The organism is Leptolyngbya sp. FACHB-36 (assembly GCF_014695955.1).
Classification (GTDB): Bacteria; Cyanobacteriota; Cyanobacteriia; order Leptolyngbyales; family Leptolyngbyaceae; genus FACHB-36.
In genome coordinates this window covers 1-56082 of the sequence record NZ_JACJPG010000189.1, presented here as the reverse complement: position 1 = coordinate 56082, position 56082 = coordinate 1, and the positions used below count along the sequence as shown (strand labels likewise).

Annotated in this window: 62 protein-coding genes and 1 tRNA gene (1 of these 63 only partly in view); 15 read left to right on the top strand and 48 right to left on the bottom strand. The window is 52.9% G+C overall.

The features are described 5' to 3' along the window. The 3 genes from H6F43_RS03910 to H6F43_RS03900 form a co-directional block, all read right to left on the bottom strand. Positions 1-97, bottom strand: the beginning of a protein-coding gene (locus tag H6F43_RS03910; protein WP_190340856.1) for a hypothetical protein. It extends 674 nt beyond the left edge of the window; only the first 97 of its 771 coding nucleotides appear in the window; the start codon lies at positions 95-97; its stop codon lies off the left edge, out of view. Between the two features lie 3 nt (positions 98-100). Then, positions 101-1354, bottom strand: a complete 1254-nt coding sequence (locus H6F43_RS03905; RefSeq protein ID WP_190340854.1) for a hypothetical protein — start codon at positions 1352-1354, stop codon at positions 101-103. 157 nt (positions 1355-1511) lie between these two features. Then, entirely contained in the window at positions 1512-1754 is a 243-nt protein-coding gene (locus H6F43_RS03900) for a hypothetical protein (protein WP_190340852.1), read from the bottom strand. Positions 1755-1913: 159 nt separating this feature from the next. Here H6F43_RS03900 and H6F43_RS03895 point away from each other — a divergent pair, with 159 nt between their 5' ends. The 3 genes from H6F43_RS03895 (at position 1914) to H6F43_RS03885 (ending at position 4404) form a co-directional block, all read left to right on the top strand. Next, positions 1914-2864 (top strand): DUF4365 domain-containing protein, encoded by a 951-nt coding sequence (locus tag H6F43_RS03895; protein ID WP_190340850.1) that lies wholly within the window; start codon positions 1914-1916, stop codon positions 2862-2864. Between the two features lie 235 nt (positions 2865-3099). After that, positions 3100-3603: a GNAT family N-acetyltransferase gene (locus H6F43_RS03890; RefSeq protein ID WP_190340848.1), complete on the top strand. Its 504-nt coding sequence runs from the start codon at positions 3100-3102 to the stop codon at positions 3601-3603. Between the two features lie 348 nt (positions 3604-3951). After that, positions 3952-4404, top strand: a complete 453-nt coding sequence (locus H6F43_RS03885; RefSeq protein WP_190340847.1) for a GNAT family N-acetyltransferase — start codon at positions 3952-3954, stop codon at positions 4402-4404. A 94-nt stretch (positions 4405-4498) separates the two neighbouring features. Here H6F43_RS03885 and H6F43_RS03880 read toward each other — a convergent pair whose 3' ends face one another. Next, a complete protein-coding gene (locus H6F43_RS03880) occupies positions 4499-4687 on the bottom strand; it encodes a hypothetical protein (protein ID WP_190340845.1) in 189 nt (62 codons plus the stop codon). Between H6F43_RS03880 and H6F43_RS03875 the strand changes: the two genes are divergently transcribed. Next, positions 4668-5381 carry a hypothetical protein gene (locus H6F43_RS03875; RefSeq protein WP_206754536.1) on the top strand — a complete coding sequence of 238 codons (714 nt, stop codon included), beginning with the start codon at positions 4668-4670 and terminating at the stop codon, positions 5379-5381. The genes H6F43_RS03880 and H6F43_RS03875 overlap by 20 nt on opposite strands. A 282-nt stretch (positions 5382-5663) precedes the next feature. Here the strand turns inward: H6F43_RS03875 and H6F43_RS03870 are convergent, their stop codons facing one another. The 4 genes from H6F43_RS03870 to H6F43_RS03855 all read right to left on the bottom strand — a co-directional run bounded on the left by H6F43_RS03870 (position 5664) and on the right by H6F43_RS03855 (position 10937). Beyond that, positions 5664-8927 (bottom strand): ELWxxDGT repeat protein, encoded by a 3264-nt coding sequence (locus tag H6F43_RS03870; RefSeq protein WP_190340841.1) that lies wholly within the window; start codon positions 8925-8927, stop codon positions 5664-5666. Positions 8928-9360: 433 nt separating this feature from the next. Then, positions 9361-10314, bottom strand: a complete 954-nt coding sequence (locus tag H6F43_RS03865; RefSeq protein ID WP_190340839.1) for a hypothetical protein — start codon at positions 10312-10314, stop codon at positions 9361-9363. Beyond that, on the bottom strand, positions 10304-10546 hold the full coding sequence (locus H6F43_RS03860) for a hypothetical protein (RefSeq protein ID WP_190340837.1): 243 nt from the start codon (positions 10544-10546) through the stop codon (positions 10304-10306). Before H6F43_RS03860 ends, H6F43_RS03865 begins: the two co-directional genes overlap by 11 nt. A gap of 94 nt (positions 10547-10640) precedes the next feature. Then, on the bottom strand, positions 10641-10937 hold the full coding sequence (locus H6F43_RS03855) for a transposase family protein (protein WP_190340835.1): 297 nt from the start codon (positions 10935-10937) through the stop codon (positions 10641-10643). A 206-nt stretch (positions 10938-11143) separates the two neighbouring features. On the opposite strand from H6F43_RS03855, the gene H6F43_RS03850 reads away from it, so the two are divergent. Beyond that, positions 11144-11665 (top strand): hypothetical protein, encoded by a 522-nt coding sequence (locus tag H6F43_RS03850; protein WP_190340833.1) that lies wholly within the window; start codon positions 11144-11146, stop codon positions 11663-11665. Between the two features lie 96 nt (positions 11666-11761). Here the strand turns inward: H6F43_RS03850 and H6F43_RS03845 are convergent, their stop codons facing one another. From H6F43_RS03845 to H6F43_RS03780, 14 genes are all read right to left on the bottom strand, one after another. Further along, entirely contained in the window at positions 11762-13069 is a 1308-nt protein-coding gene (locus tag H6F43_RS03845; RefSeq protein ID WP_190340831.1) for a M12 family metallo-peptidase, read from the bottom strand. Between the two features lie 416 nt (positions 13070-13485). Beyond that, positions 13486-13890 (bottom strand): hypothetical protein, encoded by a 405-nt coding sequence (locus H6F43_RS03840; protein WP_190340829.1) that lies wholly within the window; start codon positions 13888-13890, stop codon positions 13486-13488. Then, a complete protein-coding gene (locus H6F43_RS03835) occupies positions 13865-20356 on the bottom strand; it encodes an SNF2-related protein (protein WP_190340827.1) in 6492 nt (2163 codons plus the stop codon). Before H6F43_RS03835 ends, H6F43_RS03840 begins: the two co-directional genes overlap by 26 nt. An 83-nt stretch (positions 20357-20439) precedes the next feature. After that, the gene (locus H6F43_RS03830; protein ID WP_190340825.1) at positions 20440-20802 is read right to left on the bottom strand and encodes a hypothetical protein; all 363 of its coding nucleotides are present in this window, start codon (positions 20800-20802) and stop codon (positions 20440-20442) included. A gap of 55 nt (positions 20803-20857) precedes the next feature. Continuing rightward, complete coding sequence (locus H6F43_RS03825; protein ID WP_190340823.1) at positions 20858-21403, bottom strand: BppU family phage baseplate upper protein; 546 nt, start codon at positions 21401-21403, stop codon at positions 20858-20860. 21 nt (positions 21404-21424) lie between these two features. Further along, the gene (locus H6F43_RS03820) at positions 21425-26317 is read right to left on the bottom strand and encodes a DEAD/DEAH box helicase (protein ID WP_190340821.1); all 4893 of its coding nucleotides are present in this window, start codon (positions 26315-26317) and stop codon (positions 21425-21427) included. Then, positions 26317-26745 carry a hypothetical protein gene (locus H6F43_RS03815; protein WP_190340819.1) on the bottom strand — a complete coding sequence of 143 codons (429 nt, stop codon included), beginning with the start codon at positions 26743-26745 and terminating at the stop codon, positions 26317-26319. The genes H6F43_RS03820 and H6F43_RS03815 overlap by 1 nt, the downstream gene beginning before the upstream one ends. Further along, positions 26739-26888, bottom strand: a complete 150-nt coding sequence (locus tag H6F43_RS03810) for a hypothetical protein (RefSeq protein WP_190340817.1) — start codon at positions 26886-26888, stop codon at positions 26739-26741. The genes H6F43_RS03815 and H6F43_RS03810 overlap by 7 nt, the downstream gene beginning before the upstream one ends. Before the next feature lie 3 nt (positions 26889-26891). After that, a complete protein-coding gene (locus H6F43_RS03805) occupies positions 26892-27482 on the bottom strand; it encodes a hypothetical protein (RefSeq protein ID WP_190340816.1) in 591 nt (196 codons plus the stop codon). A 9-nt stretch (positions 27483-27491) separates the two neighbouring features. Continuing rightward, positions 27492-27875: a hypothetical protein gene (locus tag H6F43_RS03800; RefSeq protein ID WP_190340814.1), complete on the bottom strand. Its 384-nt coding sequence runs from the start codon at positions 27873-27875 to the stop codon at positions 27492-27494. Beyond that, positions 27872-29083, bottom strand: coding sequence for a hypothetical protein (locus tag H6F43_RS03795; protein WP_190340812.1), 1212 nt, complete (start codon positions 29081-29083; stop codon positions 27872-27874). The genes H6F43_RS03800 and H6F43_RS03795 overlap by 4 nt, the downstream gene beginning before the upstream one ends. A 493-nt stretch (positions 29084-29576) precedes the next feature. Next, positions 29577-31028 (bottom strand): phage portal protein, encoded by a 1452-nt coding sequence (locus tag H6F43_RS03790; RefSeq protein WP_190340810.1) that lies wholly within the window; start codon positions 31026-31028, stop codon positions 29577-29579. Between the two features lie 24 nt (positions 31029-31052). Next, positions 31053-31295, bottom strand: a complete 243-nt coding sequence (locus H6F43_RS03785) for a hypothetical protein (protein ID WP_190340808.1) — start codon at positions 31293-31295, stop codon at positions 31053-31055. Between the two features lie 12 nt (positions 31296-31307). Continuing rightward, complete coding sequence (locus H6F43_RS03780) at positions 31308-31685, bottom strand: hypothetical protein (RefSeq protein WP_190340805.1); 378 nt, start codon at positions 31683-31685, stop codon at positions 31308-31310. 461 nt (positions 31686-32146) lie between these two features. Here H6F43_RS03780 and H6F43_RS03775 point away from each other — a divergent pair, with 461 nt between their 5' ends. Continuing rightward, the gene (locus tag H6F43_RS03775; RefSeq protein WP_190340803.1) at positions 32147-32491 is read left to right on the top strand and encodes a hypothetical protein; all 345 of its coding nucleotides are present in this window, start codon (positions 32147-32149) and stop codon (positions 32489-32491) included. 97 nt (positions 32492-32588) lie between these two features. On the opposite strand, the gene H6F43_RS03770 is transcribed toward H6F43_RS03775, so the two are convergent. The 4 genes from H6F43_RS03770 to H6F43_RS03755 are packed head-to-tail and all read right to left on the bottom strand — an operon-like array spanning position 32589 to position 35565. Beyond that, positions 32589-32816 (bottom strand): hypothetical protein, encoded by a 228-nt coding sequence (locus H6F43_RS03770; protein ID WP_190340801.1) that lies wholly within the window; start codon positions 32814-32816, stop codon positions 32589-32591. 25 nt (positions 32817-32841) lie between these two features. After that, on the bottom strand, positions 32842-34785 hold the full coding sequence (locus H6F43_RS03765; protein WP_190340800.1) for a hypothetical protein: 1944 nt from the start codon (positions 34783-34785) through the stop codon (positions 32842-32844). Next, on the bottom strand, positions 34736-35335 hold the full coding sequence (locus H6F43_RS03760) for a hypothetical protein (protein ID WP_190340798.1): 600 nt from the start codon (positions 35333-35335) through the stop codon (positions 34736-34738). The genes H6F43_RS03765 and H6F43_RS03760 overlap by 50 nt, the downstream gene beginning before the upstream one ends. A 2-nt stretch (positions 35336-35337) precedes the next feature. After that, the gene (locus tag H6F43_RS03755) at positions 35338-35565 is read right to left on the bottom strand and encodes a hypothetical protein (RefSeq protein ID WP_190340796.1); all 228 of its coding nucleotides are present in this window, start codon (positions 35563-35565) and stop codon (positions 35338-35340) included. A gap of 107 nt (positions 35566-35672) precedes the next feature. On the opposite strand from H6F43_RS03755, the gene H6F43_RS03750 reads away from it, so the two are divergent. Beyond that, the gene (locus tag H6F43_RS03750) at positions 35673-36155 is read left to right on the top strand and encodes a hypothetical protein (protein ID WP_190340794.1); all 483 of its coding nucleotides are present in this window, start codon (positions 35673-35675) and stop codon (positions 36153-36155) included. Positions 36156-36472: 317 nt separating this feature from the next. Here H6F43_RS03750 and H6F43_RS03745 read toward each other — a convergent pair whose 3' ends face one another. After that, on the bottom strand, positions 36473-36934 hold the full coding sequence (locus tag H6F43_RS03745) for a hypothetical protein (protein WP_190340792.1): 462 nt from the start codon (positions 36932-36934) through the stop codon (positions 36473-36475). A gap of 134 nt (positions 36935-37068) precedes the next feature. On the opposite strand from H6F43_RS03745, the gene H6F43_RS03740 reads away from it, so the two are divergent. From H6F43_RS03740 to H6F43_RS03720, 4 genes are all read left to right on the top strand, one after another. After that, positions 37069-37452 carry a hypothetical protein gene (locus H6F43_RS03740; RefSeq protein ID WP_190340790.1) on the top strand — a complete coding sequence of 128 codons (384 nt, stop codon included), beginning with the start codon at positions 37069-37071 and terminating at the stop codon, positions 37450-37452. A gap of 87 nt (positions 37453-37539) precedes the next feature. Continuing rightward, the gene (locus H6F43_RS03735) at positions 37540-37908 is read left to right on the top strand and encodes a hypothetical protein (protein WP_190340788.1); all 369 of its coding nucleotides are present in this window, start codon (positions 37540-37542) and stop codon (positions 37906-37908) included. Between the two features lie 92 nt (positions 37909-38000). Continuing rightward, a complete protein-coding gene (locus H6F43_RS22985; protein ID WP_347272366.1) occupies positions 38001-38102 on the top strand; it encodes an excalibur calcium-binding domain-containing protein in 102 nt (33 codons plus the stop codon). Positions 38103-38518: 416 nt separating this feature from the next. Continuing rightward, the gene (locus H6F43_RS03720; RefSeq protein ID WP_190340782.1) at positions 38519-38812 is read left to right on the top strand and encodes a hypothetical protein; all 294 of its coding nucleotides are present in this window, start codon (positions 38519-38521) and stop codon (positions 38810-38812) included. A gap of 22 nt (positions 38813-38834) precedes the next feature. Here H6F43_RS03720 and H6F43_RS03715 read toward each other — a convergent pair whose 3' ends face one another. After that, positions 38835-39455, bottom strand: coding sequence for a DNA-3-methyladenine glycosylase (locus tag H6F43_RS03715; protein ID WP_190340779.1), 621 nt, complete (start codon positions 39453-39455; stop codon positions 38835-38837). Positions 39456-39772: 317 nt separating this feature from the next. Here H6F43_RS03715 and H6F43_RS03710 point away from each other — a divergent pair, with 317 nt between their 5' ends. Further along, the gene (locus H6F43_RS03710; protein WP_190340777.1) at positions 39773-41368 is read left to right on the top strand and encodes an ATP-binding protein; all 1596 of its coding nucleotides are present in this window, start codon (positions 39773-39775) and stop codon (positions 41366-41368) included. Continuing rightward, positions 41350-43488 (top strand): hypothetical protein, encoded by a 2139-nt coding sequence (locus tag H6F43_RS03705; RefSeq protein ID WP_190340775.1) that lies wholly within the window; start codon positions 41350-41352, stop codon positions 43486-43488. The genes H6F43_RS03710 and H6F43_RS03705 overlap by 19 nt, the downstream gene beginning before the upstream one ends. On the opposite strand, the gene H6F43_RS03700 is transcribed toward H6F43_RS03705, so the two are convergent. After that, entirely contained in the window at positions 43463-44575 is a 1113-nt protein-coding gene (locus tag H6F43_RS03700) for a DNA cytosine methyltransferase (protein ID WP_190340773.1), read from the bottom strand. The two genes, H6F43_RS03705 and H6F43_RS03700, sit on opposite strands and share 26 nt — an antisense overlap. 203 nt (positions 44576-44778) lie before the next feature. Between H6F43_RS03700 and H6F43_RS03695 the strand changes: the two genes are divergently transcribed. After that, a complete protein-coding gene (locus H6F43_RS03695) occupies positions 44779-44988 on the top strand; it encodes a hypothetical protein (protein WP_190340772.1) in 210 nt (69 codons plus the stop codon). Positions 44989-45028: 40 nt separating this feature from the next. Here the strand turns inward: H6F43_RS03695 and H6F43_RS03690 are convergent, their stop codons facing one another. The 17 genes from H6F43_RS03690 to H6F43_RS03615 form a co-directional block, all read right to left on the bottom strand. Continuing rightward, complete coding sequence (locus H6F43_RS03690; RefSeq protein WP_190340770.1) at positions 45029-45307, bottom strand: hypothetical protein; 279 nt, start codon at positions 45305-45307, stop codon at positions 45029-45031. 139 nt (positions 45308-45446) lie between these two features. Continuing rightward, positions 45447-45644 carry a hypothetical protein gene (locus H6F43_RS03685; protein ID WP_190340768.1) on the bottom strand — a complete coding sequence of 66 codons (198 nt, stop codon included), beginning with the start codon at positions 45642-45644 and terminating at the stop codon, positions 45447-45449. Positions 45645-45837: 193 nt separating this feature from the next. Continuing rightward, positions 45838-46077 carry a hypothetical protein gene (locus tag H6F43_RS03680; protein ID WP_190340766.1) on the bottom strand — a complete coding sequence of 80 codons (240 nt, stop codon included), beginning with the start codon at positions 46075-46077 and terminating at the stop codon, positions 45838-45840. Positions 46078-46388: 311 nt separating this feature from the next. Continuing rightward, complete coding sequence (locus H6F43_RS03675) at positions 46389-46886, bottom strand: metal-binding protein (RefSeq protein ID WP_190340764.1); 498 nt, start codon at positions 46884-46886, stop codon at positions 46389-46391. Continuing rightward, positions 46883-48118: a trypsin-like peptidase domain-containing protein gene (locus H6F43_RS03670; protein ID WP_190340762.1), complete on the bottom strand. Its 1236-nt coding sequence runs from the start codon at positions 48116-48118 to the stop codon at positions 46883-46885. Before H6F43_RS03670 ends, H6F43_RS03675 begins: the two co-directional genes overlap by 4 nt. Beyond that, on the bottom strand, positions 48090-48371 hold the full coding sequence (locus H6F43_RS03665; protein WP_190340760.1) for a hypothetical protein: 282 nt from the start codon (positions 48369-48371) through the stop codon (positions 48090-48092). Before H6F43_RS03665 ends, H6F43_RS03670 begins: the two co-directional genes overlap by 29 nt. Then, positions 48372-49376 carry a hypothetical protein gene (locus H6F43_RS03660; protein ID WP_190340759.1) on the bottom strand — a complete coding sequence of 335 codons (1005 nt, stop codon included), beginning with the start codon at positions 49374-49376 and terminating at the stop codon, positions 48372-48374. Beyond that, positions 49373-49732, bottom strand: coding sequence for a hypothetical protein (locus H6F43_RS03655; RefSeq protein WP_190340758.1), 360 nt, complete (start codon positions 49730-49732; stop codon positions 49373-49375). The genes H6F43_RS03660 and H6F43_RS03655 overlap by 4 nt, the downstream gene beginning before the upstream one ends. Then, positions 49732-50061: a hypothetical protein gene (locus tag H6F43_RS03650; RefSeq protein WP_190340757.1), complete on the bottom strand. Its 330-nt coding sequence runs from the start codon at positions 50059-50061 to the stop codon at positions 49732-49734. The genes H6F43_RS03655 and H6F43_RS03650 overlap by 1 nt, the downstream gene beginning before the upstream one ends. 3 nt (positions 50062-50064) lie before the next feature. After that, positions 50065-50187, bottom strand: a complete 123-nt coding sequence (locus H6F43_RS22610; protein ID WP_277879862.1) for a hypothetical protein — start codon at positions 50185-50187, stop codon at positions 50065-50067. A gap of 19 nt (positions 50188-50206) precedes the next feature. Continuing rightward, positions 50207-50887, bottom strand: coding sequence for a hypothetical protein (locus tag H6F43_RS03645; protein WP_190340756.1), 681 nt, complete (start codon positions 50885-50887; stop codon positions 50207-50209). Next, complete coding sequence (locus tag H6F43_RS03640; protein ID WP_190340755.1) at positions 50884-51330, bottom strand: hypothetical protein; 447 nt, start codon at positions 51328-51330, stop codon at positions 50884-50886. Before H6F43_RS03640 ends, H6F43_RS03645 begins: the two co-directional genes overlap by 4 nt. Before the next feature lie 30 nt (positions 51331-51360). Beyond that, complete coding sequence (locus H6F43_RS03635) at positions 51361-52878, bottom strand: hypothetical protein (RefSeq protein ID WP_190340754.1); 1518 nt, start codon at positions 52876-52878, stop codon at positions 51361-51363. Further along, positions 52875-53789 (bottom strand): hypothetical protein, encoded by a 915-nt coding sequence (locus tag H6F43_RS03630; protein WP_190340753.1) that lies wholly within the window; start codon positions 53787-53789, stop codon positions 52875-52877. Before H6F43_RS03630 ends, H6F43_RS03635 begins: the two co-directional genes overlap by 4 nt. 84 nt (positions 53790-53873) lie before the next feature. Then, entirely contained in the window at positions 53874-54323 is a 450-nt protein-coding gene (locus tag H6F43_RS03625) for a hypothetical protein (protein ID WP_190340752.1), read from the bottom strand. 29 nt (positions 54324-54352) lie between these two features. Then, positions 54353-54904, bottom strand: a complete 552-nt coding sequence (locus H6F43_RS03620; protein ID WP_190340751.1) for a hypothetical protein — start codon at positions 54902-54904, stop codon at positions 54353-54355. Continuing rightward, the gene (locus tag H6F43_RS03615; protein ID WP_190340749.1) at positions 54891-55250 is read right to left on the bottom strand and encodes a hypothetical protein; all 360 of its coding nucleotides are present in this window, start codon (positions 55248-55250) and stop codon (positions 54891-54893) included. Before H6F43_RS03615 ends, H6F43_RS03620 begins: the two co-directional genes overlap by 14 nt. Positions 55251-55393: 143 nt before the next feature. Between H6F43_RS03615 and H6F43_RS03610 the strand changes: the two genes are divergently transcribed. Next, positions 55394-55702 carry a hypothetical protein gene (locus H6F43_RS03610; RefSeq protein WP_190340747.1) on the top strand — a complete coding sequence of 103 codons (309 nt, stop codon included), beginning with the start codon at positions 55394-55396 and terminating at the stop codon, positions 55700-55702. Positions 55703-55811: 109 nt separating this feature from the next. On the opposite strand, the gene H6F43_RS03605 is transcribed toward H6F43_RS03610, so the two are convergent. Together H6F43_RS03605 and H6F43_RS21960 are read right to left on the bottom strand one after the other, a co-directional pair. Next, positions 55812-55884, bottom strand: a tRNA-His gene (locus H6F43_RS03605). A gap of 10 nt (positions 55885-55894) precedes the next feature. Then, the coding region (locus H6F43_RS21960) for a hypothetical protein (protein ID WP_206754535.1) at positions 55895-56082 on the bottom strand (188 nt) is incomplete at its 5' end.

The window sequence follows — 56082 nt, the reverse complement described above, 5'->3', positions numbered from 1 at the left end:
CGTCATCACCTGGAGCGGTGTCAGAGGCAGCAGACTGGAGAATCTGAACTGCCTGCTGCAAGGTTTGCATCAGGGCTTGAATTGCTTGGGGGTCCATAAATTAGCGGGAGTTGTAGAGGTGGTACTGCTGAGGGATTGCGATATCGAGACGGTCGATCGGGTTTGTCCCAGGCGGACGGAACGCCTGTTTCATCAGGTCAGGTGGCATGTTTGCCTGGAAATCGTCCAACGCTTTTTGCAGTTCCGGTCCCATCTCCGCTAGCGTCCCTTTCTGTTGGTAACTGTCCATCGTTGAAAGGTTTTGAGCGAACCGCGATAGATACTGCAAGAAACGAACGAGGTTGACCAGCGCAGGCGGAGGATCAGGCGTGACGGTGGTTAGTCCCCATGCCCCATCGGTGAGCAATTTCAGGGTTTCGGGATGGCCCCACTCTTCCGCACTTTGCATCTGAGCGCATTTGATCAGAGATCGCGTAAACCCCGCGATCGTCATCCCCCAAACATCCGTAGCAGGCTCGTTCCCCTTCGCCTTGGGCTTATCTGGGACTTCCACCTTGCGACCCAATCCCGTCTTCGTTTCGCTGGCGTCCAACCGGACAGGAACTTTGCCGTTGGGTTTTGGGGTCCGAGGCATCAGCGGACGACTCATCCCAGTTCCCGGTATTACCCTGTCAGGCACCGAGCTGATCGCCTTGCGTAAAAAATGCTCAACGCTCATGGAAGCTCCTATCGAGGATTGAACCGACTTCGCTAGCGCTGCAATGTATGCCCCGGTATCGCCACCGTGAGTTAGACGATAGGCAGGCGAATCAGTAACGCTGAGTTCGTCTAATCGGATTTGAGTAATTAAGGTGCAGGGTCGTCCGTTCGAGTCGCGTGCGTGCGGACGGGCATCAAGCACCTTTCCCCCCAGCGACACGCCCAGAGAAATCAGGTTCTCTCGGAGCATCTGCCAGATGACTCGAGCGATCGGGTTTGCCTGACTCAGGACGCCGCGCCAGTGAGTCGTCCCAGTCTTGCCGTCTACCCACATCTCCGTAACGCGACCGAGGGGCAGTGAGATTGCAGCAACCAGTTCCATCTGCTGCTCGATGGGCAGATATAGCGACTCGATCGCCTGTTTGAGAAATCGCTGCCAGAAGTCGTGGTGCAGTCGCAGCGGACCCCCTTCAATCCCGTCCGGTCCACGAGTCGCCATAAATCCAGGAATGGCAGCACGCACTGCGTCAGGCGCGATCGCTTCCCCGTCCAAATCTCGGAGTGAACCGGAGGCAACGCCACCAACACTCCAGCGATCGGGAGTCGCCTCGACAAATTTTCTAAGGGTCGAAGGGAGGTGAAAAGTTCGAGACATTAAAAAAGGCAACCCTTTCGGGTCGCCTGTCGTGTTTCACGGGCAAATCTATAAGCGGAACCCCCGCTTTTGAGAGCGAGGGTTCCTGTCTCCCTTTTCTTGGCTATCCTCGACAGACAGAGATAGCTGGGTCGCTGTTAAATTCTGCGGACCTCCCTTAGTCAGGGTTAGGCAGTCCTAATACCAATTTACCCGTTGTGCGAAAAATCGTCAACCAAATGGAGAATGTGACCAGGGCAAACGCATCAAAAGTGAGGGATGCCGCTGTTGCAGCTAGCGCGATCAATTTCACTACATCAGAGGGCGACCTGCTCGGCAGCATCGGAGGCGATCGTTTACTCAGGGCGATCCGAAAAAATACGGAGGTTTTCTCATTAATGTCTTGTAGCAGGGCTATCATGAGAAAAAATTCTTGATAATGTCCCGCAGGGGGTGAATACCCGGAAAAATTTCTCGATAATGTTCTAATTGGAATGTTATCAAGAATTTTGTCCGTACAATAAGTTGTTAGGTGTCAGATTTAGTGTTCATCTGTTGGCTTCTTGTGGGACATCATTGAATGGAAAGATTGCCAAAACGTACAGAGTCACAGGCTGCAGGCGATGTTGCAGCGGATTTACTTAGCGCAATCCTTTCACGATTTTCAAATGTAGTACCAATTCCTCAATCAAGGGATCTAGGAATTGATTTTTATTGCGAGCTTGTTGATCAAGACGGTTACCCAACTGGTCAAATATTCAATATTCAATGTAAAGGCACTAACGAAGTTAAGCGAGAAGGTAAGAATTTCTCAATTGCTGTGAAAGTGACAACAGTCAACTACTGGTTAATCCAACCGTCAGCTACATTTCTAGTCGTAGTTGATCTCAGTAGAAATAGCTTCTATTGGGCATATCCACGGGAGCAGTTGGCAAAAAGCTCTTCATGGGGAAAACAAAAGACAGTTTCAATTTCTGTTGATATGTCTAACCAGTTTGGGTTGGATATAAATGACATGCCAAAAGGGATGCGGAAACTTCTTGATGCCCGTTTACCAGAAGGCATAGAAACTCTCATAGAACAATTTGATATTCAACGGGCACCTGTCCCACTCGACGATCCCGCGCATCCAAGTGGACTTGTACATGAGTTAATGAGCATTGCAGATACAATGAATGTTGCATACCGCTTGCAGCAACGTATGGTTTCAATGACTACCCGACTGCAAGATGAAACGCTTGAAGTCGTAGTAAGCCTTAGACAAAAAAGTGAGGGTCTTTTAGGTGAACTTGATTATACTCCCGGCTCTGCCCGACTTTGGCCAGCAGACAGTAACATCGACATTTTTACCTTTGAGTTTGGTGCAGGTAGTTGTAAGGATGTTTGGCTTAGAGTTGACAGCGCAGTAAGTGAATTTGAAAAATCTCGCACTCGTGAAAATCATGCCGAACTTTTGGCTTCTCTGGGAGAACTGATTCAGCTAAACAGAGATATTTACTGGACAATCGAGGAAATACGAGGATATATGTGATGGTAGTGATGACACCTAACAATCGCGCTGCACCGGAACGTTTCAACATAGTTGGTTGAGTTACAGAGGTTATCTGCGTCCGGTGAGCGCGGCCGTTAGGTTGCATTGTTGGTGGAGACGGGATTTTCAGGACATCGATAATATCTTGTTCCAGGGAGGTATTGGTAAGGTTTAGGATTTTTGGTTGAGCATGTTTCCTGACGAAGGAAGCTTCCTTAATGCAGGAGGTGATTGAGTGGATCTGCTAATTCGAGACGCTCAACTCGATGACGCTGAAGCGATTTTAGCCATACTAAACCCGATCATTGAAGTTGGAGCATATACAGTACTAACTACCCCGTTCTCTGTAGAAGCTGAACGAGAGTTTATTTTGCATTTTCCTCAACGTGGCATATTTCATGTAGCTGTTTGTCGCCACAAACAAGAAATCGTAGGATTTCAAAATATAGAACCATTTGCTACCTATAATACTTCTGCCTTCGACCATGTAGGAGTAATTGGAACTTATGTATCTCTCTTATGTCGGCGACAAGGTATTGGTAGAAGTCTGTTCAACGCTACGTTTGAAGCCGCTCGTTGCAAGGGATACGAGAAGCTATTTGCATATGTCCGTGCAGATAATACAGCAGCATTAGCAACCTATCTCAGCCAAGGTTTTCGGATCATTGGAACGGCGCAAAGACATGCAAAGATCAACGGGAGATATGTGGACGAAATCATGATCGAACGTGCCTTGTAAAGATCAGGGGGCACCACGAAATCAAGAAATTTCAGGGTGTATTTAAGCACAGCAATATAGCAGTCAAGAGGGATAGGGTATTTGGAACAGCCGGGTGAAGAGCAACCTAACACTGCGTTGGAGCGGCGAACAAAGCCTTCTTCGTTTCACGTTGGTCACTCGCCGCTCAACTTGGTCGTTCTGCCGCTGCGTTCAGTCATGTTGGCAGTAGTTTAGAAATTGTTTGTGGGTGTTCAGAGGTCCAGTATTTAGGAGTGATGGGTGGGGTAGTCCGTCCAGTTCATTGCTTGGAACTCAGAATTAATCTGCCGTGATAGCAGAATTGAACTTTTAGGCGTTGAGAACAAAGTGAAAGAGCCAGCAATGCTCACCATTCGCCCCTACACTGATGCAGATCTCGACAATGTGGTAGCCCTGTGGTATCAGAGTTGGAGCCATGCTTTTCCAACCTTGATTCATCCTCAGCCGTTCGATCAATGGAGATCCCGATTTCAAAACGACTACTCAAAGCAGGGCGATACATGGGTTGCTACAATCCAAGATCGAGTGGTTGGTTTTGTAGTTGTGAGCGATCGCGTTATTGCCCAGATTTTTGTGGAGGTGGAGATGCAGGGTCGCGGAGTTGGAGCTGCATTGCTGAATCACGCGAAAACCTTATCCTCAAGCGGATTAAAGCTGACAACTCTTCAGCAAAACAAGCAGGCGTGTCGCTTTTATGAAAAACACGGTTTTATTGCAGGAGCAGTCGGAGTCAACCCGGTCAATGGGCAGCCCAACATCGAGTATTGCTGGAAACCGTGAATTGTCCAGCGGCAGAACAATTCCGTGGCACACCGACCGTAGAGAGTCTTTTTGCTGAGTTCGATAGGTTATTTGCGGCGGGTGAACGTGGTCGTTAGCTAGATGTTTTAGATGCGATCGCCCTGAGGATATGACAACCTAGATCCCTTTCCTCCAGCATTGATCGCGTATATCGCAGGATCTCCAACCGGACTCGATCGTCTGTCGTCATGGCAGAATCAGGGGGATTCAGCATCTCTTGTACCCGCTGCCGCAACACGTCAATGTCTGCTTCTAATTTCATTGTTATTCCTCACAAGTCACTGCATGACGCTTTGATAACCGCTGAACAGTTTCAAGCGGTATTTGGTCGGGACTGCTTTCTGTTAGACCACTTCAATTTGCGGGTATCGCTGGATGTGGTAGATCGGATGATCTCTCGCTCGTTGGAGCGCTCCACTCCGCCGCCTCCCCACGTCCTCACTCCCGCTCCACCGGAGCGAATTGATCGCACCATTGATCTTACTCAGGCACAGCAACTTCAACTGCTAGAGATTGATCTGCAGTTCCAATCTGACTGGATTGCTAGCGAAAATCGGGAGGCGGAACGCGCTGCCCGCCGATCGTGGCAGCAGGCAAAGGAGATGCTAAGACGACAGGTAATTACACCTTTGATCACGGCAGATGCCACAGGCTCTACACTAATCTATGGATTCGGTCATCACGCCTCGTCAATCACTGTCCTTGACTCACCAGACGGCAAGCGCTACCAAGTCGATACGCTGATTCACGCATCCCATCCCGTTAGCCCCGAGGACCTATACCTGCGAGAACTCCGAGTAGAGGCAGGTCGAATCATTCGGTACCGTATCCCCGGACTCGACGACGCGGCATGGATGAAGCAGAACGAGCCAAGGGGACCGCTCGATCCTCAGGCGTGGCGATCGCTGCTCACCTTGAAGCAGGGGCAGTTTTATGACGATGGCTTTACTCCTTGACGGAGTTTGGTATCCCTTCTAACTTTGCAACATAACATTAGGGAGATGCAGAGCTGACTTCAGATAGATACCCACAAAATGGGACAGATTGTAGCGGAAGGCAGCACAGGATGAGCAATCAGAGTCAAGTGAGCAGCTCGACTGCCAATGACCGAGGTTGACATTGCTCACTTGTTTACGTTCATCCTTGAGGAGCCGGGGTCAGCGGTTATGCAAGCAACCTCTGCTGCTCAAGCCCTCCTTGTCCCATTCTATAGCGTTACTCTATAGCCGGATTCCGTCTTAGAGGATGATTTCCCACTCTAAGCCAACCGTTCCAACAGAAGGAGCTTGAGCGATCGTCGTGCCGTTCAGCTTCCACAACGCCACCTCCCCAGACTCATAGTTGCGCCAAACAATCTCGGTCTTGCCGTCGCCATTCAAGTCGGCAAGTCCCTCAATTTCCCAACTCGGCGGCACCTGCAACAGGCTGGCATAGCTGTTGTAGCTGGTGCCGTTCATCCTCCAAATCAAGGTGCTTCCGGTCACGGTATCCTTCCAAAGAATATCGGTTTTGCCATCGGCATCAAAGTCGGCCGCACCCTCAATCTGCCAGTTGACTCCCACGTGGGGCAAGAGCGCATACGTGTGGTAGCTCATGCGATTCAGCGTCCAAATCACCAAGTCGCCGCTCTGCTGGCTGCGCCAAAGAATATCTGTCATGCCGTCCTGGTCAAAATCTGCCACGGCTTGAATGCGCCAGCCAGACCCTGCTGTGGGCAGGGCGGCGTAGGAGTCGTAGCGCATGTGGTCCATCTTCCAAATCAGGGTGTCGCCACTGGTGTAGTTTTGCCAGAGGATGTCCGTCCTGCCGTCGCGGTCAAAGTCGGCGGTCGCTTCGACGTGCCACTCGGGCGAGACGGTCGGTAGCAGGCTGTAACCGCTCCTGACGGTGCCGTTCATTTGCCAGATGACGCCCTCACCGGTGATGCGATTGAACCAGAGGATGTCGGTTTTGCCATCGCCATCGAAGTCGGCGGTGCCGTCGATTTGCCAGGACGAATCGACGGTTTCAACCACGGCCCCAGACTGAACAGCGCTGTCGTTCATCAGCCACACGGCAACGGCTCCAGTGGTGTGATCGCGCCAGAGCAGGTCGGCTTTGCCGTCGCCGTTGAAGTCGGGTCCGGTGGGTCCGGTGGTGACGGTGAGGCTGGCGGTTTCAGTGGCGGTGCTAAAGGCAGTATTGCCGCCGTTGGTGCTGGTGTCGGCGGTGCCGCCGTTGGTGCCGCTGGTTTGGTCCCAAGCGCGGAAGATGATGCCGTTGCTGAGGGTGCCTTGGAAGTTGGCGTTGGGAATGAAGCGGATGAGAGCGGTGGGGGCAAGCAGCCGAGCAGCGGTATTAGAGACACTGCCTCCTGGGACATCGAAGCTAGTCCAAGTGGTGCCACCGTTGATGGAAAATTCCCAGATGCCCTTGGTACTGTCGAGTGCAGTAATGGCGATGCCTGTTTGAGCGTTGGCGTCAGTGTCAGTGATGCCTGCCCCACCGAGGCGGGCGATCAGGTCGGAGACAAGGGTGCCGACTGGGTTGCTGCTGCCTTTGAAGACGGGATTTAGCAGAGGATTACCGGTGGTGTTGAGGACTGGGGCGGTGTTGGGGTCGTTAGCTGAGAAGGATTCTGCTTTCCACAGTTCATAGCCAATCATGCTGTTATGGGCTATGAAGTAGAGTTTTCCCTTGACGTTGGTCAAGGCGTATGGAGACGAATAAGCAGAACCGGGATCGGCGGCTTTGACCAGCGTGGTTCCAGCAGCGGTGCCATCACTCTTCCACAGTTCATAACCGTTGATGCCGTCATAGGCTGAAAAGTAGAGCGTCCCGTTAACGTTAGTTAAATAGAATGGGCTGGAATAAGCAGAGCCGAAGTTGATGTCCTTGACCAGCGTGGTTCCAGCAGCGGTGCCATCACTCTTCCACAGTTCATAACCGTTGATGCCGTCCTGGGCTACGAAGTAGAGTGTCCCGTTAACATTAGTCAAGTTGACTGGATAAGAAACTCCGCTGCCAGGATTGATGTCTTTGATCAGCGTGGTTCCAGCAGCGGTGCCATCACTCTTCCACAGTTCAACGCCGTTAGTGCCGTCATCGGCTTGGAAGTAGAGCGTCCCGTTAACATTAGTTAAGTTAGTTGGAAAAGAAAACTCACTGCTAGGATTGATGTCCTTGACCAGCGTGGTTCCAGCAGCGGTGCCATCACTCTTCCACAGTTCATAACCGTTGATGCCGTCATTGGCTCTGAAGTAGAGCGTCCCATTGACGTTGGTTAAGTAGAATGGGTCAGAAGTATCAAAGCCAGGATTGATGTCTTTGACGAGCGTGGTTCCAGCAGCGGTGCCATCACTCTTCCACAGTTCATAACCGTTGATGCCGTCATTGGCTACGAAGTAGAGCGTCCCATTGACGTTGGTTAAGTAGAGTGGGTCAGAAGTATTAAAGCCAGGATTGATGTCTTTGACGAGCGTGGTTCCAGCAGCGGTGCCATCACTCTTCCACAGTTCATAACCGTTGATACCGTCATAGGCTCTGAAGTAGAGCGTCCCATTGACGTTGGTTAAGTAGAATGGGTCAGAAGTATCAAAGCCAGGATTGATGTCTTTGACGAGCGTGGTTCCAGCAGCGGTGCCATTACTCTTCCACAGTTCATAACCGTTGATGCTGTCACGGGCTGTAAAGTAGAGCGTCCCATTGACGTTGGTTAAGTTGCTTGGAAAAGAACCCCCACTGCCAGGATTGATGTCTTTGACGAGCGTGGTTCCAGCAGCGGTACCATCACTCTTCCACAGTTCAGTACCGTTAATGCCGTCATAGGCTCTGAAGTAGAGCGTCCCGTTGACATCGATCAAACTGTCTGGCTCTGAATCAGCAGAGCCAGGGTTTATATCTTTGATCAGCGTGGCATCCAAAACAGAACCGTAAGTTGCTAAATGGTTCGGTTGGAAGAACAGATTGGACTCGATCGCCCCCGTCTGCACTTCCAAATTCCAATCGCCGCCCAGCGCCGCGCTACCCGTCACATCATCTGACGCCGCAACATCTGCACCCGTTAACTGCGTCAACTGCTGCACAAACGCCTGACCGACTTCACCCTGCCCCACGTTGCAGCCATACAGCAGAATATCCGCATCTTCCGTCAGCGCACCTGACCACGCTTGCAACTCACCCGCGTAGCTCCGCAAGTTTTGCCAATCCAGCCAGCCCGACCCCAGCTGTAACGCTCCAACCGCCCCGTGCGACACAATCTGCACGCTAGAAATCTCACTGCGACCCAGCAGCGATCGCGTAATCTGCGTCACCGCATCCTGTGATGCATCGAGCACCTGCACCTCGGTTCCCGGCTGTACCCCCGCTACCAGGCTTTGATAATCGCTGACGCTCGAATCAATGAATAGCAGCGACGACGATCGCCCACTCAGCCGCTCCAGCGGACTTGTCGGAGTGAAGGGAGCACGGACAGAATCAAGCTGCAGCGAAGTATTAAGGGTTGATGCCGTTGGGAAATCCATAGGAGAAGCTCTGAGTGCAAGGAAACGGAGGAGCCGAACTGAGGCTGAATACACGACTAGCGACGAATCAATTGGTACAATTCGTTACTTTCAGCGTAATGACGGACTCGACCGCTGCTGCACCGTGGAGCTACGGAAACTCGTCACGCTTCGGGCAATTTCGGTAATTGCACGATCGTCCACACAACTATTGCAAAGCTGAAATGGCTATGGAGAGCTATTCGCTGAATCCACGACCGCATCATCTCAGCAGTAACGCCTTTTTGCCGAAGGAAGGATGCTTCTTCGCTAACCACATGGCTAACAAACGGCTCCACTTGATAACCTTCCCGCACAAGTCATGGAGATGCGGATGAAAATGGTTCCAAAGTGATTGAGTTATGGGGCAGATTTGTAACCCTGCCTGAAGGTCCGAAGGTGCTTAGTTGTTCGCTCAGCTATGACTCTTCAGGGCTGTTGAAAGCCCCGTGTCTTTAGACCGGGGATTGCTTACAACCCGCGACAGTTCCTGGATTACAGCATCCATCCCCCGCAGCACGCTATAACACTCAGACGCTGCCTGCTCTAACTGATGAATGCCGACGATCGCGGTTGCCATGTTGACCAGCGTCAGCAGTTCGTCGAGCGACCCGTCAGGAGCCAGCACAGCCAGCCTGCCGCGTTCTGCCCAAGCTTTCTGCTGCTGTCGAATGAAGGATAGCTGAGCGTCTGTTGATTTCCAATGATTGGAAAAATCTTGCCGACTCAAACGATCGAGGATGCGTGCAATCTCTGCTGAGGTGTGACGAACCTGCGCGTGAGCGTAGATGGTTTGAACTGATCCCCGCCGCTTCAGTAACTTGACCATCTCAAGCGACAGCAGTGAGAACTGGAGAGTGGCATGACTAAAGGCGTCGATCGCGATGTGGACGCCCTTCCAGTACGCTGCCTTGTTTGGCTTAGGAGCCCCTACAAAATCTGCTGTAAAGGTGCGGAGATTCCAGCGCTCGACGAGTGGATTTTCAACCAATCTGACCTGCTGCAAGTCAAACGCCGCTGCTAGATTTGCTCGCTGAGGAGCGGCGATCGGATCGTCTAGCGCTATGGGATTGTCAAACCCCTGAGGATTAGAGCCATAGCGATCGTAGGAGGGAATGACTGTATTCCCTAGTCCTAGCTGCTGTCGGCGTTTTGTGGCGCTGATTGAGGGAGTGGGTTGTGGGAAAAGTTTGCGATCGGGAAAAGGCGCGGAGCGGAAGGATTGATACTGCCAATCTTCTAGGCTGCGCTCCTTAACGCCATCGGCAAGCGGTGCAACCTGCGGAGCCTGCTCCTCTCCATACAGCAGCGCTCCTGACCACCGAAACAGGTGAGCGTAGTTTTCTAGAGACAGGTCTTCAACTTGCATGGCTCTGATCCAATATCCGCTTCGCTTCTAGCAGTTTTATATAACGCTTTTCTGCAAGGGAATCCTGCCCAACTCCCGCCGCTCGAATCCGATCGCGCAACTGCTCAATTTCCCGCAGCAGGGCGTCTTGAGTCTGGGGAATCTTTTCGAGCGATCGCGATCGAATAGCGGAGCAATCCTTCTGCCGCAGGCGCGATTCTGCCAGCATTCTAAACAAATCTTTTTGACTCAACGGACGACCACCCAGCCAAACGGCGACTCAACAACCGAGTAGATTTGATCCCGATAAACCGCTTTTTGCAATCCGTTGGGGTGCAGTTTTTTCATCATGCGCTGGTATGCCTGGTTAACGCGCAGAAACGCCGCCGCGCTGCCGCCACTACACCCATGAGTGCCCGTCGCACGGTGCTATCCGAGGGCAAGCGTTTGCAAGACAACTGCAAGTAATCCACTAAAGCTTGATAATGCCGTTGGGCAAACTCCTCCAACGATTGATAGCTGCTACAGCCATTGAGGGTGCCCAATACCACCAGCAACAGGATGACCCAGAGTGAATACCGTTGTTCTCGCTTGGCGCGAAAGTCTTTGACTTGCTGTAGGGCTTCAATTAACGTGATAGACATCGATACGGCTAGGACGACAGAGTGACGGCTATCCTACATTTTCTACTGCCACATTGAATTGACCCTGGGATACACCCGATAGCGGCAACAAATTCGGTTGTCGTCTTAAGTCAATTGACTAAAATTTTTTACGCTTAATGAAGCTATAACTTAAATTAAAGCTTTCCTAGCTATCATTACACATGATGTAGCAAAAAAGTTGAACAATGGAAATGCAAACGGAAATGGAAGAAGCTTATATTGAAGATCAATTACTTTCAGATGACCCTACTCAAGAAAGCCTTTCACTAACCGATCAAAAAGCGCAAGGGCTACTCAGCATTTTGCTTAACGTTCAAGAAGATACGGTAATTTCTTCTCGTACATGGAATTTGAAGCCAAATCCTTACGTCTTCTATGGACCGAATCAGACTCCATTTGGACAGGTAGAAGGTTTAAAGGCTACAATTATGACCTATCAAAAGAATGGAACTTTGCTGGGTAAAGCAGTTTTTACTAGCGCAGTAGCGTCGCTAGGATGGACGGTGCGGGCTAAACCTATGACTTTCTCACTACTTGATAAGAATAACCAGGTTCTGAGCTCTAGTGAAAGGTCTCTTTCAATAGCCTGTAGTGACGATGGTTTATCGTTTAGTGATGCTTCATTCGCGTTTCCAGCCAACTTATTTGACCAGATTCAACATGTCAATGTGCGGTATGAAAGGGCAACTTGGTATAAGTGCCCTTGATAGCAGAACTTTAAACAAAGGTGTCGAGTCTCAAATTATTTTGGTTCTTCCTAAGTTTTGGTAATTGAGAAGTTTAGAGTGCGCTAGAATCTAGCGCTATTGTTGAGACGACCGAAAATTGGCTACTTTAGATGCTGTTTGGTTGAGAACTCTGGTATTATTCTGCCTTGTTGCTGTTCCTCTAGGTGCTCCCCCGTTATTGGGATAGCGTTGATTAGGATTTGACCAAAAGAGTTTTCGGCTTGTAGATGATCCACAGTTATCGTAGGACATGATTGTTCGCCATCCTCCCGGAGGATAGCAATATCCATGTCCATAGCGATATGGAACATCTTTAGGGTCCTCCTCAATGTTGTGCCGAGCACCCTGAATATGTCCTACCTCATGGGCAAATGAGTATTGCCCACCTCTGGCTGCACAATCTTGGCGAACGACTCCAAAGGCTTTTTCATTAACTGCATTAATCCACGCTAGTCCACAAAAGCCGCCGTCACCGCGAATTAGTAGAATTACAACATCTGCTGCATATTGATCACGAAGCCGCTTAACCTCTCTATTGCTATTGGTGTTCCTTTTGTTCTTTGGATCTGCGAAGTTTTCTAGGTCCGTGTCAAGATCGTTAACCTCAGTGTAGGAGGTTTCATAAGTATGAATTAGCTGCAAACGTGGAGTAATTTCGCTACTGCCATAACTCTCATTAGCAAGATCTACTGAATTTTGGACGAGTTGATCAATGGGAATATTGTTCCGTTGCGTTTGGTCTTTTGCTGTATGAGTGTAGGCAACTAATACAGTAATAATTGAGCCATCATCACGCCTTTCAGCATCCTCCGAAACCTCCTGAGACTGTTCCAGGACAGATTCCTGATTTAACTGATTCTCTATCTTTTGGAAGTCTGGAGGATGATCTTCTGGTAGGGCAGCCTCATTGATTTGAATTAACACGTGTAAGTCATCGCCGAGCGGACGAATCTCATATGCTTGTCTGTTAGTATCAATTGCACCTATGATTACATTATCTTGAATAGTTAGGATGGCTCGCTCTTCAGTAGCCGAATTACGACCGAACCAGCTATAACTTTGTGGAGTGCGCTCTTCAATGTGAATTGTGTCGAGTGGCACATCTAGATTCTTTGCAAGGTTAAGATTAGCTCGCTCTTCTGTTCTTAGCAAATCAACTTCTATCCGAACAACGCTAATTGCTGCCGCTGTTGGATCAGACTGATAGCTCTTGAGTCGAGTAGTTTGCTCATTTGATAATAGATTCTCTTCTGCAACGAATGAGAATAAGTTTGGGAACGGTTCTTGTTGCACTTGAGCTTGAGCCGGAACACTTCCTTGAGCAAGAAATAATACAAGGATGAAGAACAGCGTAAGAAAAAAGCGGTTCAGAGAATAATTCATATGATGTAGCTCAGAGGACGTCTGAGAAGTTTCGGTAAAAAAGCTCTCTGGCTGTAGGTTGTAAGTACGTAATGTGTAGCACCGAAAGAGCAATGAGTAATGAGGATAGTGTCAGGTTAACCAGGATATTGTACTGCTTCAACGCTGCTCGCATCCGCTTGTCCATGTACTCCCGTCATCGTTTTCCCGGCGAAATCATCAGCTATTGATGTGAGTTCGGGTTAAGCTTTCGGCTTAACCCCCTACTTTAACTAGCTTGAGCCAAGCAACCAGCTAGTAAGCTTTTCTCAAGAAAACCTACTCTTAAGAATATTCTCAACTGCGAGACTTATTGACAAGAGCCTGATTTGGCACATGGCAGCAAGTCATGGAAGACCAGGACTTCTGGCGATTTCTTATCCCGAACTGACGTAACATTAGCTTTCGATTAGCCCGATCGTCGGGATGTACAGCGCTTGCGAGTCGTCAGGTAATTGAATTGAGTGGGGCTGCTCAGGGTCGGAGAAAACATCTCCTTCCCGATTCAGATAGCTCATTCCTGCTACCCAGTTCAGCAAATCGTTGTTGTAGTTGTAGCGACTGAGGAAGTCGGGCGCAGGGTTTCCATCATTCCAGGTTGCCGCAGGCACATAGTCAGGTTGATAGGTTTGAAGCAACGACTGCATCACTGCCCAGTAGGGACCGAACGCCATCCACGATCGGGGGTTACGCCGCAGCCAGTTGGTCAGTCTTTCAGTTCCCAGCGTGAGAAACTCTTCAGGCGTACGCCCCTTTAAAGCTTCAGCGGCGCGTTGTTCAAGCTCGTCGGCGTCGTACAGCATAGGTAAATTCCAGTTCTAAAGATCGGCTAAACCCAGGCAATCCCGACGGAAGGACGATCGGCGTATAGCGGGCATCGTTAATTTGATACACCGACTTTGTGAGCGAGTTCATGAATTGTTTCGCAGCATCCTCGGACTCAAACTGAAAACCGGGGATTGCGCCCAATTTACTGTAGGAGGAATACCAGCCGCCCATTGATTTTGCCCGCTGCTCCAGTTCTCTGTAGCGATCGCGAGAAACCCGCTCCTTTAGCGAAACAACATGCAGATCAACGTTGCGCTTTGCATGTCGTGCCTGCTGTAGTTTAGCCTGATCTATTTCGGTGGCTTCAGTCGTTGCGGGCGTTTCAGGCGCTGTTTGAGATGAGGGTGTTTGACCTTTTCCCATCAGTGCCTCGATTAGTTGATCCTGGACTGGGGTGCCTGCATGTCGTAGCAGCTCGACAGCGTTTGTGATGCGATCACGCAGCATGTCGCTATGGAATTCATCAAGCTCACCTGCTGTAAGTCCGCGCGCCTTGAATCGCTCCACAAGTCCTTTGACTGCTGGACGTGCCACTAACTGCTGATAGTAGCTGTCCATGTGCGACCCCGGTTCAAACGGCACACCTCCTGATACTGGGGCAGGTACTGCTGAGGCCGGTACAGGAGTCTCCGGCTCAACAATCTCTGGTTCGGCTGCCGCCGGAGTAGGAGGTGCAACGGGCTCTACCGTCTCTACTGTCATCTCATCAACCCGACGCCAGCGACTGTCTTGTAGTTCGTAGGTGACTCCACCCTCTGTCTTCCGATCGCCCTCCTTCGCCTCTGGCGCTTCTGACCTGTACTGCTGAATCTTCGCTCTCACCTCCGGTTCTAAGTCGCCATAGAACTTTCGCCCAGTCATAGCTTCAAGTACGGAGTTGAATCGATAGCTTGCGCGATCGTCGGTAGCCATTGCCCGAATCACGCGATCGACCGCACCGCCATCGTGAGGAAACAGGACCTGTGCGGACTCCGGTATCTTTGCCAGATAGTCTAGCTTTGTGTCGCCCGCCTCATCGATATATGGCACTCGATCGTACGCGCCATCTTCACGCATCTGGCGCAGCAGTTGGGTTCGATTGGCGTCGATTAGTTCTGGCGTCAGGTGTTTTAGGTGCTCGTAGCGATTTGCGGCTGCCACAAACGCCCGATCGCGCTCCTCCTGATTGAACGAGGTTGGCTTGGCGGAAAGTCCTGATGCCCTATTAATTTGCTTGAATCCAACCTCTACGGGTGAATCCTGATCAAAGTTGAACGGTCGGTGGTTGGGTCCCATCACGGGAACACCCATGATTTTCTGTGACGCAACATCCACTCCAGTCACCTTGACGACAGATCCATCGCGCATCTCTAGGTGATGACCGGAAGCAATCACGGTGCCATCTGCACCCACGTAAGCGGGCTCAGCGCCGTCGAGCAGGTGTTTGTAGGGAAAGAACTCATTGCGATTCAGCGCCGCCGCAGACTGGCGCATCCGCTCTTGCAGTTCCGCACCGGCAGGGGTTGATTTTTTATCAGGTCCCATGCGATTCAACGCCTGCCGCATCGTTTGCAGTTGTCCAAATTGCCTTAACGACTGCTTCGTTTGGACCTCACGCAGTTTCGCCATTTGCGCTTCTCGATTGGAGAGCATTGCTTTCCGAGTGGCTTCAGGGTCGTCTGCCAGCGCGATCGCAATTTCATCCATTGACAGTCCGCCCGTGTTCTGGTTCACAACTTCGTCTTCAGTTCCTTTCCAGAGTTCATCAATCCAGCCGCGCTTCCGCTCTACGGTGCCCTTACGGTAGTGATCGAATGAAGCATTGGCGTGATAGTAGTGAACGTTCACCTCATCAAGCTTGTTGCCCTGCCGGACACCGCGCCCGTTGCGCTGCTCGATCGCCGATGGAGTCCAAGGCGTGGTCAGGTGGTGAATATCCGTGGTTCCCACCTGGAAGTTCATGCCCTCACCCATTGTTGCCGTGTTGCCAATCACCAGCGAGATCCGCCCGTCGTTGTATGCCTGCGACACCTTTTGGCGATCGGACGACTTCGAGACGGTTTTAGCGTTGACAATTTGAATCTCAGATTCTGGATAACCCGCTGCGACCAACTGCTGCTTCAGAGTCTCGTGTAGCTGATTCGCGTCGCAGAACACAATCTGCTTGCCGCGGCTGCCCGCACGGGATGCCATTACCCGATCGACGGCAGATTGAATTTTGGGGGATTTCTCTGCCTCTGGTATCTCCGCTTCCTCGCCATAGTCAGAGCGAGTGGCGTTGTAGTATTCGAGGTCGATCGCCGCCTTATCCATGTCGCTGATCACTGAGAAAATGTGATCGTCGCTCTGAACTCCGGGCTTGATCATCTCCTTTGCCCGCTGCCGCAGTCCGTCGTACACCTGTTTTTGGGCTGCGGTCATCTCGACAAACACGTCCTGCGCCTTTTCTTCTGGGATCGGGAGTCCGACATCCCGCGCCGACTGCATCCGACAATACTTGCCAAACAGCTTCCGCAGGTCTTTCAAGTTCTTGAATCCAACCAAGCCGTTTTTCTGAGTCATTTCCAGATCAACGCCCGGAACCGTGACGGTTTCAGTCTTGCCGAACATCTGGAGGAAGTCATCTACGTTTTGGATGCCCCGCCGATCGAACTCTTCTGGGCAAACGTGCGACAGCATGTTGAACGCTTCTAGCGGATTGTTGGTTGTAGGCGTCGCTGTCAGTAGATAAACGTTCTGGTTATTGTTGTTCTCGCGGGTGAATTTGGACTTGTAGTAGAAGTCCAGAGCGCGGTTCGATTCTGCCTGTGACAGAAAGGCAACGTCACCTGTCCGAACCGTGCCGAAGAGGTTTTTCAGGTGATGTGCCTCGTCATGCATCAGGCAGTCCACGCCGAGGGACTCCCATGTCATGTTTTCAGTCTTTTCACCCCGACGACTGGCGAGGTCTGCCAGCTTCGCTTCTTTACGCTGCTGAAGCTCATAGAGCTTTTTCTTGTTGGCGCTTGACTCGTCGTTGATGTGCCGCCCCATCAACTCTTGCATTTCCTCAAACTCGCGATCGGGCGTCAGTCCAATCCCCTGAAACACGGGTTCAGACATAATCACTAGGTCACAGGCGTTCTGCGAGAGCTGCTGGAGCTTGCGTTCTTTGGTTGCTGCGTCATCGTCTCGGAACGCAAAATTACCGACTTTGGCAACCTCCGCCTCCGACATCGCGATCGGGGTTTTGTCAGGGTCATCGGTGCGACTCAGGAGGAAGTTCCCGTCCGCATCTTTGACGGGATTACCGCCGCGCATCTTAAAAGCGTGCCCCGGCACCTCCCACGCGGGCGAGCCATCCGCCCAGAACTGCTGCGTCTGCCCCACGACAAGGACGTTCGCCCCTGACGCCCAAAACCCTACCTCTCGCACCCAGTTCGCCAGCACCGACTTCGGAACCACGACGCACGGCTTCTGAGCTTGACCCCGCTGTTTGAGGTACTGAGACAAGACGATCGCGGAGGCTGTTTTGCCCAACCCGACCCCCAGCGAAATAATCCCCCGCCCCTGTTCTGCCATCTGGCGAATCGTCGAGGCTTGGTAGTGGTGCAGCTTGTCAGCGTTGAGACAGTTCAGCACATCCCCTAACGGTTCACCGCTGTACTCCTGAAGCAGCTCGCCGTTAAACGCCGAGTTGTAAGCCTCTTCAACGTCTAGCCGATAACTGCTACCTGCCAACCATGCCGCAAACTCTTGCTCAAACGCCGCGATCGCTTCTTTCGCCTCCTTAGTCTTAGAGCCGTGGCTGATTCTGCCCCGGTTCATTGCCGTGACGACATCTTGCTCAAATGAGGTCAGGTAGCCGCGATCGCCTTTTGCGGCAACAAATCCTTTGTCAGTCAGCCTGACTTCTGCGTAATCACGCTCTTTCATGAAGGCGTTGAACGCCTCAACCGAAATCCAGCTACCGACCGCCCACAACGGCGTAGTCATGTTCTCTAGCGATCGTGGCTCCAGTCGCGATCGCACCTCAGCAATCTGCAATTCCAGTTTGCGGCGTGCTGGGCTCCGCTCGGGTAGAACCTCAGCTTCGTCCGCAAATTGAGCAATCACCTCGTACCCGTTACCCACCAGCAAGCGGTTTAGGGGTTGATAGGTGCCGTTGGAGTAGCCGATCGTCGGGTCGTTCAGCAGCGCTGCCGCCAGATCCTCGTCAGTTATGGCCTGAGGGAAATAGCCTTTGATCTCCTCCAAGCCCACAGGCTCGCCACCAGAGGCGCGGAACGCTTCGTTCATGGCAGCAAGGGGAGATTCTTGTGCGGTGCGATCAATTACCTCTGCAACTTTTTCAGGTTCAGCAAAGTAGTCAGAAATCTTGCCGTCGTCACTGAAGGCACCCTGCAAGACCAACAGCGCCGAATGCTGAAGCGCGATCGCAGATAACGCCTTGTCAGTTGCCGGATTGCCGTAGCGTTCCCGATAGTCTTGCAGCAGTGCAAGTCCCCGTTGCAGGTCGAGCGGGTCAGGATTGTCTACCTGTTGCAGGTCCTGAAGGTGATGTGCCAGTAGAACGGCATGAGCAATCTTCTCGCGATCGGCGGAGCCACCTGCCGCGTTTAGTGCGGACAGAGCCGCTTTGATTCCATCCACTTCTGAAGAATCAAGCGAATTTTTTGCCAGTTCCAGGTAGTACGTCAGTGCATCTGGTGCTATCAACACCCGTTTGCCAATGTCCTCTAGATTGGCTTCCGCTTCTGCCAGAGAATCAGTGCCGAAGGCGGATGGATCGTAGGACTGTTCTGCCTCTGCCTGATGATCTGCGGTAAGGTCGTCTACCCGTTCCCAGCGGTGATTCTCGTTCAGTCGATAGCGCGTCCCGTTGATGAATCGCTCATCTCCCGGTTGCAGAACTCGATCGCGCCGAGGCGTTTCCAGTCCCTCGTAAGCAACGGTAGGAGCGAGTTCCGGTGCACTGTTGAGGATTTCCGCACTCAGATCACCCTTGACGCTGAGTGCAGCACGAGTCCCCCGTTGCCGAGTGCCAACGGTCCCCAACACATTCTGAGGATTAGCGTCGAAATAACCACCGCCAACAAAGGTAGAGTCAGCAGTCGCCGCAATCGCTGCCTCATCACCTGCCACGATCGCGTTAAGAACGCTAGTCGGGTGCTTCTGTACTAGCAGTAGATCTGTGATCACACTGGTATCGGAATGCTTGAACGCTGACTCGGGCAAGCGATACGCACCAACCACACGACCTTTCTTGACCAACTCCTGACGCAGGCTCATGTGATCCGCGCCACTGACCACGCCATGAGGCACGATTAGCGCCATCATGCCCTCAGGCAACAGCATATCGAGGCTGGCATCGACGAACAGATCCTCGTTCGCTTTCCACTGCGGCTTGAATCCGTTGGCTTTGAAATCGCTAGTGGTTAGACGGACGCCAAACGGCACGTTACCAACGATCGCATCGACCCCGGTATCCGCATTGTCTAGACAGAACCGCTCAAAGCGATCACTGACAACATCGGCATCAGGATTGACTGCCGCTGCAATCTGCGACGAGGTTTCATCCGCCTCTACCCCAATCACTTTCACACCCTCCCTGCTGCCATGCCGCAGAAACACGCCCGCCCCGCAGGAGGGTTCTAGAAGCGTCCCGCCCTGAAACCCGTGCCGATACAAAAGATCAACGGCGAACTCTGCGACATCCGATCTCGTGTAGTATTCGTTCAGCGATACGTCGTCGGTGCCAATTCCGCCCCGACCGGAATAGCTCGCCAGCAGTTGCAGTTCTAATTCAGTAAAGCCAGACTGTTTTTGCGCTAGCAAATTCTTCACTTGCTGATTGCGCTTCTGCCGCGTCTTGCGTCCCTTGACAGCGGTGTAATCAGCGTTAGTTCCGAGCGGAGGTTCTGCGAAAGTTTTGATCTGCTCAGCGATCGGCTCCTTAGTGAGAGCCTCTAGCACCTCCGTCTCCTCCGGTTCAGTTTGAGTGATGTCCGCCGCAGTTGGTTCTGGCGTGGTCGGTTCTGGAGGAATTGGGTCCGGAATTTCGGGGCTGTCTACCTTGATCGTCGGTTCTGGCGCGGTCGGTTCTACAGGAACTGGTTCGACTGCCACTGGCGCGATTGGCTTGTCTACCACTGCCGATCGCACCGGTTCCATCTTCACCTTGGCCCAGCGAGAATTCTCGTTTAGTTCGTAGGTTATGCCGTTGACGGTTTTACGCTCTCCCTTCCGGCTTCCCTTCGGTTTCAGCGCTTTGGGTGCCTTCGGCGTTTTCGGTTTCAGTGTGACCGGACTTGTGTCGAATAAGGGCAACTGATGTCCTGTAGATCCTTTCCTTTTCCGCCCCTTGGGAAGAATCAGATCAACGCCACCAAACAGGTTGAATTGCCCTACATCTTTTCGTAGCAGTAACTGCCCCGCAGATTCGACAACCCGATAGGACGTGGTTCCAATGACGTACTGCATAGCAGGCAGGTATATAGGTAAAAAGAAATCCGACCTCCCGTAAGGAGAGATCGGATTGGGGACAAAGTTGGTTTCCTGAAAGTCTAGAAGGGGGCGTCGTCTGTCGTTTCAGACTCGGACGGTGGAACAGGTTCTGCTGGTTCCGGTCTGTCCGACGTAACGATGTCACGCACTGCCGCCGTTGCCGATTCTAGTGAGGCGATCGCGTTGGTGTAGTCCAGTCCTTCTTCTAGCTGGGTCCGAAGCTCTGCGATCGTGGATTCTAGAGGCGAAATCGCTTCGCTCACTGCACTCTTGATGACAGCGACCGCCTCTTCTTTTTCGGCTGCGATCGTGGATTTGAGTTCTTCAATCTTGCTATCGAATTCAGCTTGAGTAGCCATGATTAACTCCTTGACTTGTTTAAGGGTGGGAATATCGGCAGAGCCAAAATAGATACGAATCATTAGGCGATTTCCGGATACGACAACCTACCATGACTTGAGACAAATCGTCAGCGTCTTAGACGATCGTGAACTCAAAATAGCCCTGCTCTGGATACGTCTGAATTCGCTCAGAACTGAAAGTCACCTTAATCTCAGCAAAGTATTTTCCAGGCGTTGAGGTGTCCGCTTTGGTCCACTCGTAGAACAAGATTCCATCTGACGGATTTTCGACGATCAGGGACCGTGCAACCTGCTGTGCTCGACTGTTGCGCCAATACAGCAACTTGACCGAAACCGCTTCGGTTAGATTTGTCGGTATTTTCTTCTTGTCAGCAACCTCGAACAGGTGAAAGCGGATTGGCTTCAGATGGTCGCCCTGTTTGAGATGCAGGATTCCAGGATTCACGGTGCCTCCGGCTTGAGCAAACGAGAGAACTAACACACTCAGTTGATATAGCGATTCCAGTTGATCGAGGGCGAATGACGACTGCAATCGAGCGATGGTTGATGACATCTCTAGCTGAGCCGCGATCGTCAGCGTTGCACCACCGTTGATCGTGTGCGCTTCAGCAGCGCTATAGGTGACTTGATCTAGGAAGGCGTTACTGCTAAAAGTTGCCACCGGTTACTCTTAATTAGTCGTTCAAGATGCCAATCTCTGGATTTCTGCTGCAAGTCCAGAGTCATCAATTAATTCGGCTTTAGATTTCAGTGGCATAGCCACCACTCCCTTACGCTCCATTCGCGCCCAGGCGATTCGCTCCTCTGGGGTATCGAGCATCGGGGTGTGAATCTCGGTATCTTGATCCTGCTTAAGGCGATGAATTCGCGCCGATCTCTGGCTATACGCCTTCTCGGTTTGCGGCACATCAAAATGCACTAGAAATTTGCCGCGTGTCAGGTTCAGTCCGGTCTGGCAGGCGTCCGTCACCACTAGTACGTCGTACTCTGCCGCATCTTGCCCAGATGGATTAAATTTGATTCGTTCTGCGGACTTCTGTTGGGCGTTCATTGAGCCATCAATTAAACCCACCCGCAGTCCTTCTTTTCTCATCGCATCCCGCAGCATCTCCGCCGCCTGCGAGGACGAGCTAAACACTACGCCTGCTTTGCCGTCCGATTTAATTTTCTGCTTGCAGAGTTGTACTGCGTGTTGAGCTTTCGGGTTTTGGTCGTAGGGAACCCGATGATAGAGACGCCATAAAGCGGTTTGTTTGAGGGCACCGATCGCCCGCACCTGCCCCCCGATCGACGCTTGTTTCTGTTCATCGCTCATCTTGCCCCACGTATCTTCAGAGGCGAGCCGGTCGATCGCTGCCCGCACCTCCGGCTCCCTCCAGGCGTCGTTGAACTGCTCAGTATCCAGCATCGACACGGACTGCTCTTTCAGCTCGTTCGATCGCCGACTGAAGTAGTCGGAGACGATGCGAGTGTCTTCTAAAATGCGTTGCCGTTCGGCTGCCTGATGGCTAGAAGGTGCAATCTTCGGCTGCAACTCGCGCATCTTGAGGGTGCGACCTGACTTATCCTGCGGCTTAGTGGATGCGGCAAAGGAGTAGGGAGCGATCGCCCGTTGCAGCGCTCGTCGAGATGTTGGCGTCTTGGCTCCATACTCTGCTAGGAACTTGCGCTCGTCGTTAAACTTGTCTGGAGCGACGGAGTGGAGAAAGTTATGCAACTCGCTCAGGTCGTTTTTAATTGAGTCGCCGGTGGCTTGCAGGTAGTATGCCGAGTGGTGCCCGAGGGCATTGAGCGCAAGCGATCGCTTGGAGGGATCGACTCCTTTTCGCGATGTAATGTCGTGCGCCTCGTCAACTGCCAGCATCAGGCTTTTTGGGTCGATACCTTCTGCTAGTAGCGATCGCTGGATTAAGTCCTGCCGCTCCTGTTCAGAGTAGCCCTTCTGCCCCTCACCCGGATCTTGGCGAAACGCTTCGGGCGATATGCCGTGATGCTTCTCAACCAGGTGCAAAAGGTCGTTGGCGAGTGATTCACGTGTCGTGATATGGATGTGGGTATCTGAATCAGTCAGCGCGTTTAACCGCTGCTCTCGTGACCAGCCAAGATTCGCGTTGTAGTTGTACTTCCCCGGTTCTAGGAAGGTAACGGCTTCTCCGACGAACTGCCCGACGATCGAGCTTGGGACAGCCACGATCATTTTCTTGACCTTGTTTTGGCTGTGGAGATGGGTGAAAGCACCGAGCATGATCGAACTTTTTCCAGATCCAGCGCCGAAGTGGATGCCGACCTTCTTCTGCGATTCCAGGAATTTCAGCGCCCGCTGTTTGGTTGCGTGAGCGGTACCAGCAGACCAGTTGACCTCCGGGTAGATGTCCACTGCGGAGTTAAGCTGCTCAAAGTTGGGAATCACAGACTGCATTGCTTCCCGCAGCTGGGATTCTGCCGCACTTCCAATCGATGATCGGGTGACATCCGTTTTTGCCGTTGAGCTTCCTGTATCCGCTGCCAGCAGTGAGATCTGGCGGTTATCGCCTTTGATTGCCTCGTATTTTGCCAACCATTCAGCATCAAGCTCAGTAGCAAACCTCCCCTTAACGCGGCTCCGCACCTTGGCAACATCTGACTGCTCACGATTCCGCATGAACTCCAGCATCTCATTCCGCTCTCGCTCAGGGAGCTTTGCCAGCAGCAGGCGATCGACGTGAGCGAGATTCTCACCCCCTAGCAACAGTGGCTTGCCCGCGATCGCGCCGTAAGCATTGGCAAACCGATGCAGAAACTTCCCGCGCAGGTGGTCCTGAACAGCAGCATACGCCTTCTCGTCACCGCCCATCAGCTTAGAGAATTCTTGCCACTGGCTCAACTCAGGCGCATCTGAAGTGGCGCCGATCGCCTCTGCCGCCGAAATCCTGTTACCGAATAAATCAAACTGCTCCTCCGCCACTTCTGACGCGACCTGCAGATCAGCTTTCTGGGGAGGCTCCCGAAGTTCCTGCCCCAGCACCGCGGTAATCGCGTAAGTTCTGAGCCATTTGCGCTCCTGAGGAGTGGGCTTGTCTTTGAAGATCAATCGCGCCATCGGCATAGCAGCGAGAGTGCGGTGACCTGCCTCGATCGCCGAATCCGAATCGAGCGTTTGGGCATGGAGCGCCTGTAAATCATCGGTCTGCCGCGCGCGTCGCTGATTTGCCGCTTCAGCATCTCCCAACGATTGGAACGCCTCAACAATGGCGCGATCGCTGATTCGGTCACCACCTGCCAGCTCTTTCACCAATCCCGACGCCAACTCCTGAACTCGAAGCGCCGAGTCGCCGTAAGGGTCTAGACCCTGCTGAAGGTAGAACTCTGGAGATCTGACGTCTTGCATGACCTCTAGCGGGTTCTCGCCGTTGGCAACCCGCGCCCCGATATACGATCGGAGACTGGCAGAGATTTCCCCGTCGTCAACCTCTGGTGCAGGCTCAAACAGGGAGGCAGGCTGAGCCAGTTTCTCTAGCGCCTCGAATCGGGTGTCGAACTGGATTGCCTCGGTTGTTGCATCAGTAAAGGTGGACTTGGCGCGATAGGCGAATCCGGCTGGAACAAAGAAGTCTTCGTCGAACTCACCGCGCTTGATGGCGATCGCTCGGTTGTACGCTTCGGTGTCCTCAGGGTTGTAGCCCACCGCCAGTTTCTCCATACCGGTTGGTTTCACCTGAAGCGTCTTGCCGTCGGGAGAGTCAAACAGATGGAAGTCCTCTGCGGTCAATCCAAACGCCTCAAAAATTCCTGCCTGCGAGGTTTCCGACTTTTCCCCACCCCATAGCTGCGGAATCAGATCTGCCACTGCCTGGATACGATCATTACCTGCGAATCGGAGCGTCTTGGGCTGTGCTTCCAATGCAGCCACCATTGCGGCAGAAGCCTGGAGTTGGCCGATCGTGTTACCCAACGTCGCCTGAATTTCGGCATGGAGCGTTGTGGCGTCATAGTTCAAAGTATCCATTTGGATCTGTTGCTCTGGGGTCAGAGTACCGCCCGTTTGCGCCTCCAACTCCAGCATTGAATGGTGCAGCGTTTTCAGTCGCTCCAGAAGCGGCTGTACCTTATCAGTCGTTGCTTTGGCAATCCGCGTACTGGTTTGGGCGTGGTAGATCGCTTGCGCTTCCGCGACCCGTTCGTACTCGGATGGGGACAGCGCCTGACGGATTTGGTAGGCGACCACCTTCGCCGCTTCGTTGTGACCCAGGGCGTCAATTAGCGATCGGCTGACCGGATTCTGTTTCAGTACGTCCGAAGCGATTTCGGCAAGCTTGGCATAACCGCCAATTGCGACGTGTTGGCGCAGGGCAGAACCGTCCCCTGCCTCATCGAACAGCGCTAGAAAATTGCTGTTAGTAACGGCATCCTCAAGCGTTTTGGCGTCGGACTCCAGCTGATCAAGAACCGCTTGATTGCTAACAGCTTCCACCGGACCGACATCCACGCTGCCACGGAGAGCGTCCCACGCCTGTCCCCGTTCGATTGCGCGTTCTGCGGCTTTCTGGTTGCGATCGAGGGTTTTGCGCTCGTGGGACAAGTGGGCGATCTCAGTGGCAATTTCGGGCTTGAATTCAAACCCCTCCGGCAGACGTTCATCGCTAGCGGCTTTAACCCACTGCGACGGGTCATAGAAAGAGTCGTGCTGAGTGCGATCGCCCCCATGCTCCTGCTCTCGCTCTAGTACGTTGCGGACGTGCTCTCGTGCAGCCGCGTCCCAGCTGTCGTAGACGTTGCCCCCGTCCAAACTGCGGCTTAGCCACTGACCGTTAGGCAACTGTACTAGTGACGCTAGTTCAGTCCCGTCATCACTACAGGCGCTGTGAGTTTTTTTCTCGATCAGTGGATTACCCGCCTCTCCGGTTAGCGGCACATCCCCCGATCGAGCGGCAGCCCGCGCTTCATGATCGGTCGCCAGCTTATGCTCGTAGGCGCGATGGATTTGCTTGACGCGATCAACGGCTTCACGGGTGAGTTGCTTCCACTGCTCCACCTGTTCTGGGTCAGAGGGTACTTGGCTGAGAGCCTTGCGGTGAGCCTCGGTGAGCCCGTGTTCGATACCCTGACGATCGAGAGCATCCAACGTCGTCGCCGCATTCTTGTGTTTTTCAGTGGTGTGATACTCTTTTGCCTGCTGTTTGTCGCCTGCCTCCTGCTCCCGTTCTGTCTCCGTTTGAGCCTCAACGCGCTCCCGTTCTTTTTGCTTGCGTTTTTGGGCCCGTTCACGGGCAGACTGCTTCCACTCCTCGGGCGATCGGAGGTTGCGAAGCCGCAAATAGTTGAGCTTGCCGCCCGCGCCACCAATCACATGCGCGGAGCCATCAGGACGTTCCTGAATCAGGATCGGAACGCCCTTACCCTCACCGTGAGGGTGAATCGTGATCCAACGACTGTTAGGAGGCAGCTTTGCCGCCTTCTTCTGGAGGGTTTGACTGTAGCGACAGCGATGAACCGTCCGCGCACCCCGCAGAATTGTCACGGTCTGATCAGCTTCAAACCGCAGACAATCGCCATGACGAATCTTAAATTTTGGCTTCAGCGCGATCGTCCCTGCCATCAGCGAACCTGGTACTTCTGAAGAGATTTAATGTCCACGGGCTCAATGCCGCCAAAGAACTTCTTGGGCATGTTTGCTAGGTACAGGCGCTTCGCTTCCTGCTGCACCCAACAACCGATGATGTATTTGTACTCGTCCAGCTCGCCCGTTTCTGGGTTGATCTGCTTGACGCGAAACACCTCACGACTGGCAAGGTCAGGACCGATGTACACGTCGATCGCCATCCCGTCTTCGGCATCTCCGTAACTACCGCGAATGTGCCCGTACCCTGCTGTGATGGCTCGTCCGTGCCGCTGGTCGCCTGGGTCATGGGACACGCCAATTCGCATTTTGTGCCAGTGCATGACGCGCCGAACCGGATCGTTTGACTTGACAAGACGATCGCCGCGCAGATAGTACGTATTTCCTAGCAGGTCAAACTTTAGCAAGACAGCACCTGATTGATTACGGGCAGCGCCTGTCCCAACGGGAGTATCACTACCTGCTGAAACTGCTGTCGCTCGCGATCGGGTAGCGACAGCAAATAGAGATCAGCAATGAACTGAAGTTCCTGAGTCGTCAGAGAGCGCATGTACTAAACCCTTTGAACTAGGTTTCGATAAGGGAGCCAAAGGATGGGGAGCCAGCACAATGCAGCCTCGATCGTTGGTTGCCCCGTTTTCGGGTTCATCCCGGTCAGCGCCTCGATCTTCGGCTGCTTACTAAGTTCCTCGAACAGAAACCGCCCGCAAACCAGCGCGAGTGACTGTGAGTCGCGTCCAGGAAGCGCGAAGCTGATCGGCACCCTCAACAGCCACACAACTTTTTGGGTGCGATGGAACCGATAGAACATCTCTACCACATGCGTAGAGCCGCTACCGCTGCTCGTAGCGCTCCACTCATCCTCGCGCCAAAAGTCTTTAAGGAAAGTTTTTGTGCAGGGTATGAATGCTTTCCAGATCTCAAGATGCTTTGGATATCGCGTCTCTGCAAATATCGCTTGCAGCGCCATTCTGCACTCCGGTAGAACGGGGAAAAAAGTAGTTTCCTCAATCTTCGTCCGTCGGATGCGAACGGTGTGGGTGAGCGATCTCGTTGCGGGTAGGCAGCCTGTTGCATAAAAGATCCAAGGGGTAGGCGGTGGCAGCACCAGACTGAACGGTGCTGTAGATGGGACTTGAGACATGGAAACCTTTTAGCCGTCGTTTTTATCCCGTCCAAAGAACCATGCAACACCGAGCGCCGTCCCACCCGTCGAGAGGGCGACGAGAAGCTGGATGGCACTCTCGATCGAGGGGTTTAGATGGTATTCGGTGTCACCCAATTTCCCGCGCAGCGAGAAACTAGACACCAGTAGCACCGCGATAAAAGCGTACAAACCAATGCGTAAAGCTTGCGTGCGAGACAACGGTTGAGAGTTCTGTTTTTTATGAGCGACAGAAGCCAGCACGATCGTCTCAGACTCGCCCTGCCGTTCGTACAGCGCTCTGATTTCTGTTCGGAGTTCAGCAAGCTCTGTTCGGAGTTCAGAGGCTTCTGTTCGGAGTTTAGTGATCTCCGCTATCAATTCATCGTTCAAAGTAGTAGCTCCACTAGGCGCTGTTGGCACGATCGAGCAATTCCAGGTACCGCCGCGTCAATTTCCAAACATTGGAAATTGGGCAGTCCTGCCGGAGTAAATGCAACCCGATAATCCTCTGCCATGCATTCAGCAATCGTCCGCCGATTGCCCCAAATCGCCACCCCTCGCCCCGCCAGCAGATTCATGTAGACAGATGGAGGGTTGCCGCCGTTCATCAAGCCGAATTTGCGATCGACTAGAATTGCGCCTGCATACCGCTTGATCAGCATCTCAAGCCACCATTCAGGCGTCATCTGAGCGCACAACGCTAGCAACTCCAGTGCCGTATCTGGAGAAAGCGCACCGGAGCGCACTGCAACTCGCAAGCGATCGGATAACTGGCGCGCCAACGATGCGATCGCGCTGAGTGGATCATGCGGGCACAAATGGACCACGCCATCCGAGGGCAGACAAAACGCATGTACCATCCCCGTCAAGAAGTCAGGTTTTCCAGGCGACAGACACACCTGAATCTCTTCCAGGTTCACGCCATCCGCCCGACAGCGTTCAATAGCGCGCCGAACTAAACCGCGATCGAGCGGTGGAGCCGAGCTGCGGACAAGTCGAGAGCCGTTGAGGTGAGACTGACTGCACAGCGTCGCGCGACGTGAGACAGAAACTGATTTGGTGAGCGAGTTGCCAACAGACGCCAAGTCGAGAATCAGGTGGTCTGGCTCCGGCTGCATTGAGATGACCTGATACGGTCCCGGATGAGAGGCAAGAACACCCAGCACAAGCAGATTATCGGGATTGCGAATCATCAGGGCTGTCGGACGATCGCCCGCATGTTGGAGCACGCCCTGCACGCCATTGGCATCCAGCACCGTGTCTAAATCGGTTGTCAGATTGAAGTCGAGTGATTCAAAGTCTGACTCATTAATCAACTGCTCAGGAGTGATGTCTACCCGCAGTCTTAGCTGTGGAGCCGTGTCGGAGAGGGCGACTGGGAAGTAGACGCCTTTTCCAAAGGCACCGTCTACTAGCGGAAATGAGGGAGGAATGAAGGAGTGGGGAGTGGGTTGAGGTGCAGGATTAAGCTTCGAGATCGGGGGCGGGATCAGATTTTCGGGCACACCCTCTCCCACGGATAACGACTTTTGCAGGCGTTGCAGGTGGATCTGAATTTCCTCAGGCGACCAATCGCCTTCAAACTCGATCGTGGGCACAGGCTATACGTGCTCTAATTTTCTGGACTTTCGCTGAGCTTCTGTAGACACCCTCGTCAACGTTCCAAAACTCAGGGTGCCAAGACTCGCCTGCGGCATCCAATGATTGTCGTTATACCCCTCAAGGCTCAAGCCAAATTCGCTGATACGGACTGTCCACAGCAGTCCAAAGCTTTGATCCTCGAGCAGATCTCCTGCTGTTACAGACAGTCTCAGAAGTTCCTCTAGCAAGGTTGGTGATTCTTTATGCCAATCCAAGCCAGGATCTCTCCCGATTACTCTTAGCCCCGGTAGCGCAATAAAATAACAAGTCCAGTAAGGGACAATAGCGGGGTGATTCGAGCCTTTCAACTCACACCCTGAGTGCTGTCTAATAATCTTCCAGACGCGGTTTAAGCTGTCAACACACAGTGCCCCGTCTAAATCCTGTCTGCCGCCAACAATTGACGCGATCGAGTCTTCGCGCTCTATTGCTCCCATGCCAACCCCACAACTAATAGTTAAAGATGATTCGTTTAGTAGATTTCTGCATAGCCTGCGGAAGTTGAGGCATTGCAGGTTGATCGCCCACAGCAGGTTGGGCACCCGGAGGCTGATAGCCCTGCGGAGCGTTGAGCGGTTGATCGCCCCAGTCCACAGGCTTTCTGCCGCCCCACCTCTGCCGGAATTCGTTTTGAGTGATGACCCCGGACTGCAACTCTTGAAGCGATCGCTGATAGTCAAGCTGCTCCTGCGGCGTGTTGGATTGCACAAAGGCAAACTCCACGTCATCCCAACCACAGATCGACTGAATCACATTGAAAGTGTGAGTCTGCGACACCTTTCGTAGCAAAGGAGCCACCCCTTTGTTTTGGCTCAGGTTCTCCTGCGTCTCAGCAATTCCGCTGCCAATCCCTCCAGCAATTTGCTCGGTGAAGCCGATTTGGGAAGGCGTGACGCGGTACATCATGCACACACGGTTGATGCACAGCTGCAATAACTCGCGGTATTGCATGTCTCGATTAGAAACCTGCGACATCGGAATCATTTCAAACACTTTCTGGGCAGAACCGTCTGGCGCACGATTGGCGCGAACCGCATGAATGTTGTGCGGGTTGTCTGCGGATGTCGATCGCAACTGCGACATTATTTTGGTGAACTCCGCCTGACTGACTCCTAAAACTGCCAGCAGCGCGGGAGGGATGTTGTTTTTGCCAAACACATCTGCGTTGTATTTTCCTGCACTAAGGTCGGTCGCGATCGTTATGTAGGCAGTCTCGATCGGTGACAAGCCGTACGCCTGCCAGCTGCAAGGATTCAGCATCAGGTACGCCAGATCCTCTGGCTGATAAGGCTGATTGTGCAGCACGTTGTAACTCTGCCAGTAGGTGACAGGGATGCCGTGATCGTCAGTTTCAATCTCGATCGTGTCTCCTGCCACACCGCCGATTTCAATAGGCAAACGTCCGCCATCGGGATAGTCTGCTGTAATAATTTCGTAGCCAGCAGCGTCGAAGATCAGCAGGTCGCGCAGTAAGCGCCGGTGGAACGTGTCGAGGTCCTCGTAAGTGTTAGGTCTACGAAAAAAAGTTTTCAGCCATGCGATTCTCTGTTGCTGATCCTTGTATTCGTCAGGGCGGCGTTCCTTCAGCCATCCTGTTCGATCCTCGTCGATCGGGCGAATCGTCCAATTGACGGCAGAGAAGAACTCGATCAACGTATCGACACAAGCCCTCACCAGTTCGCTGCGGATGTATATTGCCCGCAGCAACTCCACTGACAAAAAACCCTCTCGCGGTTGGGCACGTCCTGAGAGGGTGGCAAAGCTATTGGGTAAAGTTCGCCTGCGTCGTGGCTGCGACTCGTCGTAGATCGCTTTCAGAAGTCGGCGAGCCTGACGCAGCGACATATCGGGGTCTGGGCTGTGAACCAGCTTGTTTAGCTGCCAGCTATTTAATTGCTGCATTAATTTCCAACTATTGGAAACAGGCTAGTCTTCATCGTCACCTCTGATTAAAGCCTGCCATTGATCGGTGAACGCTTGAACGATCGCATGGTCTCTGGGGTCGTCAATGCCCACAAACGGAAATTGCGGAGTTGGGACCTCCGCATCATGCGAGTAAAACAAATAGAGCGCGATCGCTTTTAAGTCTTCGGTTGCATCAGCCCGCTGCTTGAGGCGAGTCAGCGCGGCGAGGGCAGTTTTGTACTGTTGAGTTTCGCCAAGGCGCACGGCAATCTACCTTTAGTTTGGCACAGGTGCGAAGGACAGTCCAGAAGCAGTTGCCGAATCTGCCTCACTGTAGATCAGAGTGATTTGGACGCAGAACATTCCAGGAAAGCTGGTTGATCGACCTTCCCTGAAGCTGATTGCAGTTTTGTAGATTTTGTCGGACTGCATCAACTCCAGGAATCGACACCCGATCTCCTGCTTAAGCTCGCGTTTTATATCGGCGCAAATTCTTGTTCGCTGATAGTCTTCGGGGACTACCTCGATTTGACAGTACAGATATTGCGCTCTGCCGAATTCAAACTGCTCTTTGCGGTGCTCCGCAACGATCGCCAAGTCCTCTGGATGGCTAGGTACCCATGCCCAAAACCCACTAGGTAATTGTCGAACCACCAATTGATGTTCCACGAATGGAACAGAAGAGGGAGGCTTATGATCGCCAACAAACACGCGATCAGGGACAGGCTGTCGCCAGCAAATCTCTCCCCGTCCATTATTTGCAGAGATCGCTAAATCAAAAGTCGGAAATTCAGCACAAGCAAGTCTTAGAAGCTTTTCAGGCAGCATAACAAGCCGAAATTAAGATTGACAATTATAATTCGAGAATAGCTCGTTTTCAGCTAAAGAACTCGAATTGCCTGCGGCATGCCCAGATGGAATATGGGTGCTAGCCCAAGCGAAGTTGCCTATAGGATAAATCCCTACTCAATCTTCCAATTAGGCGTATAACCAGAAGTAACTTGGCTATACATTGGCAAGACCGATGCAGAAATACGTCCTGAGAGTTTTGCGATCGCCCATAGCGTTAGGTAAAATCATTTTCAATTGTTGAGAATTCGCCCAGGAAAAAGTTTATGGCAGATATGTCTGGTCAAGACCCCTCGGAAATCATAATGGCAACGGTTGATGAAGAACGAAAAGGCGCAACTTTCAGCGGTACGGTCATCCTCGGTATAGATCCTGAGGGTGGGGAAGTCGTTTTCTTTAGAGATTTTTTAATTGAAGATTATAAAGGCGAACTTACCGCTTATCTGGCAACAGATGGCGATATAACGAAAAGCATTGATTTAGGCGAATTCGAGCATAAAAGCCCCAGTTTTAGGCTGCCAATTCCGCTGGGAACGGATACATCACCCTACAATACAGTCGTGTTGAGCGACAAAAAAAGCAAGAAAAAAATCCTGACGATCAATCTATAAAATTTGTAACTTAGCTCGTAGTTCAGCCAAATTCGATTGCCCTCCTGTATAGATCTTAAATGGGTTCTATAAGTCATTTACTTGCAGTAACTTAGCATCAAGTTGAAGCATCGTACTGAAATTTGTAGCTGCAACGAGGGCAAGTTGCAACCCCTGAAGCCCAGTGGCAAGTCGATTCTCCGTCGCTGTATTTACCGGAGTCTTCCCGCTCAACCTCTAACTGTTCGTGATAGTGCATATAGCCGCACCACGGACACGCTACTGAGCTTTGAGGTCGGTTAAAAATCTGCCGCAAGAAACCTACAAACAGCCAAAAAATCTGCATGAAGAAACTCCCTTAAGTTGTTTGACTAACCATCGAAAAACGCTTGCAAAATCGACTTCTGAGCCGCACTAATTGATTCAGCGCTAGCTTCAATTTGGATTGGTCCAATCGATCGCTCAAACAAAGACTCGACAGGTGGCATCTGGTAGAACTCGACGGACTCATCTTTTAACCGCGCCATCCGCGCCACGATCGCTGCTGCTGCGTCACTCACATCTTTGTGGCTGTCGGTTTTACCTTCCCTATCCCCTACCTTGGTCTTGGTGCGCGGGGCATCAACTTTGGAGCCATTTACGATCTGGAGTTTGTAGGACTCTCTGATCAAGATTGGGTAGGCGTAGTAGCGGAGGCGGCGATCGTAGACCAGTCCCTTAAATTCGTCGTAATCCGACTTGTCAACGGTGTGCGATCCTACCGGGACATCACGCTTGCGAAGTTCCTGCATTGTTTCAGCAGAGTTAAACCCGTCAAACGTGACCAGCGCCAAATTGAAGCCGCGTGCCTGCCGGAGAAAGAAGAGGAACTCGCGGACCGTGCGGATGTCGATTTCTGCCGCACTTACCAACTCGGTTTGATCAACAGTGTCGAAGAACCACGCCTGCCGATGAATCTCCCCAAACTCACGGAAGTGGTTGGCAGTCCAGCGAAACGCCAGATCGATGACAGGTTGCAGACCAAGCGGCGACTGATGGAGATGCCCGATCGCAAATCCTGCTGCATCGTTTGTCAGTCCCAAATCCACATGCACCCAATATTCGTAGGGCTGCCCAGATGGATCGGACTGCCCACGGAACCAGGGGGCGAGCTTCGGGAAGCCGCGTCGATCGAGGATTGGATCACCCCAATCGTCGGTTTCGAGGAGAGGTGATTGCCCCAGTTCCGCGATCACATGGAGCACGTCGTCCGGCAAATCTAGATACTGTGTCAACAAGTCAATGGGCGCACCAGAGGCGTGCAGCAGCAGCAGTTCTGGAGAGCGGAAGTAGGCATCAACCGCAGCAGGCGGTTTGCACTCGTAGCGGCAGGCAGCGCCTTCGGGGTCGCGATCGTAGTCTACCTGCAAGCTCTCGCGAGTAATCGAGGGGTTGACCTCCCAGGACGATCGAACCACAGCATAAGTATCTGATGCCTGACCTAGCTGCACGCTCCGAATCAACTGCATCAGAAAATCTTCTTTGTGGCGTGGGTAGCTGATGACAAAACCTTTCCAACGATCGTCGAAGCGAGTGCGAGCGGAAGAAGTCAGAATGTCATAGATGTGCTTCGCTTGGTTCATCCGTACCGGAGACGAAAACGCGGAGATCTCGTCCGCAGCCCAGAGAATCGGGTTCTTACCTTCTGCGGCATCCGTTGCAGGGACTGACCACAGCCGCAGGTTGCCAGGAAAGTGAATCGAGTCCGTTCCAACGAATCCATTGCCATCTTTTAGGTAGCGCTCTGGCGGAATAGACGGAACCAACTCCGCGATCGCTGATCGAAACCAGCCACAGGCTTTCAGGCGTGCCTTGATTTTGAAAAACAGAACCGTGGTTGCCTGAGTTAGGGAGTAGGCAACCGTCAACACGTCGATGTTTTCTCCATCCGCCTGACCTAGATAGCGGGCAGGATTCTTGAGGCACAGCAGCACATGGCAGCCCCAGAGCATAACGCACGAGACAATGAAGTCTTTGCCGGAGCCTTTGCCGTAGGCGAGAATACCTTGCTGCGGTAGCCCTGTCCCTGCGTCAAATACGCGCTTAGGGTCGGTGCCGAGAATTGCGCTCAGATCCTCTTCTTGTTTGGGATAGAGCCGAATTCCCAATTCTTCAAACAGGAAGCGATCAAGTGACTTTGGAGCGAACAAATCGCTGTCTTCGTCACGCCAAGGATAGCCGTTGTCTGCCGAGGTGAACTGGGACTCTGCGATCGCTGAAAGAACCTTAACGTTCTTGGCGTGCTTGAGCAGTAACGAGTTTCGTGAGAAGCGCATTGTCTTTAACTACTGCCTGCATTCCAGCTTGCTCGATTGTCGCCATTGCCTTGTTCAGATTCTCGTAGTCGAGTCCGGCGGCGAGCCGTTCCCCTCGAACAGAGCGATCAATGACGAGGCTGAGAAAGTTCAGGACACTCACGTCGATCGCCTTGAGTGCCTCACTCTTCCGCGTTTCGGCAAACTCTGCCGCTATTGGATCATCAGATTCTTCATCTGAGGCAGGGAACGCCGCCTCAAGTTTTTTCAGCGCGTGCTTACCTTTAATACTCGCAATCAAACGGCAAATTCGATACGCCTCGATATGTTCTAGTGTGAGTTCGGACAGTTCATCACTGAGCCGATCGCTGGTCTTCTCGATCGTCTTCTCGCGAGTCTGCTGCGTCAACTGCCTTTGGAAATTGCTGCGGGCAGTTTTCCAATTCCCTTTAGCGCACCACTTCTTCAAGGTGCTCAGTGGAACCTTGCTAAGGTCCACGAGTTCCTTTAGCGTGATTTCCTCGCCTTCAACGTACCGTTTCTCGCAGTCTTGCTGGGTCCAGTGTTCCATTTTTACGCCTCAGAGGTATCGTTTTGGGGAACCAAGGTTCCACCATCAAGCAGACCATCTCGCACCAACTTCTCAATGATCGCTGCTCGAATGAAGCTGGAGCGATCGGGGATCTTCGTTTTGTCTTGCAGAATCGCCGCGATCTCTGGCGGAACCTTGACACTGACAGGAGCGGTGTCGTGCTTGGTGCCCAGTCCAATTCCCTTAAATTCAAAATCTTTTAATGGCATCTCTTGACAGAATAGTGCGTATACGCGCTATTCTAACCCTAGAGACACGCATCACGTCTCACGGGAACTACCTCACCCGCTGTCTGAGGTTTTTTGGAGAATCATCCATGTTTGTTGCAACCATCAACGCTGCCCACACTCTCTACATCAACGAATTTGCTCACGGTGCTTTCGGTCGCGACTTCGATCGCTGCCTGGATGAGTGGCAGTATGTAGCCGATCGAGTCCAGATCGTTTGTCAGAAGGTTGGCAAATTCACCTACCCTTACCTGATAACCGCTGCCCGTCTCGCGGGTCGGTATAGCGCCCGCGTTGCCCACTGGTATCAGCATCAGTTCCCGGTTTATGTCGCCCTATTTCTGGAGTGGCTCTGTGGAACTCTGTTAGTGTCGATCGACGTGCCAACCGTCAAACACCGACTTGTCATCGACGACGACTGTGCAGCTACGCAGTCTGTCGCAGCAGCGTCAGGAACTCATCGATCGCTAGCCGATCGCACGACACCTCTAGCAGTCGATCCCATGCGTACTTCTTGTAATCGAAGCCTAACCACACCTCGCTTATTCCAGATTCAGCAAGCGGTAGGTTGAGCAACCACGTTCTTGGAACGCACTGCAAATAGATCTGTTGAGGTTGTCCAGGTTGATCAGGAGGAATAGTCGTCTCAATCAGGTCGATTTCCTTGCCTTGAGCAAACTGCGGGAGGCATCTTAGAGCCATCGCCTCAGCCTCTGAATGAAACAGCCACAGCCAGTTACGTTCCTGCCCGACGGCATCGAAACTAGCGAAGTGGACGAGCGCGGCATCACTCGATCCGGACATTGGAGCATCCGGCAGGATTAGCGGGGAGGACTGCCGCTCCTGTTGAGCGACTTGGTAGGGTGTCCAACCCCAGGAAAAGTAAGTCTCAGATCGATGTTTCAAGTAGGGTGCGCCTCAGTTCAGACAAGTTACCAGAGAGGATTTGATTTTTGTACAGCAGCGCGTCCTGTCGCAGGGAGGCAGCGATTTTAGCCTGTCGATCGAAGTAGTCCAGCAGCGCAAAATCCGCGAGCTGGTTGTAAGAGACAGCAATGCCCTGTTGAATTGCCGTGTTCCAGAGCCCTTCAGAGGTGCGATCGAGATAGAACGGCACCGAGGTTGTCTCAGCATCTAGTTCTGCTTCGATTACAACTCCCTGATCCAGGTAGCGACGGACAAAAGCGGCGATCGTCGATCTTAGGAAGTCTGAGCAGGTGAGGATATGCGTTTCCTCAATCCAAGTTAGGCGCGAGTCTAAGTCGAGAAACTGCAACTCAGCTTTCAACTGGTTGTATACCGGCAGGGAGACTCTGAGATTAAGGCGTCGATTTTTTGATTTCGGGGACATAGGCAGCAAAAAAGCCGCCCAAGAGCGGCTCAGAACGTGTGTGGTCGCCAAGACCATCCCTGATTCTATTTAGTATAGGGTAGGAGTGCGAATTACGGTTGTAGACTGTAATTGAAACAGTTGAGGACGATCTCATGGCACCCTTCATCCCCCTCTACAGTGTCGAGGATTTAACTTTCTTGCTGCGGACATGGGCAGACAGTTCGCTTGACGGCATTCACTCGAAAGGGCACGCGGCGTTAGGGGTTGTTGGCTGTGATCGCGTCTCTCACGGTTTCCGCGCTCAAAGTCTCGCTGAGCGCTACACGGTAGCAGACCTGCACAAGACGATCGAGGAGATGGCGCAGGATGCGGAACCAGGACCCACTTACTTAACCCTGCTGCTGCTGAAGCATATTCGGCAGTCTCCCCTACAGGATTTAGCGCGGGCGTTCGACTACCCCAACAATTCAGTCGCCCAGTCCGAACTTGTTGCCGCACAAGATGAGTTCATGCGGCGATTGCTAGCGCGATCGTGAGGGAAAGGTTATCTACAGCGAACAAAGCTAAAACGCTTGCCTGAAGGTACCTTTGCTTCGTAGAGATGACTACAAAGAAGAAAACAAATGTACCTCAAACCGAGACCAGGCTCAGCTTACCTTACTTCGCTCCTGCTAGTCGCGAGTTGTTCTGCCTGCCTCGCTCAACCCTCCACTCCGCTGACCGCCCCAACCCAGATTGCTCAGCGTTCGCCAAACCTCAGAAGCGCACAGGTCGTTTCGACGGGTGATGGCGACACTTTGCGCGTTCGCACAGCAGGGGCAACTCAACCCATTATCGTCCGGCTTGCCTGTGTCGATGCACTGGAATCTGACCAGCCTGGAGGACAAGCTGCCGCCTCGCGACTTACTCAACTGCTGCCCAGAGATGTAGCGGTCGCCTTGCGCGTGGTGGCAGATTGCTATGGCCGGACGGGACGAGACGATCCACCCTGACAGGGACACCCCTAATCGGAGCGTCAGCACCCAGAAGGCGGACTCGAAACGTCAACTGCTCTGTTTTTTCGACCCAGCAGCAGGCGCAACAAGTGCTTGATGGCAGCCCTGGAGATCCGCATGGGTTGGATAGAGATGGGGATGGGGTTGCTTGCGAGTCACTGCCCTACGCTGAAGATAATCAGGCTCGATGACGAGTGAAATCTACTTACGCTTGGGGTGTGTGTTCAAACCCTTGAGATCTCGCTTTGTTGTAATATCGCTTAGCTCGCTCTGGCTCTGTGGCATAAATGCTGGCGAGATTGTTCGAGGCCACGCACTCGCCTTGATCTGAAGCAAGCCTATACCAATACACTGCTACCTCTAGGTCGTGGTCAACGCCCAGTCCCAACTGGTAGAGTGTGCCGAGCATTCCCCTGTTCGGCACACGGTGACAACTACCGCAATGCTTCTTCTGCATAATCACCGGATTGGTAAGCTGCTACTCCGTCTGTCAAACTGCTCATGAAAGTCTCCAAGCCATGATTCTAAAGTTGATATAGCGCGACCCATCGAAGCACTGCAATCGATCTCTCCAAATGGTCTCTACACTCGAACCATCACCTTATCTATGATGCTGCAATCCCACACACTTATCTCGCCTGCTTCCGGCGTCCTCGCCGATGAAATCGATACATGGGAGCCAATTCGTCTCAAACACATTTTACCCAACACGCTATTCACAATTAGCCTCACCGACTTCACTGCCTACGTTCTGCGTGACGACAGATCAGTGATGGACACTCAAAGCTTTCAGGAGTGGGCATCGATTGAAGAGTTTTGTGAGGAGGTCGGTTATACATTGGAAACGACGCTGGACGCTTGGTGCGGAACAGTGCTGAATCCAGATATCGCTTCATGCTGATGCTCTGCTTCTACTGAAGTCTCTAGCCTTTTTTGGAAACAGCCGCGCTGCTCGACAAGTACCAGCGACGAGGCAGATCAACACCCTTTGTTAAACCGATGCGAGTGGTTTGGGTCAAGGTGAGTTGTCCGCTCTCTAACTGCTGCTGAAATTGCGGTTCGCGGTGTTCGAGCCACAAGGGTTGCCCTGGCTGAAGCAGTGTGCTGTTCAAGCTCTGGTCAATTTTTAGGGCAAGACAAAGCTTTCCTGGCCCCGCTGCAACGCGATGGGACTTGGGTTCCTGTTGAAGATCAACCCAAGGTGGAATTTGCTCTAGTTCAAGAGCACGAATCAAGACTGAACTGGCAATGCCCTCCTGGTCGGTTACAACATTAAGGCAGTGGTAATAACCGTAGATTCGGTAAACGTAGGCATGGCCCGCTGAAGCAAACATCACCTGATTACGAACCGTTCGGCGCTGGTAGGCGTGCATTGCAGGATCGTCAGGCTCGTAAGCTTCCGTCTCGACAATCACCCCACGCCATACCTCTGCATTTGACGTCTGGCGTACTAAAGTGCATCCAATCAAATCAGGAGCTATCTGAGTTGATTGACGGCTAAGCCACAAGGCTTCAATTGATAGCAAAGGTTCACTAAATTGCACAATTTCTCTATACCCCCTCTGAGAATATCGAATCGGTTGCGTTTTCTATTTCAATTAGCAACTTTGCGAAATCACCTCTCCTAATAATCTCCAACTTTTGGACATCGCTTCTGTTGATTTTCTTCACGGTAGAAGAATTCACAGACTACATCGTCGAACTGAGTAGAAGGATTGATGTGCCAATCCTTTAAGCAAGCGGCTGCAATCTTTGGGGTTCTGCCTCAACTTTAAGATTTATCAAAATCTTTATGACGTACCCTTGCCAGTTCGCAAAATATTTCGCATACTATTAAACGAAGATATTTCGCGAAAACGATATGAGAAGTATAGCTACTCCTCCTGCTCCGCAGCCCCAGGCTACATTGCTTGCTCACTTGGGTGTTGCTCCAGCAACAAGTATTGGTACAACCTCCTCCTCTCCCTTTACAGGCTCTCCCAGCTTTGATGCTGCTCCCTTTCATGTCAACGCTGGTAAGCAACCACGTTTAGGAACCTTTGTTCTCATTGGTAGTGAGGAGCCAACAATGGCGCACTACGGACGGATTGTTGAGGGGCTTGAAGAGAACCCCAGAGCCGAGCCGTCTCGACTTCAGAAAGACCAAGCTTATCAAGCAGTGCCGAGAACGCCCCGTCCCTCAGAACTTGCACCTCATGTCACTCGTGTCATGAATATTGAGATTTTAGGTCAGTTGCGACTGAAGGACGACCAAAAGGACGACCAAGTTGATATCCGAGACCCAGAGGTACTGCCTCAAACAGGAATGGCGGTTTATGAATTACCTACTAGCGCTCTTCCTGACATTCTTAAAACACCTAAGCCTAACGAGGATGGATTGTCCATTGGGCACATTGAAACAGGTGGGCACAAGCTGCAATTTTGTTTGCCAATGGATGTGCTACCCCGTCACATGGCAGTTCTTGGCAAGACAGGTGTGGGCAAAAGTCACTTCTGTGGCGTGATGGTTGAGGAGATTACACGGTACCGAATTCCCATTATCGCCATCGACATTCTGGGCGATCTGGTTCCAGCAACTGAGAGTTTAAAGGGGGCGAATCTGAGGGCTGGTCAAGATTTCAAGGTTCCCTATAGTATTATTGGGCGCAAGGAGTTTCTAGATTTTGTTCCAACCTTGACGGACCAGCACATCGACCTTGTCTCAGATGCCTACGATGTGATCTACACAGAAGCAATTGAGAGCCTGAAGGAGACTGGCACAGTCAATATTCCAATTGAACGACTCTATGCTGAAATTCGTCTTGTTGCGGGGGAGAACGGACAAGAACCTGTTGGAGGGCGAGCCATTAAGCGGGTAAAGGCTGCTTTTGAGCGCAGCCTACTTCTAGTGGAATCTTTGGGAGCATGGGTCGAAGATCTCATCACTAAACCCATCGTCAATATCTTTGTGGGGCATTTAGCACAAGGCAACCGCAACCTAGTTGTCGGTGCTGCTGCTCGCGTCCTACAAGTGCTGAGGCAGAAGGAAAAACTGCCGCCATTCCTCTTTGTTCTTGACGAGGCGCACTTCTTTCTTCCAGGGGGTGGAGAGTCCACCCCTACCACTCAGGTTATGCGGCAGCTAATTCGCACGGGTCGCCATGATGCAGTCGGTGTCGTCTTGATTACTCAAAGCCCAGCATCAATGGACAAACAAACCTTGACGGTCTGCAACACTCGCGTCGTATTTGCGCTCGACCCAGATGACCTCAAGGTTGTCTCAGGGACGATGGGCGATTTACCCCAGCCTGTGATTGACCGCATTCCGAAGATGGCAAGAGGACGAGCAATCATTGCCTCCGCCCAAGACATCCTACGTCATCCTGTCCTCGTCAACGTCCGTGACCGCAGTACTCCGAGTGGTGCGCCTACCCCTAAGATGAAGGAGGCCGTGCAGCAATGGCGACAGAACCATTAATAGAAGATGTGATCCTTGATCTGCTGATTGGACAACCAGAAGGTCTACTGGCAGATGATATTCATGTGCGACTCCAAGCTTCTCGCAAGCTAACGCTTCGTTCACTGCAACTGCGGTTGAAAAAAATGACGGAAGAGAGCCGGGTCATTCGCATTCGGCGGTCTACATCAGCGCTTGGAAAACCTCCATTCGCTTACTTTCATCCGGACGAATTACCCAAGCAGGGATCGTTTTTAGATCAACTGGTTGGCGCAAGAACCGAGATTCAGACGAAGACTGATTTAGCAGAAGCAGAGGTTGATGACGAACAGCGCCGACTGAACACCCGCTCTCGCTCAGTCATGGAGCAAATTGCGCATGAGCATTTGAATCAAGATGCTGCTGCTTGGGCAATTGTTCAAGTTGCTCCATTATTATCAGCCCAAGATCCAGTTGACCTGTTGCTAGAAATGGCTCAGTGGGTTGTTGACGACATCAACGGGCTAGTCAATCAGATGCTTATGGCAGTCGCCAAACGAGAGATGCGCACCAGTGGGGAGATTGCAGCAGAACTCGATGGCCGCTTAGAGTGGGCTAGGAAACACTTGCAACAGATGTGGCGTTTAGATGCCCCTCGCGGTGATGAACCAGGCATTTTATTTCTGCCATCACGGGCAAAAGATTGTCGATATGGCGAGACTGCTTCTTTAGATGCTGAAGCTGCCAAAGAACGGCTTCGGCAGCGCGTTTTCGGCAAGACAGTCATTGAATTAAGGCGTGTGCCTCTGGATCTACACAAGTCAGCAGCAGGCACAGATGCTTCGGTCGCTGACATCTTTCTTGAGCATTCTCAGGGGTCGTTTATTCCACCAGAACCCATTGCCGTAATTACGGCTGGAGCGGCACTGACAAATCGAGAGTATCCAGACTACGCATTCCAGGACTTCGACGTTTTTCCAGATCGATTGAAGGAGTACACAGAGAGTCGAGCATCAGAAGAAGGATTGCTGCTTTCTCCCGCTCTTCGTCATCAGCTACCGGAGGATGGCTTCAAGCATTCGCGCATGGCTGCGATGGATCTCAGGCAATACTATGAAGATTTCCGCATCGTGAATCGTGAAGCAGATTGGCGACCGATCGGTGGAATTCCGGCAATGGGAATCGAGTCAAACCCCTCGCTGGTCATTCGAGATGGACGTATTTTTCCACTCGTGCATCGCATTGAGGATTACGAGGACACAGGGCTATATGGTCGCCTGGTTAAAAAGGAGATTGATTTATTTGCGAAAGTCGCTCATCAAACTCTTTCCGGCCCAACTAGCCATATTGTGTATGGAGCGGCAGTCAAAGATCCTGAAATGTCATTTCTCGCGCCGCTAATCTTCTGGTTTATTCATCAGCAAGACTTGCGTAAGACTGGTGGTGAATTGGTTGTTTCCAGAGAAGATGTGTATCGTATTCCCTTTGGTGATACAGCAGTTGCTCATCTGTTGTTTCTAGGATGGTCTAAAGCTCAAACAGCAATTAATATGACCAATGCAAGTCCTGATGAGGACTATGTATTTGTTACGTTTCGCGCCGTTCGCAGATTCTCAGATATTGGCATTAAAAATGGGCCTGCCTTTATTGAGGCAGAGAATCGCTGGGTGAATGAAGACGACAGGGAGGATTGGAAGAAATTCATTGCTGCAAGATACAGCGAACATAAGCGCAGGAACCAGCGTGTACGAGATCCAGCCGATTACTCGTATTTTCTATATCTCTTAGAACAGGTGGGTGTTTCAATGTTCTACGCTGCGCCTGCTCAACCGCTGGAGATCATTAAGCACACAAGTGAGGGTCGGCATTTTCTGCTTCCCCGGCTAGAGGTTGCGTTTGGCTTGCAGCAGCGTAGTCAGGAGGAAGAGAAGTTCATCGGACTGATTTCATGGATTGCAGAACATTGGGAGTTTGACGACTATCACAGTCAAAGCAAATTTGACACGGGGAACCGAGATTCAAGATTGCCGATTCTAGTTCCAGATGTCACTCGCTCGGCACACGAGGTTGTTACCTATGCTCGTGATGTTTTAGGTGAGGAGGTTCAAGACAGGCTGCGAGAGTTGATTCAACATCTTAGGAAACAGATGAAGCTGGATTAACAGATGAAGCCACAGGTTGTCTTGCTTGCTTGATTGTGCTTCTTAAGGTTGGAGCGAAAGCACTCATCAGTTTGACTGGAACGGCATTACCTATCTGTGCCGTAATTTGGTCGCGATTACCGACAAATTCGTAGTATGGGGAGAACGTTTGTAGCAGTGCTGCCTCTCGTAGCGTAATGGCTCTATCGTCTTGAGGATGAGCGAAGCGTCCGCGTGTAACATTCGTACATCCGGTTGTCAGGGTTGGGGCTACATCGCCCCATTGCATTCTCCCATATACATCGCCATGTCCTTTATGATTTCGGTGACAATCTAACACCAGATGTGGAGGCAAGGAATAGCGACTGCCTCCATTCTTCGGAATGAAGTGCAACCGCTCTAGCACGAGGGGTAGATGTGTGCTGGCTTGATGTAAGGGGTCATCCGGATCTCCTTCTCCTGATTTGAGAGAAAGCAGATGTCCAATAGCTTGCTTAACTGTCACTCGCTGCCCTTGCGGGGTTGTTGGCACTGGGATAGGAGGAACAGGGGCATCGAGAACTGCCAGTAGAATACATCGTTTGCGTCTTTGCGGAACGCCATAATCTGCTGCGTCAATTGGTAAGGGTTCACTCAACTGATAGTTGAGTTTAGCTAAATCTGCTCTAAGTGTATCGAGTAAGCCCCTGTATTTGAGTGTTGCCAGTCCCGGCACATTCTCAAAGAAGATAACGGCAGGTTTGAGAATTTTGGCAAATCGAGTCGCTTGAAAAATTAAATCCGAGCGCTCATCTACCTTATTGGAGCGATTCTGACTGCTGAACGGCTGACAGGGCGCACACACCACTAACAAGTCAAGATCCTCACCATGCAGATCAACGTCGCGGATGTCTTGAGGATTAACAGTCCTAATGTCGTAAGGATACAGGTGAACGGTTGGATGATTCACCCGATAGGTATTGCAAGCGTTCGGGTCTTCGTCAACGGCTGCAACCACCCGAAAGTTGTGTTGCTTTAAACCTGCGGTCACACCACCGCATCCACAAAACAAGTCCACCGCCGTCAACCAACGGCAGTGAGAGAGCGGCTTGCTATGTGCAGTCACCATGCAGTCACCTCATCGCTAGGAATCGTTGAACTCCGACGCAGTGCTGATAAAACCTTATACTGAAAGGTGTTTTCCACCAATATTACTAATATTACTAATATTACTAATATTAGTAATATTAGTAATATTATAAGCAATAAAAGTGATATTTGCAATATCATTATTTCTGGTCTTTGGTTAGCAGCAAGAATTGCTCAATTTAGATGTCAAAGCAACCCGACCCAATCATTAAGCTTCAGGTTGATATGCCAAAATCGCTCAGGTCTCGCCTGAAGACCCTGAGCGTCAAACTTGGGATAACAATGGGTGATTTAGTAATAAAACTGATTAGTGAAACGAGAACACTGCAACAACTTGAGCAGGAAGCTTTTCGTGAAGAAGCAAATCAAACTCCAGACGATGCTGTTGAGTAAAGGCTGTCCTTGATGCTCTACCAGAGTTGTTCAGTTCCGATTAATTGAAAAATTCTTTGAGGGAAACTTGCGTCAGCATCTCGCTAAACGAAACCCATTTCTCTTCCTGGGTCATGACGTACTGAACGCCCTCAATCATCATGGCGGTTCGCACAATTTCCACCTGCTGTGCCAAGCCATACCAGTCATTAAACAGATCGCGCTCACTCTTAACTTTATAGGTTTCGTTCGGTTGCCAAGCCTTCGCCACAGCCGCACTGAAAAAGCCACTCGGATTCGCTACCCGCTGCTTCAAGATGGCTTCCTTGAGCGATTCCATTGCGTTTGGAGTTATGGATTCTAGGGCAGTGTCCAACCTGAATCAGAAGAATCGGGTCAGAACTGCATCCATAGACATTCAAATGAGAATATGAGTACAAGCAAGAGGAGGGGAGCGGAATCAAATCCCTCGGCCCTGGTCAGCCATCCTGAATCTCCGTTTCCTCAACCCACCAATCAGGCACCAAGGGCAACCCCGGTCGAAGCGGTGAGTAGTCATCAGGTTCAGGTTCGTTGTACGGCAGTACACCACAAAGCATTTTGACTGCCCGTTCATTGCACACAGGGCAGTCGCTTCTACCATTGCCTGTGCGGATCTCCAGGGTGGCACCAAGCACTTACTGTGCCTATTGCTGAGGTGCAAAATCTGAGCAGTTCACGGACTGACCTCAACTTATGCTTTGTATGATTGAGATGCTTGTGAGTAGCTTCCCTCAATTAAAACCCAAATTCAAACCCAGAGCTGCCCGCGCATTGGGCGGCTCTGGGTTTGATGATTTTATTCAATTGTGTTCACATACTTAGATAGCTTCACTCCTGGAAGCCAAGAACCTCAATGGATGGGATCCATCGCGTTTGCTCACCCGTGCGTCGTAATACTGCCTCCCACACATTGCCACTCACATTTCTGAAGTGAAATTGATACGTGATGTGATGATCATTGAGAAATCCAGCTAAGGCAACGTAATCGACATTTTCTTTAAAGACTAACTGGATTTCTGCAACCTCGTCAGTTGTGTCAGTTGAACCTGAGGTTTTAAAGACCTTCATTGAAAAATCTCCTTTGTTCTCCTTCGTTCTTGGGTTTATTTTATTGAGGACGCCCCTGGCTTTGCGGTACCCTTCCGGGTACCTTTTGCTCTTCTAAGGTTGAGAAAAATTTGTCAGATTAAAGAAACTACAACAAATTTAGGGCATTCCAAAGATTTCGTTCTTGTCCTTCACTTGCCTATAACTGGAGCTTCAAGGCGTATCTGAATTATTGAATGCCCGATCAGGTAGGTCTAGCAGTTCCTTATCATCGACTCCAAAACCACTTCGATTCAAGCGGAGGTCACCCCTCGCACTCCCGAGCTTTCCGGTCACGGTCGGCGCTTCTTCTTTTTGTGTTTACCTAGGCTGCTCAGCGTATCAGCAACGAGATGCGCCCAAGATCCCAAGCAAAGCCCAGTGATTAACGCAAAACAGTTCACGCTCCACGGATTGCCTTCCCCTACATCCTGCTGGCGATCGACGACCACTCGAACGATCGTCCAAACATCAATTCCCAACAACGTGGCGGCCAGTAGCACGATCGCGCCTAAATACGACAACTGAATCAGCGTACCGACGATCGGCGTGTGGGAGATCCAACTGCGATGAGGCACCAGTTTCTGATACGGCAGCCAGATAAACCGCAGCCAGCCCCATCGCCGCCAGGGGCGTGATTTGACATCCAGGTCGGGCGACAGGAGCAACCCGCCCACCAAATACCCGATCGTCGTTGTTACCGCAACCGTTGCTGACATCTGCGCCGCCAGACAGCCGATAACGGGACTGGTGGAGATCGTGATGAAGTCGTGAGTTTTACCGTCGCTCATAGTGCCTCCAGTCGTGCCGTGATGACAGGCGTAGGAATTGCCCGTCCCGAAATGAAACCCGTTGCTTTATCAGGATCGGCATAGTCTGCCCGGATGTTGATGCCGATAAGTTCGCCTCGATCGTTGAATAGCCCGCCGCCGGAACTGCCGGGGAAGATTGGGGCTGAGTGCGTAACGCCACTCATGATGCTGGCACTCGTCAGTTTGCCTGTCGTCGCTTGAATCCCCTGATTGCGGGGATTACCGATCGCCGTCACCTGTTCGCCTACGGTGGGTTGCACCTTGGTTAGGCGAGCGGGGGCAAGGGTTCTCTGAACCTCCACGATCGCCAAGTCTGTGGAGCGGTCCGTGGCAATGACTCGCCCTGTGAACGACTGGTCGCCCGCTTGAATATTGATTTGCCCTAAATCTTTCAGCACATGGGCAGCGGTCGCAATGCGGTTCGGCGTGACCACGACGCCGGAGCCAATCTCACCGCCACTGTAAATTTTGACGACGCTGGAGATGGGAGCGCTGGAGCCGATCGAAGCTGAAGGCTTGGCTGGGCTGACTGCCGCCTGCGGAATTGCCTTGTAGCGCTGCAAGACCTGCTGGGAATACTCGGCGATCGAGGGATAGGAATCGCCTGCCCACGACTGCGGCGTCGTGCTGGTGTATTTCTCCGGGTCGCCGCTGTACCACTGTGCCGCCACCCGCAGCACTGCCTCATCCTGATTGCCATTGGCGGCTTTGATGGCGGACTGCCAATACTGATCGATTTTGTGGTCGATGATTTTCAGCTGTAGATCCGGACTGCTGAGAAATTCCTGCTGCGTGATTTCTCGCCCCAGCGCCTCGCGGCTCCAGGATGGCAGGTTCTCCGGCATCACCTGCCCTAGTCCCATTGCGCCCGATCCACTGGCATTCTGGAGTGATGGGTCGCCGTTGGACTCCTGCCCGACGATCGCCTGTCGCAGCGCCACGATCTGCGTGCTGCCGTTGGGTTGCGGTGCGGCTGCCGACTGAATCTGCTGCACCGCCTGCTGCACCACTGTACCGACCGGCGCGATGAACCGAGCCGCGATGACCAACAACAGCAGAATGATGACCAGTTCATAAGTCCAGTCGTCGATCGTGCCGCGCCCTGCCCAGTACGCTAGGGTGTCGCGCCCTGCCGCAGATCGACGACTGGACCGCTTGCGGGAAATCAGCTTCCACGCCAGCTTAATCGCGATCGTCATCGTCATCGTCATCGTCTCTGTCGATGTCTCTGTCGGTGGTCAATGCAAAGGCAGTAAACAGCGAGGTTGGGACGGTGCATCCGAAGATCAACGCAGCGACGGCGCAGCGGTCCTTAATCTTCGAGTCGGCAGCGACGAATCCCGCCAGCAGCATCACGATCGTCATCCACAGGCTGCCGAACACGAAGAAGAAATACAGCCATGCCTGCTCATCGTCAGTGAGTTTGCGACGGATGAGTAAACCGTGAGCGACCTTGAACAGCATCTAGAAACCTCCCTTCGGGATAATGAGCGTGTCGAATCGAAACGCGGAATTTTGAGCGCGGCGATCACTCTTAACCATCTGCATAAACTCCTGATGCCCCTCGACCGTGCGACCGACCAGGCAGCCCGCACTGGTATTGCCCACCTGGTTGAGTGGCGCATCCCAACCGCCGTGTTGATTGATGCCGAAATCGCCGGTGTCGGCGCTGATGTTGTCGCGATAGACGGTGATCGGAGCCGCCTGCACCAGCGCCTCCTGCGGCGCGGAAGACGCTCCCTGATGGGTGCCGATCGTCCAGCCCTCCCGGTACTCGCCAGGGCGCACGAATGCCGTGCCCTTGGGGTTCATCTTGTTCTTGATGTAATAGTCACCAGGGCTGATCGTGGCTACCCAGTTGCCGCCGATCGTCGGCTGCCCGTCCTTAAACGTCAGGACGACGCGGCGATCGTTGAACTGGTCGGGCGCGTTGTCGTTGTCGCTACCGTCGGCGTTTTTGCCCTCCAGATAGACGATCGTCACCTCTCCCGCCTGTTGGCTAAACCTCCAACCTTTTGCCGTCAGGTAGGAGACGATTTTGCTGGCGAGCTGCCGCTGACTTTCGGGCGACGGGGACTCGTCGGCAACGGCAGGCTCTACCGATGAGGCTGAAGCCGTCGCGGGCGCGATCGTCGCGGCAGTTGTCGCGGGCGCATTGAACGGAGTGGCATAGGCAACGAACAGCGCTGCCAAAAACAAGAAGAAGACCGTCCACTCCAGCAGGTGATCCTTGCCCCGCTTGCTGTGATGCTTCGCGATATTATGGGCAGCCCGCAGGATAATTTTCTCGCGCAGATAGCCCTGAGTGTAGTCGCGCAACAGTCGCTGCAACGTCGCCAGATCTTTGTTCGATAGCTGTGGTGGCTGTGGCGGAGGATTGCCGGGGGAGCCGCGCCGCCGTCGAGGATTGGTGAAACGCCCACCGCGATCGCGGTGGCGGTTGACGTTGGGGTCAAACGTTGTCGTCATGGCGGAGAAACAGGGCAGATCCAAGCAGACGGAACAGGAAACAGGGAGCCGCTGTCAAACCAGACTGAGACGGTGCCATCTCGGTGGGGCGAGAACTCATAATTCCGTCCCGTCGATCCGTGGCAGTAGCCAGGGTACGAGTTGCGCTCCTCTGGCGGCACCACGAGGACCCACCGAACACGAGGCAGATCGAGGCGGACGAAATAGCTGTAGCAGTCGCTGCCCATCGATCGGAAGTCTGCAATGTAGCGAGCTTCTTCATGGGTCAGCCCGGACAAAACCTGCCGCTCTCGATAACCCTGGATGTCTGGGTCCCAGCGAGAGGCGACCTCCCAAACGGAATAGAGTGGCTTCATTACATCACCTGCAACAGCTGTATCGCCAGGTCGATCAATTCCTCTAAATCGCTGAACGGCAGTCCGATTTCTCCCTGGGAGGCAAGTTCCCACGATCGCAGCATTTTGTAGGCGTATCTAGTCCGCTGGATGATGCGTTCGTCAAACTCTGTCGGCGAGTCAGACGCCATATTCAGAATCTCAGCCAGCCGTCCTCTGGCAACTGCAATATTGAGGTTCATGTCCCGATGGGACATCGCCGCCTCGCCTCGGACGACTCGAAGCGCTGGCTCCAATTCTGTCAACACGTTCGGAATTAACTCGTGATGTAGATCGGTTAAGCAGGTCATCGGTTAGTCCTCTGTTACGTCGTCGTTGTCGTCTTGGCTGCCCATGATTTCAGCGACTTCCTCCTCTGTATAGGGGGTGTCAGCTTCCACAGGACCGTAGACCGATTCAATATTTCCGGTCGTCATGTTGTTCTCGTTAGGTGGATTACAGGTATCGACCGCCGATCGGCTTCTCGATTAGGTCGGGGCTGCCGTCTGGAAACACGTGCAGCCGGTAGCCAAATTCCTCACCCTCTGGCGCTCCGTCGAGCCATTCGGGGATATAGATCCAGTCGCCCTCAGGACCCACACAGTAGCGGTCCCACGTGTTGTTCAGGAGTGGCGACGACTGCCCCAGATACGTCTGCGTCAGGTGCCGATCGTACTCATCCCGCTTCAGTCGCGAACCAGGATTAACGGTTCCGGGCTGGCACTGTTTCATCATCCAGTCAGGATCGCGGCGAGGGTCGATCTGAGGCTGGGGCGCTTGGGGATACGGAATGTTGGGATTCGCGTAGGTGGGAGCGTCTGCGTCTGGCTTACCCGCAGGCGACTGAGGTGCGGGCGGTGTCTGCCAACTGCATGACGGATTCCGCTGCTGGGTGCGGGCGTCGTAGCAGTTGGGGTCTTCCATCAATTTCTGATTCGGATCGGGTGGAGCCGTCCTCGACGGCTCGATCGACTTCACCCGATCGTTGACGTATCCGGTCACGGTCTGCGCGTTGCGCTGGAGATCGCTCCAGCCCTGAAAGCGTGCGAGTTCTTGCCACGAAATCCGCTTATGGATCTCGAACAGCCAGAGCAGCCCAACGACACCACACAGGGCTAGGAGCGTCGTCAGTCTCACGGCTGCGATCCTTGCTGCTGGAGCTGCTCGTAGCTGAGGAACTGTCCGGGTGCAACCTGGAGCGGAACCGGCTGCGGCGTGGTCACGGGGGTTCCTCCAACCATTTCCCCGGTCGTCGTCACCTGGGTGAACGGCGCGGGAGCGGCAGGCGCGGTGTAGGACTGAGGCAGCAGTTGCCGCCCAGTTCCCTGTCCAGCGGTTCCGGCGACGGGACCCTGAATTTTGTCACGCTGGAACGTGACGGCAAAGTCACTCGACAGTCGCCCGACATTGGCAAAGAACCACTGAGCTACGTCGCCTGGTTGCTCCAGGCTGCCGTTCTGTGGCGATCTCTGCGTGCCGATTCCGACCATGCCGGGAATCACGACATAGACGACAATCCCTGCCGTCACCACCAAACCGATTAGCCCTCCAGCTGCTTGTCCTACTGGATTGTCCGACATCTCTACCTCCTGTTGTTTTCAGTGAACTGACTAGCCTGCTTTGCGATCGCTACCCTCCTTTGCTTGCAGTAACAACTTTTCCCAGGCGTCCTTGAAATAGCGGGTGTAGCGGGGGTCGTTGCCGTCTGGGATAATGCCAAATTTTTCTTTGAGTTCTAATTTGCGGTTGCTCGACAGCAGCGACTTAGCTTCGCCAGCCGCGACTGCCTGCGCTTCCTGCCACAGCCACGCTTTGTTCTCCTCTGTCCAGACGGACTGCCACCAGTCGTAGTTGGGATCTCGGCGACGGATGCGGAACCGCGCCACCTCGCTCATGTCGGGCACCACGCGGACGACGGGTTCGCCGCCCTCTAGCTGCACGATCGCGCGCCGCTTACCCTTCTTGCGGATTTCGGCAGCCTTGACAACCAGAGCAGCCGGTTCGCCCGCGCCGAACTTCTGCACCTCGCGGATAATTTCGCAGTTGTCCCCGACCATGACGATCGACAGTTGAGTCCTCAGCGCCTCATTGACGCCCGACTCCGTGACCGCCGCTGACTGACCGATCAGAATCACCTTCCAGCCGTAGCCGCGTCCCTCTTTCAGCAGGAAGCACAGGTTCTCGATGAACGAAAATTCATCCTTTTCGGCTGGCTTCGTGCGGGAGTTCTTTTGCGCCTGACGACGGCGCTCAAATGCTTGTTGCAGCTCCTTCTGCGTACCGTCGTTCTCCTCAATCAGGATGATCCGGCGTTTGAACTCAGGCTTGCTGGCGTTGGGGTTCGTCTGCCGATCGCGGGCGTAGCGCTCCCAAGCGGCGATTTCGTCGTCAAGTTCTTCCTTCTGCTCCCGGATAAACTGCTCAATTTTGCTCAGGTCGCTGAGGACGTATTCGCTGGGAATGCCGAACCAGTCGTTGATTTCTCCGGTTTCGGGATTCGGCTTGCCGTAGTTCTTATCGCAGATCGTCAGCTCAAACGGGCGCTGACTCTCTTGCGCCACCTGAATCGTGTACGACAGAATTTTGCCCGCCAGAATCGTTTTGCCGCCGCCAGTCTTACCGATGATCCAGTTGTGCGGTGCTTTCAGAAAAGTGGTCAGCCAGGTCTGGTCGCTAATTGCTTCATCGATCACATCCTTGAGGGCAGGCGGTGTGGCGTGCAGGTACAGAACCTTCGCCGTCTTTTTACCTGCCGCCAGCGCCAGGGTTGAACCTGCCTGTGCGGTGTGTGCGATCGCGGCGTTGGCATAGCCGGTCAGCACTTCGATCGTGTCGAGCATGTCATCGGCGAGCGTGTCCACCTCTACCAACAGTTCGCCCGACGGCAGCCGCACGAACGGCAGCGTGCCGACCGTGCCCAGACAAAGCAGTGCCCCCATTACGTACCAGAGACGATCCGAGCGGGGAATGTGCCACCGCTCCATTTGGAACGTGCCCGCCTCGGTCATTCGCACGCCCGCTACCTCTTGCCGCACCGTTGACGCCTTAAAGCACAGCACCATTGCTACCAGCAGAGCGCTGGCAGCGGTGAGGGCGAGGTGTCGTGGGGTCAAGGGTTTGAGTTTCATGGCAACGTCTGGACGGCGCGCTTGTTGGTCCGAGGCTTGCGAACCTTCTTTACTGCCTGCATCCGAGCTTTGCGCCGCTCGGCTTCGAGGCGTTGTTGTTCTTCATCGGACTGCGAGTAGACGGCACCCGCCAGTCGAGACAGCTCCGCCATTTTCTTGTTGAGGGTGGCGCTGGAGAGTTCGTTCGGCTCCTGCCGATCGACCACCTCATCAATCAGCGCGGCGATCGCGTCGTTTTTCGTCCGCCACTCCTCTAACTGTTCAGGCGTGATCGAGCCGTCTTCGATCCAGGTTCTCAACAGCACCAGCAGAATCGCCTGGGCGTCACCGGATGTCGTGCGGGCGGTGTCGATGTCTCCGGGCTTCCCAGACAATTTCCGCTGCTTACCAACCTGATCCAGCATTAGGTCGGCTTGTCGGTTCAGCTCTTTCAGGCGGTCAGGTTGAGTCGCCCGATTCGACATGATGTAGGACCGGCGCGCCCCGCCAGTCTGCTGAATCATCGTGAGGGATTCGCCGATCGCCTCCAGCAGTTTGTCGTTCCGGTCGCGGACCAGTTGATCCTGCGCTGGAGTCGGGGACGGTGTGGGCGTTGGCGTTGCGGTCGCCGACGGCGTGGGAGTGGGAACGGGTGCTTGGAGCGCCTGACTTGCAAGCGGCGGCTGGGGAATCGTCGCGGGCTTGTCCTTGGATGGACGAGCACAAAATGTCATTCCCAACATCAGCAGCCCGATCGCGCCCAGCCCAATCAGCACCCGCACTCTAGAGACCTGTCGAGGCTCTACCGCGTCCGCCTCTGGCTCAATCAGAGTGATCGGCACCTCTGGAGCGGGGACAGGCGACGGAACGGGCGTCGGAGCAGGCAGTCCGTCGATTTCCAAGTTTTCGGTCGATCGTCCGTTGTCCGACATGATTTTGACCGTGGTATCGGAAGAACAGCAGAGTCTACCAGCCCGACTAATCGGGCTGAATAGAAACCTAAATTGAGCGAAGAATCAGGCGTTGACCTTAGTTCTCTGGTCTGTAGTCGCCTCGGAGGGCTGTGCGACGGGTGCGGATTGGGGCAGGCGAGACGATGCCTGAGCCAGCGCAATTGCTTCGATGGTGCTGAGGACCTGGCTGCTGGTCATACCCTCCGGCATCCTCTGCTCACTCAGCAGTTTCAACAGCACCTGGTTTGCGTCAAGCGGCGCATGAACCTGCGGTCTGCGGCGTCCACTCGCGGCAGCAACTCCTGCCGCTGCGCCTGCGATAACCCCTGTGACGACTCCGGTTTGGACGCCTACCACCGACGCGATCGCCGTCATGCGATCGTCGTTTACCTGGTCTTCCAGGGTTGCCAGAATGCCCGCCATCGACGCCAAGGTCGCGACGTAAGCGGCTCCTCCCACCACTACGGCGGTGGAAATTGAGACGGCGGCAAGGGTGACGATTCGCTTCAGCATAAGACGGTGGTAGGACTCCACAAAATGGGTTAGCTGCTGGGCGTAGCTTCGGGCAGCGCCGTGCGAGCAGACGACGGTAGTGCCACGATGGACGCTTGCTGAATCAAGTTTCCCACGTTGAACGCGGGCACCGTGGACAGAAGGACGTTCTCAACCAGTCGGCTCGACTGATCGATCTGATGTTGCAGCCCTGGATCGGGAACGGTCCCAGCCGTCAGGTAGTGCGCCACCATTAGGTTTTTCGTCGTTAAGATTCCTGCCGCCTCATTCTGAGCCACGAGGTCTAGGGATTGGGCAACGGACTGCTGGGCAGCGGTCGTGGCAGCAGCTCCCTGTTCCTCCACCTGTTGGGTAAAGTCCTGAACGGGATTTGAGGCAGACTGCCCGCCCCGTCGAAAACGGGCAACCCCTTCTTTGGCACCGCGCAGCCCCTCTTGAGTCATAAGAGCGTCCACTGCCGCGATGTCCGCCATCTGCGCCGTGGTAAACGGCTCCGAGTAGTTGAATTCAGCCGCGATCGCTCTGCCGCGATTCTGGCTGACGATGCGACGGTCTCGATGCAACTCTTTAATCGTAGTCACAGATCCTCCGGTCTAGTTGGTGAATTTTTTGGGCGGTAATGCTGTGTAGCTGATACAGCTCTGATTCAGACAGCGCGAGGAAATCACGTTTCTTGCGCCCAGTCATCAACCACAGAGCGATCGCGCCGAGCTGCACACACTCCTGTTCGCTGAACCAGTCCAATCCCGTACGAACTCCCACCAAATCGCACCACAGCCAAAGGGTTGTTGGGTCGATCTGAGGTGCCGGATTGAAGATTTGATCAAACTTGTCAATCTGGGGATACCGCAGCCGAGACAACAACCGAATTAGTTGCGGACGGAACAAGCCAGTCTGAGCAACAGATTCAACACTCACTTCAAGCATGAACGATTCACGGTGGTACATGGTACAGGCGTGAACGATTCACGCTTGAATGCAGAATAACACATATCGCATGGAATATCGCATGCAATATGAGGGTGTCTTTCAAGCTTCTCAGCTAAAATAGCGCTGATGGCACCGATAATATGGAGGGGTATATGGCAGAAGAGGCGATCGAGGTGGCAGGCAAACCGTCAAAAATCAAGATTGAAGCCAGGGTTAGCGCGACTGACGATGACGCAGCTAGAAAGCTTGCCGCAAAAAAGGAGATCGCGATCGCCGACGTTTATAGCCAAGCGATCGAGCGAGGACTGCCGCTGCTGATTGAGGAAGACAACAGCAGAGACCACTGGCTGAAAAGCCTAGAAAAATCTGAAATCAAAACCTTGACTGAGAACCTGCCCGAAGAGAAGTTAAAGCAGGCGATCGAGTTTTTGAAGGGGTTGCAGCATTGACCCTTAGCTTCAGCGACATAAATCTGTCACCGAACATCTGCTCTTAAGGGACCAAGAACAGGCTAGGGAAGCCTTTAGGTAAGGAGTTTTGTTTAATCCCTGAAACCAGGGCGAACGACGGGAGTCGAACCCGCGCGTGGAGGAACCACAATCCTCTGCCTTAACCACTTGGCTACGCTCGCCATTGCGTTTCTAAGTATAGCATTCATCCCCAAATGGATCTAGGGGATGCAGCAGTTGTGCTGCAAAAAAGATGAGGACGATCGCCCCCCAACCCAGACCCAACACCGCTAACCAGGTTTGAGGAATCGATCGCACTCCGGAAACGGCTGGTGTCCAATCCGTTAGCCTTTTAGCGCCTCGCTCACACAGGACGCTGG

What these genes read in the sequence shown, in the direction of transcription:
- H6F43_RS03905 (WP_190340854.1), bottom strand. Translation starts at nt 1,354, where the DNA reads ATGTCTCGAACTTTTCACCTCCCTTCGACCCTTAGAAAATTTGTCGAG.
- H6F43_RS03900 (WP_190340852.1), bottom strand. Translation starts at nt 1,754, where the DNA reads ATGATAGCCCTGCTACAAGACATTAATGAGAAAACCTCCGTATTTTTT.
- H6F43_RS03895 (WP_190340850.1), top strand. Translation starts at nt 1,914, where the DNA reads ATGGAAAGATTGCCAAAACGTACAGAGTCACAGGCTGCAGGCGATGTT.
- H6F43_RS03875 (WP_206754536.1), top strand. Translation starts at nt 4,668, where the DNA reads ATGTCTGCTTCTAATTTCATTGTTATTCCTCACAAGTCACTGCATGAC.
- H6F43_RS03880 (WP_190340845.1), bottom strand. Translation starts at nt 4,687, where the DNA reads ATGAAATTAGAAGCAGACATTGACGTGTTGCGGCAGCGGGTACAAGAG.
- H6F43_RS03870 (WP_190340841.1), bottom strand. Translation starts at nt 8,927, where the DNA reads ATGGATTTCCCAACGGCATCAACCCTTAATACTTCGCTGCAGCTTGAT.
- H6F43_RS03865 (WP_190340839.1), bottom strand. Translation starts at nt 10,314, where the DNA reads ATGCAAGTTGAAGACCTGTCTCTAGAAAACTACGCTCACCTGTTTCGG.
- H6F43_RS03855 (WP_190340835.1), bottom strand. Translation starts at nt 10,937, where the DNA reads ATGTCTATCACGTTAATTGAAGCCCTACAGCAAGTCAAAGACTTTCGC.
- H6F43_RS03850 (WP_190340833.1), top strand. Translation starts at nt 11,144, where the DNA reads ATGGAAATGCAAACGGAAATGGAAGAAGCTTATATTGAAGATCAATTA.
- H6F43_RS03845 (WP_190340831.1), bottom strand. Translation starts at nt 13,069, where the DNA reads ATGAATTATTCTCTGAACCGCTTTTTTCTTACGCTGTTCTTCATCCTT.
- H6F43_RS03840 (WP_190340829.1), bottom strand. Translation starts at nt 13,890, where the DNA reads ATGCTGTACGACGCCGACGAGCTTGAACAACGCGCCGCTGAAGCTTTA.
- H6F43_RS03835 (WP_190340827.1), bottom strand. Translation starts at nt 20,356, where the DNA reads ATGCAGTACGTCATTGGAACCACGTCCTATCGGGTTGTCGAATCTGCG.
- H6F43_RS03830 (WP_190340825.1), bottom strand. Translation starts at nt 20,802, where the DNA reads ATGATTCGTATCTATTTTGGCTCTGCCGATATTCCCACCCTTAAACAA.
- H6F43_RS03820 (WP_190340821.1), bottom strand. Translation starts at nt 26,317, where the DNA reads ATGGCAGGGACGATCGCGCTGAAGCCAAAATTTAAGATTCGTCATGGC.
- H6F43_RS03810 (WP_190340817.1), bottom strand. Translation starts at nt 26,888, where the DNA reads ATGCGCTCTCTGACGACTCAGGAACTTCAGTTCATTGCTGATCTCTAT.
- H6F43_RS03805 (WP_190340816.1), bottom strand. Translation starts at nt 27,482, where the DNA reads ATGTCTCAAGTCCCATCTACAGCACCGTTCAGTCTGGTGCTGCCACCG.
- H6F43_RS03790 (WP_190340810.1), bottom strand. Translation starts at nt 31,028, where the DNA reads ATGCAGCAATTAAATAGCTGGCAGCTAAACAAGCTGGTTCACAGCCCA.
- H6F43_RS03775 (WP_190340803.1), top strand. Translation starts at nt 32,147, where the DNA reads ATGGCAGATATGTCTGGTCAAGACCCCTCGGAAATCATAATGGCAACG.
- H6F43_RS03770 (WP_190340801.1), bottom strand. Translation starts at nt 32,816, where the DNA reads ATGCAGATTTTTTGGCTGTTTGTAGGTTTCTTGCGGCAGATTTTTAAC.
- H6F43_RS03765 (WP_190340800.1), bottom strand. Translation starts at nt 34,785, where the DNA reads ATGCGCTTCTCACGAAACTCGTTACTGCTCAAGCACGCCAAGAACGTT.
- H6F43_RS03760 (WP_190340798.1), bottom strand. Translation starts at nt 35,335, where the DNA reads ATGGAACACTGGACCCAGCAAGACTGCGAGAAACGGTACGTTGAAGGC.
- H6F43_RS03755 (WP_190340796.1), bottom strand. Translation starts at nt 35,565, where the DNA reads ATGCCATTAAAAGATTTTGAATTTAAGGGAATTGGACTGGGCACCAAG.
- H6F43_RS03750 (WP_190340794.1), top strand. Translation starts at nt 35,673, where the DNA reads ATGTTTGTTGCAACCATCAACGCTGCCCACACTCTCTACATCAACGAA.
- H6F43_RS03745 (WP_190340792.1), bottom strand. Translation starts at nt 36,934, where the DNA reads ATGTCCCCGAAATCAAAAAATCGACGCCTTAATCTCAGAGTCTCCCTG.
- H6F43_RS03740 (WP_190340790.1), top strand. Translation starts at nt 37,069, where the DNA reads ATGGCACCCTTCATCCCCCTCTACAGTGTCGAGGATTTAACTTTCTTG.
- H6F43_RS03735 (WP_190340788.1), top strand. Translation starts at nt 37,540, where the DNA reads ATGTACCTCAAACCGAGACCAGGCTCAGCTTACCTTACTTCGCTCCTG.
- H6F43_RS03720 (WP_190340782.1), top strand. Translation starts at nt 38,519, where the DNA reads ATGATGCTGCAATCCCACACACTTATCTCGCCTGCTTCCGGCGTCCTC.
- H6F43_RS03710 (WP_190340777.1), top strand. Translation starts at nt 39,773, where the DNA reads ATGAGAAGTATAGCTACTCCTCCTGCTCCGCAGCCCCAGGCTACATTG.
- H6F43_RS03705 (WP_190340775.1), top strand. Translation starts at nt 41,350, where the DNA reads ATGGCGACAGAACCATTAATAGAAGATGTGATCCTTGATCTGCTGATT.
- H6F43_RS03700 (WP_190340773.1), bottom strand. Translation starts at nt 44,575, where the DNA reads ATGGTGACTGCACATAGCAAGCCGCTCTCTCACTGCCGTTGGTTGACG.
- H6F43_RS03695 (WP_190340772.1), top strand. Translation starts at nt 44,779, where the DNA reads ATGTCAAAGCAACCCGACCCAATCATTAAGCTTCAGGTTGATATGCCA.
- H6F43_RS03690 (WP_190340770.1), bottom strand. Translation starts at nt 45,307, where the DNA reads ATGGAATCGCTCAAGGAAGCCATCTTGAAGCAGCGGGTAGCGAATCCG.
- H6F43_RS03680 (WP_190340766.1), bottom strand. Translation starts at nt 46,077, where the DNA reads ATGAAGGTCTTTAAAACCTCAGGTTCAACTGACACAACTGACGAGGTT.
- H6F43_RS03675 (WP_190340764.1), bottom strand. Translation starts at nt 46,886, where the DNA reads ATGAGCGACGGTAAAACTCACGACTTCATCACGATCTCCACCAGTCCC.
- H6F43_RS03670 (WP_190340762.1), bottom strand. Translation starts at nt 48,118, where the DNA reads ATGACGATGACGATGACGATCGCGATTAAGCTGGCGTGGAAGCTGATT.
- H6F43_RS03665 (WP_190340760.1), bottom strand. Translation starts at nt 48,371, where the DNA reads ATGCTGTTCAAGGTCGCTCACGGTTTACTCATCCGTCGCAAACTCACT.
- H6F43_RS03660 (WP_190340759.1), bottom strand. Translation starts at nt 49,376, where the DNA reads ATGACGACAACGTTTGACCCCAACGTCAACCGCCACCGCGATCGCGGT.
- H6F43_RS03655 (WP_190340758.1), bottom strand. Translation starts at nt 49,732, where the DNA reads ATGAAGCCACTCTATTCCGTTTGGGAGGTCGCCTCTCGCTGGGACCCA.
- H6F43_RS03650 (WP_190340757.1), bottom strand. Translation starts at nt 50,061, where the DNA reads ATGACCTGCTTAACCGATCTACATCACGAGTTAATTCCGAACGTGTTG.
- H6F43_RS22610 (WP_277879862.1), bottom strand. Translation starts at nt 50,187, where the DNA reads ATGACGACCGGAAATATTGAATCGGTCTACGGTCCTGTGGAAGCTGAC.
- H6F43_RS03640 (WP_190340755.1), bottom strand. Translation starts at nt 51,330, where the DNA reads ATGTCGGACAATCCAGTAGGACAAGCAGCTGGAGGGCTAATCGGTTTG.
- H6F43_RS03635 (WP_190340754.1), bottom strand. Translation starts at nt 52,878, where the DNA reads ATGAAACTCAAACCCTTGACCCCACGACACCTCGCCCTCACCGCTGCC.
- H6F43_RS03630 (WP_190340753.1), bottom strand. Translation starts at nt 53,789, where the DNA reads ATGTCGGACAACGGACGATCGACCGAAAACTTGGAAATCGACGGACTG.
- H6F43_RS03625 (WP_190340752.1), bottom strand. Translation starts at nt 54,323, where the DNA reads ATGCTGAAGCGAATCGTCACCCTTGCCGCCGTCTCAATTTCCACCGCC.
- H6F43_RS03615 (WP_190340749.1), bottom strand. Translation starts at nt 55,250, where the DNA reads ATGCTTGAAGTGAGTGTTGAATCTGTTGCTCAGACTGGCTTGTTCCGT.
- H6F43_RS03610 (WP_190340747.1), top strand. Translation starts at nt 55,394, where the DNA reads ATGGAGGGGTATATGGCAGAAGAGGCGATCGAGGTGGCAGGCAAACCG.